The organism is Alteromonas sp. ABH4_454, from assembly GCF_056311775.1.
On sequence record NZ_CM149972.1, the window covers coordinates 2710556 to 2768226 of the forward strand.

At 43.9% G+C, this 57671-nt stretch carries 46 protein-coding genes (2 of these 46 running past the window's edge); 31 read left to right on the plus strand and 15 right to left on the minus strand.

What is annotated here, in order from left to right; translation table 11 throughout:
• A protein-coding gene (locus ACYX4W_RS11830; protein ID WP_118495164.1) for a carbon-nitrogen hydrolase family protein crosses the window boundary here: on the minus strand, positions 1-628 show its 5' portion. The gene continues 929 nt to the left of window position 1, outside the view; 628 of the gene's 1557 nt are visible here — the first part of the coding sequence; it begins with the start codon at positions 626-628; the stop codon falls past the left edge of the window.
• Between the two features lie 407 nt (positions 629-1035).
• Between ACYX4W_RS11830 and ACYX4W_RS11835 the strand changes: the two genes are divergently transcribed.
• Together ACYX4W_RS11835 and ACYX4W_RS11840 are read left to right on the plus strand one after the other, a co-directional pair.
• Positions 1036-1707, plus strand: a complete 672-nt coding sequence (locus tag ACYX4W_RS11835) for a 2OG-Fe(II) oxygenase (RefSeq protein WP_476054269.1) — start codon at positions 1036-1038, stop codon at positions 1705-1707.
• 216 nt (positions 1708-1923) lie between these two features.
• Positions 1924-3609, plus strand: a complete 1686-nt coding sequence (locus ACYX4W_RS11840) for a response regulator (RefSeq protein WP_474856120.1) — start codon at positions 1924-1926, stop codon at positions 3607-3609.
• A 169-nt stretch (positions 3610-3778) separates the two neighbouring features.
• On the opposite strand, the gene ACYX4W_RS11845 is transcribed toward ACYX4W_RS11840, so the two are convergent.
• A complete protein-coding gene (locus ACYX4W_RS11845) occupies positions 3779-6361 on the minus strand; it encodes an ExeM/NucH family extracellular endonuclease (protein WP_476073321.1) in 2583 nt (860 codons plus the stop codon).
• A 318-nt stretch (positions 6362-6679) separates the two neighbouring features.
• Positions 6680-8008 (minus strand): DUF2252 family protein, encoded by a 1329-nt coding sequence (locus ACYX4W_RS11850; RefSeq protein WP_476073322.1) that lies wholly within the window; start codon positions 8006-8008, stop codon positions 6680-6682.
• 300 nt (positions 8009-8308) lie between these two features.
• Here ACYX4W_RS11850 and ahpC point away from each other — a divergent pair, with 300 nt between their 5' ends.
• The 4 genes from ahpC to ACYX4W_RS11870 all read left to right on the plus strand — a co-directional run bounded on the left by ahpC (position 8309) and on the right by ACYX4W_RS11870 (position 12989).
• Positions 8309-8866, plus strand: coding sequence for an alkyl hydroperoxide reductase subunit C (gene ahpC, locus ACYX4W_RS11855; protein ID WP_461851522.1), 558 nt, complete (start codon positions 8309-8311; stop codon positions 8864-8866).
• A 175-nt stretch (positions 8867-9041) separates the two neighbouring features.
• Complete coding sequence (ahpF, locus tag ACYX4W_RS11860) at positions 9042-10631, plus strand: alkyl hydroperoxide reductase subunit F (RefSeq protein ID WP_476073323.1); 1590 nt, start codon at positions 9042-9044, stop codon at positions 10629-10631.
• A 320-nt stretch (positions 10632-10951) separates the two neighbouring features.
• A complete protein-coding gene (locus tag ACYX4W_RS11865) occupies positions 10952-11488 on the plus strand; it encodes a hypothetical protein (RefSeq protein WP_476073324.1) in 537 nt (178 codons plus the stop codon).
• A 10-nt stretch (positions 11489-11498) separates the two neighbouring features.
• Positions 11499-12989 (plus strand): PepSY-associated TM helix domain-containing protein, encoded by a 1491-nt coding sequence (locus tag ACYX4W_RS11870; protein ID WP_474856130.1) that lies wholly within the window; start codon positions 11499-11501, stop codon positions 12987-12989.
• A gap of 60 nt (positions 12990-13049) precedes the next feature.
• On the opposite strand, the gene ACYX4W_RS11875 is transcribed toward ACYX4W_RS11870, so the two are convergent.
• Positions 13050-13628 (minus strand): demethoxyubiquinone hydroxylase family protein, encoded by a 579-nt coding sequence (locus ACYX4W_RS11875; protein ID WP_476073325.1) that lies wholly within the window; start codon positions 13626-13628, stop codon positions 13050-13052.
• A 226-nt stretch (positions 13629-13854) separates the two neighbouring features.
• Between ACYX4W_RS11875 and ACYX4W_RS11880 the strand changes: the two genes are divergently transcribed.
• Positions 13855-14931 carry an SMP-30/gluconolactonase/LRE family protein gene (locus tag ACYX4W_RS11880; RefSeq protein WP_476073326.1) on the plus strand — a complete coding sequence of 359 codons (1077 nt, stop codon included), beginning with the start codon at positions 13855-13857 and terminating at the stop codon, positions 14929-14931.
• 44 nt (positions 14932-14975) lie between these two features.
• Here ACYX4W_RS11880 and ACYX4W_RS11885 read toward each other — a convergent pair whose 3' ends face one another.
• Positions 14976-15926 carry a LysR family transcriptional regulator gene (locus ACYX4W_RS11885; RefSeq protein ID WP_474807175.1) on the minus strand — a complete coding sequence of 317 codons (951 nt, stop codon included), beginning with the start codon at positions 15924-15926 and terminating at the stop codon, positions 14976-14978.
• A gap of 173 nt (positions 15927-16099) precedes the next feature.
• Here ACYX4W_RS11885 and ACYX4W_RS11890 point away from each other — a divergent pair, with 173 nt between their 5' ends.
• The 4 genes from ACYX4W_RS11890 to ACYX4W_RS11905 all read left to right on the plus strand — a co-directional run bounded on the left by ACYX4W_RS11890 (position 16100) and on the right by ACYX4W_RS11905 (position 22663).
• A complete protein-coding gene (locus ACYX4W_RS11890; RefSeq protein WP_476073327.1) occupies positions 16100-17278 on the plus strand; it encodes an efflux RND transporter periplasmic adaptor subunit in 1179 nt (392 codons plus the stop codon).
• Between the two features lie 8 nt (positions 17279-17286).
• Complete coding sequence (locus ACYX4W_RS11895) at positions 17287-20412, plus strand: efflux RND transporter permease subunit (RefSeq protein WP_476073328.1); 3126 nt, start codon at positions 17287-17289, stop codon at positions 20410-20412.
• Between the two features lie 188 nt (positions 20413-20600).
• Positions 20601-22256 carry a S41 family peptidase gene (locus tag ACYX4W_RS11900; protein ID WP_476073329.1) on the plus strand — a complete coding sequence of 552 codons (1656 nt, stop codon included), beginning with the start codon at positions 20601-20603 and terminating at the stop codon, positions 22254-22256.
• Positions 22253-22663 (plus strand): hypothetical protein, encoded by a 411-nt coding sequence (locus ACYX4W_RS11905; RefSeq protein WP_476073330.1) that lies wholly within the window; start codon positions 22253-22255, stop codon positions 22661-22663. Before ACYX4W_RS11900 ends, ACYX4W_RS11905 begins: the two co-directional genes overlap by 4 nt.
• A gap of 139 nt (positions 22664-22802) precedes the next feature.
• Here the strand turns inward: ACYX4W_RS11905 and ACYX4W_RS11910 are convergent, their stop codons facing one another.
• The gene (locus tag ACYX4W_RS11910; protein WP_476073331.1) at positions 22803-25133 is read right to left on the minus strand and encodes a YgiQ family radical SAM protein; all 2331 of its coding nucleotides are present in this window, start codon (positions 25131-25133) and stop codon (positions 22803-22805) included.
• A gap of 228 nt (positions 25134-25361) precedes the next feature.
• Here ACYX4W_RS11910 and ACYX4W_RS11915 point away from each other — a divergent pair, with 228 nt between their 5' ends.
• Entirely contained in the window at positions 25362-25826 is a 465-nt protein-coding gene (locus ACYX4W_RS11915) for an EVE domain-containing protein (RefSeq protein WP_476054256.1), read from the plus strand.
• Between the two features lie 154 nt (positions 25827-25980).
• On the opposite strand, the gene ACYX4W_RS11920 is transcribed toward ACYX4W_RS11915, so the two are convergent.
• A complete protein-coding gene (locus ACYX4W_RS11920) occupies positions 25981-26391 on the minus strand; it encodes a hypothetical protein (RefSeq protein WP_474856149.1) in 411 nt (136 codons plus the stop codon).
• A gap of 166 nt (positions 26392-26557) precedes the next feature.
• Between ACYX4W_RS11920 and ACYX4W_RS11925 the strand changes: the two genes are divergently transcribed.
• The 8 genes from ACYX4W_RS11925 (at position 26558) to ACYX4W_RS11960 (ending at position 37267) form a co-directional block, all read left to right on the plus strand.
• Positions 26558-28897, plus strand: coding sequence for a TonB-dependent receptor (locus ACYX4W_RS11925; RefSeq protein ID WP_476073332.1), 2340 nt, complete (start codon positions 26558-26560; stop codon positions 28895-28897).
• 15 nt (positions 28898-28912) lie between these two features.
• On the plus strand, positions 28913-31066 hold the full coding sequence (locus ACYX4W_RS11930) for an FAD-dependent oxidoreductase (protein ID WP_476073333.1): 2154 nt from the start codon (positions 28913-28915) through the stop codon (positions 31064-31066).
• 29 nt (positions 31067-31095) lie between these two features.
• Complete coding sequence (locus ACYX4W_RS11935; protein WP_476075469.1) at positions 31096-31959, plus strand: DUF547 domain-containing protein; 864 nt, start codon at positions 31096-31098, stop codon at positions 31957-31959.
• A 31-nt stretch (positions 31960-31990) separates the two neighbouring features.
• A complete protein-coding gene (locus tag ACYX4W_RS11940) occupies positions 31991-33268 on the plus strand; it encodes an ABC transporter substrate-binding protein (RefSeq protein ID WP_476073334.1) in 1278 nt (425 codons plus the stop codon).
• Complete coding sequence (locus ACYX4W_RS11945) at positions 33268-35031, plus strand: ABC transporter permease (RefSeq protein WP_476073335.1); 1764 nt, start codon at positions 33268-33270, stop codon at positions 35029-35031. Before ACYX4W_RS11940 ends, ACYX4W_RS11945 begins: the two co-directional genes overlap by 1 nt.
• Positions 35021-35659, plus strand: coding sequence for an ATP-binding cassette domain-containing protein (locus tag ACYX4W_RS11950; protein WP_476073336.1), 639 nt, complete (start codon positions 35021-35023; stop codon positions 35657-35659). Before ACYX4W_RS11945 ends, ACYX4W_RS11950 begins: the two co-directional genes overlap by 11 nt.
• Entirely contained in the window at positions 35653-36306 is a 654-nt protein-coding gene (locus tag ACYX4W_RS11955; RefSeq protein WP_476073337.1) for a CDP-alcohol phosphatidyltransferase family protein, read from the plus strand. Before ACYX4W_RS11950 ends, ACYX4W_RS11955 begins: the two co-directional genes overlap by 7 nt.
• Positions 36307-36415: 109 nt before the next feature.
• A complete protein-coding gene (locus ACYX4W_RS11960; protein WP_476073338.1) occupies positions 36416-37267 on the plus strand; it encodes a sterol desaturase family protein in 852 nt (283 codons plus the stop codon).
• Between the two features lie 58 nt (positions 37268-37325).
• On the opposite strand, the gene ACYX4W_RS11965 is transcribed toward ACYX4W_RS11960, so the two are convergent.
• Both ACYX4W_RS11965 and ACYX4W_RS11970 read right to left on the minus strand, forming a co-directional pair.
• Positions 37326-38087, minus strand: a complete 762-nt coding sequence (locus tag ACYX4W_RS11965) for a DNA/RNA non-specific endonuclease (RefSeq protein WP_476073339.1) — start codon at positions 38085-38087, stop codon at positions 37326-37328.
• Between the two features lie 259 nt (positions 38088-38346).
• The gene (locus ACYX4W_RS11970; protein ID WP_476073340.1) at positions 38347-38922 is read right to left on the minus strand and encodes an exopolysaccharide biosynthesis protein; all 576 of its coding nucleotides are present in this window, start codon (positions 38920-38922) and stop codon (positions 38347-38349) included.
• Between the two features lie 171 nt (positions 38923-39093).
• On the opposite strand from ACYX4W_RS11970, the gene ACYX4W_RS11975 reads away from it, so the two are divergent.
• From ACYX4W_RS11975 to ACYX4W_RS11985, 3 genes are all read left to right on the plus strand, one after another.
• Positions 39094-40584 carry a sensor domain-containing diguanylate cyclase gene (locus tag ACYX4W_RS11975; protein WP_476073341.1) on the plus strand — a complete coding sequence of 497 codons (1491 nt, stop codon included), beginning with the start codon at positions 39094-39096 and terminating at the stop codon, positions 40582-40584.
• 230 nt (positions 40585-40814) lie between these two features.
• Complete coding sequence (locus tag ACYX4W_RS11980) at positions 40815-41477, plus strand: hypothetical protein (RefSeq protein WP_476073342.1); 663 nt, start codon at positions 40815-40817, stop codon at positions 41475-41477.
• Positions 41478-41629: 152 nt separating this feature from the next.
• The gene (locus ACYX4W_RS11985) at positions 41630-42481 is read left to right on the plus strand and encodes a DUF3307 domain-containing protein (protein WP_476073343.1); all 852 of its coding nucleotides are present in this window, start codon (positions 41630-41632) and stop codon (positions 42479-42481) included.
• A 125-nt stretch (positions 42482-42606) separates the two neighbouring features.
• On the opposite strand, the gene ACYX4W_RS11990 is transcribed toward ACYX4W_RS11985, so the two are convergent.
• Positions 42607-43506: a LysR family transcriptional regulator gene (locus ACYX4W_RS11990; protein ID WP_476073344.1), complete on the minus strand. Its 900-nt coding sequence runs from the start codon at positions 43504-43506 to the stop codon at positions 42607-42609.
• A gap of 197 nt (positions 43507-43703) precedes the next feature.
• On the opposite strand from ACYX4W_RS11990, the gene ACYX4W_RS11995 reads away from it, so the two are divergent.
• The 6 genes from ACYX4W_RS11995 (at position 43704) to ACYX4W_RS12020 (ending at position 50719) form a co-directional block, all read left to right on the plus strand.
• Positions 43704-44675, plus strand: coding sequence for an NAD(P)H-dependent oxidoreductase (locus ACYX4W_RS11995; protein WP_476073345.1), 972 nt, complete (start codon positions 43704-43706; stop codon positions 44673-44675).
• 77 nt (positions 44676-44752) lie between these two features.
• A complete protein-coding gene (locus tag ACYX4W_RS12000; RefSeq protein ID WP_476073346.1) occupies positions 44753-45877 on the plus strand; it encodes an ankyrin repeat domain-containing protein in 1125 nt (374 codons plus the stop codon).
• Positions 45878-46092: 215 nt separating this feature from the next.
• On the plus strand, positions 46093-48540 hold the full coding sequence (locus ACYX4W_RS12005; protein WP_476073347.1) for a TonB-dependent receptor: 2448 nt from the start codon (positions 46093-46095) through the stop codon (positions 48538-48540).
• A 15-nt stretch (positions 48541-48555) separates the two neighbouring features.
• Entirely contained in the window at positions 48556-48849 is a 294-nt protein-coding gene (locus ACYX4W_RS12010) for a hypothetical protein (RefSeq protein ID WP_476073348.1), read from the plus strand.
• The gene (locus ACYX4W_RS12015; RefSeq protein WP_476073349.1) at positions 48846-50432 is read left to right on the plus strand and encodes a PepSY-associated TM helix domain-containing protein; all 1587 of its coding nucleotides are present in this window, start codon (positions 48846-48848) and stop codon (positions 50430-50432) included. Before ACYX4W_RS12010 ends, ACYX4W_RS12015 begins: the two co-directional genes overlap by 4 nt.
• Positions 50429-50719 (plus strand): DUF3325 family protein, encoded by a 291-nt coding sequence (locus ACYX4W_RS12020; protein ID WP_476073350.1) that lies wholly within the window; start codon positions 50429-50431, stop codon positions 50717-50719. The genes ACYX4W_RS12015 and ACYX4W_RS12020 overlap by 4 nt, the downstream gene beginning before the upstream one ends.
• On the opposite strand, the gene ACYX4W_RS12025 is transcribed toward ACYX4W_RS12020, so the two are convergent.
• Positions 50697-51527, minus strand: coding sequence for a DUF4437 domain-containing protein (locus ACYX4W_RS12025; RefSeq protein WP_476073351.1), 831 nt, complete (start codon positions 51525-51527; stop codon positions 50697-50699). The genes ACYX4W_RS12020 and ACYX4W_RS12025 overlap by 23 nt on opposite strands.
• Positions 51528-51717: 190 nt before the next feature.
• On the opposite strand from ACYX4W_RS12025, the gene ACYX4W_RS12030 reads away from it, so the two are divergent.
• Both ACYX4W_RS12030 and ACYX4W_RS12035 read left to right on the plus strand, forming a co-directional pair.
• Positions 51718-52686 carry a LysR family transcriptional regulator gene (locus ACYX4W_RS12030; protein ID WP_476073352.1) on the plus strand — a complete coding sequence of 323 codons (969 nt, stop codon included), beginning with the start codon at positions 51718-51720 and terminating at the stop codon, positions 52684-52686.
• A 246-nt stretch (positions 52687-52932) separates the two neighbouring features.
• Positions 52933-54159, plus strand: coding sequence for a hypothetical protein (locus ACYX4W_RS12035; RefSeq protein WP_474856186.1), 1227 nt, complete (start codon positions 52933-52935; stop codon positions 54157-54159).
• A gap of 173 nt (positions 54160-54332) precedes the next feature.
• On the opposite strand, the gene ACYX4W_RS12040 is transcribed toward ACYX4W_RS12035, so the two are convergent.
• The 4 genes in view from ACYX4W_RS12040 to ACYX4W_RS12055 are tightly spaced (at most 9 nt apart) and all read right to left on the minus strand, a layout consistent with a single transcriptional unit that may run on beyond the window.
• Entirely contained in the window at positions 54333-55685 is a 1353-nt protein-coding gene (locus ACYX4W_RS12040) for a putative bifunctional diguanylate cyclase/phosphodiesterase (RefSeq protein WP_476075470.1), read from the minus strand.
• On the minus strand, positions 55624-56373 hold the full coding sequence (locus ACYX4W_RS12045; protein WP_476073353.1) for a CHASE sensor domain-containing protein: 750 nt from the start codon (positions 56371-56373) through the stop codon (positions 55624-55626). Before ACYX4W_RS12045 ends, ACYX4W_RS12040 begins: the two co-directional genes overlap by 62 nt.
• Positions 56373-56879: a YfiR family protein gene (locus ACYX4W_RS12050; protein ID WP_476073354.1), complete on the minus strand. Its 507-nt coding sequence runs from the start codon at positions 56877-56879 to the stop codon at positions 56373-56375. The genes ACYX4W_RS12045 and ACYX4W_RS12050 overlap by 1 nt, the downstream gene beginning before the upstream one ends.
• Positions 56880-56888: 9 nt before the next feature.
• Positions 56889-57671, minus strand: the 3' portion of a protein-coding gene (locus ACYX4W_RS12055) for a hypothetical protein (protein WP_476073355.1). Its footprint extends 270 nt past the window's final position; the window shows 783 of its 1053 coding nt (coding positions 271-1053); its start codon lies off the right edge, out of view; its stop codon occupies positions 56889-56891.

The following is a 57671-nucleotide window of genomic DNA, read 5'->3' on the forward strand; positions in this document are numbered from 1 at the left end:
GAAGTAATGTGGCATATCCCTTTGATGCTTCATCTTCTGGGAGGTATGCAGTCATTACTTGCTTTACTTCAAAGCCGTTTGACAGCTGAAACGTTAAAATCGGGTCGTAAATATCCTTGAGCTTTACTTGCTCGATGTACTCATAAGGCGACAATTCATTCGCATAGTTTCTATAATTGGGTATGCGCCCCCCAGCCATGATTGATTTTAAATTTAAGTTTCTGCACAACTCTTTTCGCGCTTCGTATAACCGTCTACCTAAACGAAGACCGCGGTATTCTGGGCAAACAATAACTTCTACGCCGTAAAGCACATCACCGTTTGGATCGTGAGTTGTGAGATAGGCATCACCGGTTATTTCATCGTAACTATGCTTATCACCAAACTGGTCGTAATCGACAATGACTGAAATGGCGAAGGCAACCACTTTACCTTTATCTTCAATACATATCTGTCCTTCAGGAAACGTGGTAACTTGTGCTTTGTAGTTAGAGTAAGGCCAAGCGCCGCCAACGTTTGCGTATACCTTGTCCATCAACCCTTTTACATCGTTATAGTCGTCCAGTCTTAAGTTTCTTAAGTCTAGATGGTGTTCCGTTTCTTCTATTTGTGTCTGGTCTTGACTCATGGGTTACTCTTTTTGCTAATGCTTTTGATAAATACTTCTGACAAATATTTTTGATACGTACAGTGTGTATATTTCTACTTAAACGCCTTGTAATGGTTTTTTCAACTGTTAAATGTAGTCCTCGTGTTCTTTCGGTAAAGGCGAAGATAACAATTGAAGGGTGAGCTCTCTTTAGCGGAGCTTACTCGTACACTGATATAAAAGATTAGCAAGAAACGTGCGAATTCTTTAGCCACCCAAACGATAAATAATTTTTCTTTTATCGACAAAAAAATAGCGCGAAGAATGTGCGATCTTTCAATTGCCACAAGGCTCAACGCCGCGTATAAGTTCGCTACTTTTTTTTACGTCCACACCTTCCTAATAATTTAACGATTAGTTAATTGCCCATAGGTAAAAAGAGTTTGATGAATAGAGAACAACTTGCGTCGTATCAGCCTCTACACGTTTTTGATGAAGCCATATTTGAAAACATCGTTGACGACTTAGTCACTACAGGCTTTTCTATTCAAAAGAATGGTTTACCTGATTTTATTACACAAGCACTTTTGACTTGCCAGCGTAAAATCTCCGAAGCTGAATATAGAAAAGCGGGCATTGGTCGCGCAGAGAATTATCACAAGGCTGAAAAAGTGAGAGGGGACGAAATTTGCTGGATTACCGGTTCTTCTGAGGAAGGCGCCCTGTGGCTGTCATGGTGTGAAGCTATGCAGCAATATATAAACCGTTCGCTTTTTATGGGGCTTTTTTCGTTTGAAAGTCATTTTGCTTGTTATGAACCGGGTAAATTTTACAAGCGCCATGTAGATGCGTTTAAAGGTCAGGGCAATAGGGTGCTATCACTTGTTGCTTATCTAAACGAAAGCTGGCAGGAGACTGATGGCGGTGAATTAGTACTGTATTCGGATGACAATGACCAAATAGGAACAAAAGTCCTACCAGCAAAAGGAACATTCGTTGTGTTTCTTAGTGAAGCATTCCCTCATGAAGTTTTGCCAGCAGTAAGAACGCGCCATTCTGTTGCGGGATGGTACAGAGTAAACGGTAGTGTTAATGACAGCATCGACCCACCGCGCTAGTATCCAAAAACTCATACTTATGTATAATATGAATTTGCTATATATCTGTTGTGATAAAGTCATACCTGAAATACGAGTAGACCGTAAAGCTTAGAGATAAGTAAACAGGCTTTGTATTTGATGGTTACTTCACAACGATAGCATAGTGTTGTCCACAATAGGCCGTCTTGACGCTATTGTGTTGCTTAGGGAAAAGATGTAAGAAGTGATTGGCTAATGCTGGAAAAAATACCTGCCCCCACCCCAAGAGAAGAGCTACATGTGCTGGTTATCGATAACCAGGGGCTAGTTCACGATGTTGTTGCTTCAGCATTACACGAAATAGGGATCAAAAACGTTAGTAGTGCATTCAACGCGTTCCATGCCAAGAGATTATGTGAGGCAAGGCAGTATGACTTTGTATTACTAGCGTTTAACGTAAGTCACGATAAAGATGGCTTTCATCTTTTTGAAGAACTTAAGCACCTCAACCACATTAACGATACCACAACGGTCATTTTTCTTAGTGCCGAGACATCGCCTGAGCTTGTTAACTGTATTGTAGAACTGCAGCCGGATGATTTTTGGGTTAAACCATTACAGCGCAATAAGATTGAAGCGCGCTTAGAATACCTAATACAAGTTCGCTTGAAACTGCATAAAATGCTGCATTGCATGCATGCCGGCGACTATTCAACGGCGATGTATTATGCTGAGCGACAGCTAAAAGATCCCTCGCTTTCCGAGTACCACACCAGAATAAAACGCCTTATTGGTGACTGTCTACTGCAGTTACGGGACTATGAAACTGCAGAAGACTACTTTAGAACGCTACTTCAGAGTATGGACCACGCTTGGGTTCACATTGGTCTCACCCGTTCGTTATTGCGCCAAGATGAACTAGAAGAAGCACAGTTGCTGGTTGATGATCTGCTTCAGCGGCCCGATACGCGCTTCTTAACCTTTGATCTGCTCGCACAATATTTTATTGAAAAAGAGCAGTTTGATATTGCTTACGAGCAAATGAAAGAGGCAAGCCGGCTTGCGCCCCGTAATATCGAGCGAAACAAGCGCTTGTGGGACCTAGCCAGGCTCAACCATGATAAAGCTGGCCAGCTTTCTGCCGTGCAGAATATGGCAAAGTTTGCTAAAAATTCTATTCATGATTCGCCTCAGCTCACACTTAATGTTATTCGCTCTACCATTGATTTGGCTACAAGCTTAGGAAACGCTGAAGGTGACAAGTACCTCAAACGCGCCGAAAGTGAGCTCGATGAGCTTAGGCAGCAGAAAGGCATGCAGAATCAGCTTGCTGAGCAAATGGATGTGGTTAAGTCCCGAGTACTTTGTCTTAGAGACGAGAAACGCGAGGCTGAAAAGTTGATGAAGGATCGCTCTGTGTCTACCGATGGACTGTCAATGGAAGATAGTTTAGATAAGATGAAAGCTTTCCATGAGCTGGGCATGCGTGAACACTGTGTCAGCATTTTAGATAAACTGAGAAAGCAGATAGAAGGTGATACTTTTACCTCACAAGTGGTTAATGAGTATCTGAATCAAGAGTCTATTGAGCGTACCGAGATTCAGTTTACTACTAAAGAGCTTAAGCAGATGGCGGCTGTAAATTACAAAGAAAATCGCCTTATTCCCGCTTATAACAATTTAAGACAGGCGTTGACCTTGTCACCCAAAGACAAACAGATCGCGTTAAGCTTGCTTAAAGTCATTACTCAAATGCATTTAGATAGTGGTCTTAGTGAAGAACAAATGAACTCTGCGCAGCGTGCCGCCAAATTACTCTGTTCTGAAGAGTTATCGGCGACCCAAGCGGAAAAACGGGATCAGTATATCGCTCGAATTGGCATTGAAGTGGATGATACCAATGCGGCCGATTTAGTCGGCGTGGTTGTCGCTAAAGCGTAGTTTGGAATGTTGTCCGTTTTAAAGCTTGCGAAGCTACTATAAAGGGCTAGATAAAAGTTTAAACGCCGCTAATCATGTACACACAACGGCAAAATGAAAACATAAAAAAAGCTGCCTTGAATTTCAAGGCAGCTTTTTTATTTTAAGAAGGGTTTAATCCTTTCTTCTGTTATTTTTTAGCAACAGTAGCACGACGGCGAAAGCCAATTGCTGCGGCTAACAGAGCAAGAATTCCTCCCATTGAGCCACCTGAGCTGTCGTTATCGTCTTCTTCATCGTCAACTACATCCGCTTGTAGATCGAAAGTTGCAACAAACGGGTCATGGTCTGAACTTCTGAATGGACCCACATCAGTGAACGCGTAGCCGTCTTCATCAGCATAATAACGAAGCGCTTGGTCGTACTGTAGCTGGTAGGCTTCAACTGAGTTGATATTCCAGTGAGCACCATCAATAGCGTCTTCAAGCATGGCTTCACTTGCTAGTACGTGGTCTAAACTACCTACTTGCTCTGTACCATAGAACCAATACGAGAAGCCTTCTGCATCAAATTCTTCAGCTAAATTGTGATAGCCGAAGCTAGATTCAACTTCAACAGAAGCGCCCTCGTCCATACCTGTATTTACCGCAGTAGTTATGGTGTAGCCGCGAGCTTCAGGTGTATAGTCGGTAAGTACAGCCACAGGATCTTCAGCACTGTACGCGTTCAAGTCGCCTAAGATTATCTTACGCTCTGGCAGATTTTCATCGCTTAAAGCATTACCTAATGTGACGGCTGCCGATACGCGAAACGCGTTACAGCTACCCTGAATTGTAGTAATTTCAGACGGCTCTTCGGCAATGTCTTCAGCGCACTGCGAACCCTTAGACTTAAAGTGGTTCACTGATACTAGGAACGACTTTTCACTTTCAGTGTGTACAAAAGATTGAAGAAGGCTAGGGCGCATTTGTGCAAGACTATCTTCGTCAATTTGTTGTACTGGCATATCAACAATAATAGCGTCGCCTTCTGGTGTTACTACAGAAGCCTTGTATAAAAGGCCTACAGTGATAGCATCTGTACCAACTTCGCTACCATCGCTAGTGGCAATAAATGAGTACTGTTCAGTTTCACCTAGCTCTGCATTAATAGCATTAACTAGTGCCTGAATAGCGCTATCTTCACCGAAACCATCGTTTTCAATTTCCATTAGGCCAACAACGTCAGCATTAAGGTTAACAATAGCTTCTACGATACGACCTTGTTGCAATTCAAACGCTACTGCGTCATCTGCACCACGGTTTTCGTCATAATCGAAGGTTACATCGCCGTTAGCGTCCACTTCACCGTTGAAGTAGTTAAGCACGTTGAAAGTTGCAATTGATAAGTTGCCTTCTGTTACAACAGGGTTCGCTTCACGGGTTGAAGTGACTTCAATAATGTCGCTAGGGTTAATTCTGTAAGTACCAAAGCTGTAGTTTAGTGGACCTGCAGCAGAAACCGAATCACCAATGCGAATAGCATTAGCGTAGCTGAAAGTAGGGAAGAAACTCAAAGCATCTGGGTACTGAGAACTGCTGTTATCTTCAATTGTAAGCAGGCTTGTTTCGCTTGCTTCAACAGCGGCTGTGTAAGCATCTGACAATGGCGCTGCCACATCGCTTGGTTGGCGTTTAATTGTGTCACTAACAACGATTTCGCCATAGCGCCAAAGGTTGTTCGTGCTTGTTACTGTCGCGTCAGTCACGCTAACAACCATACCTTCAACCGATTCAAGGTCAAGTTCGTACGGCATAGCAATCTCTACCGCCGCAACAGCATCAGTTGCACCACAATCAAGTGCAGCAACATCGCTATCCATGGCAAGGGTCGTCATGCCGTAGTTTTCTTCGACTTCACCGTAAAGGCGTACTAGGTTGCCAGTTTCAACTTCAACACTGCCGTCTACGAACAAACCTTCAGATGTGTTTTCATCACCGTCGTGATCCGCTGCTTCTTCTTGTATAAAGAAACCATCAGCACGGGTGCCAGTAACGATAGCTTCGACAATATGGCTATTGCCAACTTCAGCAGAGCTACTTTCGCTGCCTTGAATTGCACTTATTAGTGTTGCATCACCGCCGCACATTCCTAGCTCAATGGCAGGCTCTTCTGGTTCTTCAATAACTTCACCACCGCCTTCAGTGGTGAAGGTGCCGGTAGGGAAGGGGCTGGCTGCATCTGCATTTGTGGTTGAACCGTCAAGCGCGTCAACACCACTGTAAGTCCAGTTAGACGCTTCAAAACTGCCGCCATTAGCCGTTTGGCCTGACGTACGGTATGCCCAACCATCTAAGTATTCCCATGCGGTGCCGCTGCCGTCGGTGTTGATATCACCAAACGTATCAATAACGCTGCCATCTTTGAAAAGCTCTATAGCATCGTCACCATTAATTCCTAATTCAGATGTATCGTAGTCTGGTGCTGAACCGAAAAACGCGGTAAACCCATCAATTTCTGATGCTACGTAGATGTAAGAGCCAGCGCTTGCAGACGTGCCAGCTGGGAAGGTGAACTCTTCTCCATCTGTTCCACCACCGTTGTTCGCTGCACCAATACCATAGGTAGATAAGTCTGCAATATCGTTAACAACGAAAAGTTCTACAGCTTTTGGAACACCGCCACTTAATGGCCCGTCAATAACGCCACTAATAACTAAATCGTTGGCTTGAATAGCGGTAGAAGAAAGTGCAGAGATTATTCCTGCAGATAGTAAAGTTAATGATGTTCTCACGTCATTTTCCCTTTGTAGTTTCATTATTTTTTAAATCACAGGTACTAGTATTTTTGTTGTAAAGTCTGCTTGAGCAGCGCACCCTGTGACGAGCAATTTTCGTATTGCTTGTTCTACCGTAGGGAAGTTTCTGATTAATAGAAATAACTTAATCTTATTCAAGCTGTTTTTAAAATAGCTTAAATAAATCAACAGCATAGGAAGTATAAGTAAACTTACTTATACTGTTAAATCACTTTTGTAGCCTTACCTAACCTTTAAATAACGCTATAGCCATTTTGTGAGCGCGTATTACGTTTTATTACATCAAGCTTCGTTTTAGTTTGATTCGAGATGACGGGAAAATAAAGCGTGATCATCAACGACTTGATCTGCATAAAGATTTGCTATTTTCACAAGCAAGTCTCTTGATTGAGAAAAGGCATTTGAGGCTGATTGGGCAAACCGCGTGCTTCTTCTATCTCCACGGCAATGCGCCAGTGCCAAGCTATAACCGCATAGTTGTGCAAAATATTCAAAGCCCCCGTTAAGGGCCTTATTGCCCATTGTAATATCTTGAGGATCAATACCCACTTTAGCGTGATGTCTTGAGCGAATTAAATAATGAGCGTCCCTAAATTTTACCTCATCAAGAACAAGGTCCGGCTTTCTTTGCATTCGTCGTTGGCAACGTGCGGTAAGGTGGGCAGCGTTCAGACGATTGACAGGGTTAATGGTAGGGAAATAATGAATAGGTGCAGCAACGCGCTGCTGTTTAACTTCTACAATATGACAATGCGCAAAGCTCGTTTCGTTATGCGGTTTAGACGGCCCGACTAAAAAGTAATAGCGCGCCATATTCACGGAACCAGTTCCTGCGTTCAATCGTTTAACGATATCAACGATAGAATCGTCCATGTAAGGAGCAAACGCGTCGTGTAATGTTTTATACTCGTCTTCGCTCAGAGGGGCGAACTTTTCACTGTTGGGTTTAAAGCCCAGCGTAGTGCCATTAAAACTCACCGCTTTAGCAAGCGCACTTTTAACCGTAAAGTCTTCACCGCCAGCACTACGGGCTTTTGCTTTTTTGTAAAGCTTTGTTAGCTTACTCGGCACATTAGCGGGACTGAAGTCTATCGCCTCGTTTAGCACTTTGGCATTCTTTATTGCTCGGTCGCAGGTGTGCGCATATTCCTTTAGAAATGCATTTTGTGCACTAATAACTTGCTGATGAGTAACTACGGGTTTAGTAATATCGATATCTTCCCCAGAATACTTACCTTCCACTATACCGCTACAATGTAGCTGAGCAAGGCGCAATGAGGTAAGGTAGCGAAGTACGTCCCACTGCGCTTTTCCAACGCAAGCATCATCGAAGTCGTTGGGTGAAAAAATGACTGTGTCTCCGTGAGAACCTTCTTCGGTAAGAAAACCAAAGTTGGAAGTATGACAGTCGCCCATCACGCTGGTAAGTGGTATAGAGTCGCATTCTTTGGGAAAATTAATCAGGCCCGCTTTGATATCTGCGTAGAATAACTGAGCGCTGCCTCGATAAAATACAAAGGGGCTGGTAGCCATTTTTATATGTTTTGGCAAGCTTCGCGATGGTTTGTGATTATCAATACGCTCAATTTCTTCTGAAATAAGGTGAATTCGAGTATTAGTCATATGTTCCTCACGCTACTTATATTAAGGCTAAAAACAGGGATGTATCGCGTACCTATCGGCTAATTGATTCTATTTTCATCGTTCAATTCAATAACCTGATTAAGCGATTCATTTTTACCAATTAGTTTTTTTAAGTGATGCGCGCTATTCTTATCACCAGTTTCAAGAGACACGGATTTCGCAATAAGTGAATATCTTCACAAAACTGCAAAACCATGTCGACACAATAAACGTAAAGTTTGTATCCGCATGCATTTAGCGTTCGGAAAATTTAAACCAAATGGAGAATTAAACATGGCATTGATTAATACTGCTATCAAACCTTTTAAAGCGACTGCATTTAAAGACGGCGAATTCGTAGACGTAAGCAGCGAAGACATCAAAGGTAAATGGGCAGTTTTCGTATTTTACCCAGCTGACTTCACATTTGTTTGCCCAACTGAGCTTGGCGACATCGCTGATAAGTACGAAGAACTTCAGTCTCGTGGCGTAGAAGTATTCTCAGTATCTACTGACACACACTTCACTCACAAAGCATGGCACGATTCTTCAGACACGATCAACAAGATCAAGTTTGCAATGATCGGCGACCCTACTGGCGAAATCACGCGTAACTTCGATTGTATGCGCGAAACTATGGGTCTTGCTGACCGTGCAACATTCGTTGTTGACCCAGAAGGTATCGTACAAGCAATGGAAATCACCTCTGAAGGTATTGGCCGTGACGCAGACGACCTAGTACGTAAAGTTAAAGCTGCTCAATATGTAGCAAACAACCCAGGTGAAGTTTGCCCAGCAAAATGGAAAGAAGGTGAAGAAACACTTGCACCTTCTCTTGACCTTGTAGGCAAAATCTAAGCAGCACCGCTTAGTGCCTAGCACAACAGGATAAACTGTTAGTAGAAGTGTTAGGCAGATAGTTTATAGGGAGTGGGACTCCACTCCCTGATATTAATTTCCAATTTCCGCTTATGTTGTTGACCTATTAAATGGTTGGCGGGGATCGGCGTGTCGAAAATAAGGCAGAATAACCGTGTTAACTAAAGAAATTTTACAAGCATTGAAATCATATGCTGAGTCAATGCAAAAAAACGTAACCTTTGTCGTACAGACCGGTGAACATAGCAAGCGCGAAGAGCTTGTTAAGTTTCTGTCCGACATTGCTTCAGTAAGCGAAAAACTAAACGTAGAAGAGCGTGAAACTAATGGTGAACTACGCAGCGCTATCAGCTTTTTACTAGAGGCTGACGGTGAAGATACTGGAATTCGTTTCTCAGGAATCCCGGGTGGCCATGAGTTTAATTCTCTTGTACTTGCTATGCTGCACGCAGCAGGCACTGAACTTAAGCTAGATGATAGTGTTCAAACATTGGTTAAAGCGGTTAAAGAACCGCTTAACTTTGAAGTATTTATCAGCTTAAGCTGTCACAACTGCCCAGAAGTCGTTCAGGCACTTAATCAATTCGCTTTGATTAACCCTAACATTAAGACCGAAATGATTGACGGTGGGTTGTATCAAAACTTAATTCAAGAGCGCGACATTCAAGGTGTACCTAGCGTTTACCTTAATGGCGAGCTATTCGCGAACGGTAAAGTTGATGGTTCAGTACTTATCAACAAACTTATCGAGCGCGACCCTAGCCTTAAAGAGGCAAATAAAGGCGACGCACTGCCGCTTCAAGACGTTACTGTTATTGGCGGCGGCCCAGCGGGTGTTGCGTCAGCAATTTACAGTGCACGTAAAGGCCTTAAAGTAGCCATTGTTGCTGAAACTTTCGGTGGTCAGGTAAAAGACACTATGGGCATAGAAAATTTGATCTCTGTACCCAAAACAACAGGACCTGAACTTGTAGGTAACCTAATGGAGCACGTTCGCGATTACGACATCACGCTTAAAGAGCACGTACGTGTCGATAGCATTGAAAAAGGTAATATTAAAACTATTACGCTTTCTTCAGGCGAGCAAATTCGCACCCGTACGGTTATTGTAGCAACCGGCGCACGCTGGAGAGAACTCGGTGTTCCAGGTGAACGTGAGAACGTAGGTAATGGTGTAGCATATTGCCCGCACTGTGATGGTCCCTTCTTTAAAGGTAAAGATGTTGCAGTTATTGGTGGTGGTAACTCGGGTATTGAAGCAGCATTAGATTTGGCTGGTATCGTAAAATCAGTAACGGTATTTGAATTTATGCCAGAGCTTAAAGCGGACCAGGTACTTATCGACCAAGCTGAAAAGCGCGATAACATTACCATTATTAAAAATGCGGCTACACGCCAAATCACGGCCGAGAATGGCAAAGTGAACGCGATTGAATACCAAGACCGTTCAACCAATGAAGTCCATACACGCGAACTTTCCGGTGTATTTGTTCAGATTGGCCTTGTACCGAACAGTCAGTTCATGAAGAACACGGTAGAGATGACGCAGTATGGTGAAATTATTATTGATACTAAATGTCATACTTCTGAGCCTGGTATCTTTGCTGCCGGTGACGTAACAACAGTACCTTATAAGCAAATCGTTATTTCGATGGGCGAGGGGGCTAAAGCGTCACTAGCCGCCTTTGAATACCTGCTTAGCCATGAAGTGGTTGAAACTGAAGACGAGAGCGAAGCAGCATAATACATTTAGTATGTAGCATCTAACTCAAATATGTAAAAAAGCCGAACTAACTTAGTTAGTTCGGCTTTTTTGTGTGCGCCAACTTTAATTTATATCTGGGGGCTATTTTTAAACTGAAGTTGCTTCTATTGCGCTAGTTCATTCCAATTTTCACTATTAAATTAATAAGAAACTGCATTTAAATTAAGGGTAATAATAATGATACTAGTTATCATTTGGGTAAATTTTTGTTAAATTATACAAAAAGTGGTGACTATCCCTGTTCTATTCAAAAAAAGGGAGAGAAGCGCATCGCTTGTTTATTCATTTAAGGAATGATCATGTTTACAGTTGCAGCAGGTGGTTTAACACTCGCGGCCTTAGGGGTTGTTTATAGAAGTTGGCGTGAGCAAGCTTCAACTTATCTTTATTTAGGTTTAGCCGTATGGCTAGTTTCGGCGGTATGCTGGTCGTTCGCCCAGGGGTGGGAGTTTGGCGTACTATATGCGTTATGTATTCCTGCAATTCTTGTCTGGCCGTTTATCGCATTAAATCAAACGTTTTTGCCACAGCCTAAAAACGTACCTCAGCCGCGAAGCTTTGACTTTGCAAGAGGTACAGTATTGGCGAATGTTACAAACTATTTAGTGGTACTGGTTGTTCTATTGGTGGTCAGCGTTCTAATAACGCTCGGTGTATGCGCGTTGCTTCCATTTTCTATCGCAGGGCAGTTAGCTACTGGTACGGTTCTACTGCCAATTTTGTGGGGGCTTTTCGTTTATCACTACCTTGCCACCGCCCACAAATTTAAAGTAATTGGTGCTTACACGGCTTTGTCTGCGGCTTGTGTACCAATTCTTATCTTCTTCCCCATGTAGGTGAATATCGATGGATAAAATAACAAAACAAAATGCATTAAACGCACATACTTGGGTTGGTGTTTTTTTAAGTGTACTGCTTTTTTTAGTATGCCTTTCAGGAACGGTTGCCGTATTCCACCTAGAGTTCGAAAGGTGGGAGCAGCCTCATATTGAAGAGATGGAGAATGTTTCTCCGCAGGCGATTGAAAAAGCTATGGATAGCTTCCTAGCTAAACATACCGAAGAGTCTCACCATCTCTTTGTTGTATTTCCTACATCCGATATTCCACGGTTGGTGGTTGAAAACGATCATGTAGCGTATTTTGCGGATAGTGAAGGTAATTTACTTGAAGAAGAAAGCGTGTCTTTCACGCAAATGCTGGTGGACTTGCATTTGTATTTAAACTTGCCGCATAGCTGGGGGATGATTTTAGTCAGTGCCCTTGGTGCCATTATATGTACCTTAGTTATTACGGGGATTATTGCTCATAAACGGATTGGCAAAGATGCATTCAAGCTGAGAAGAGGCGGTAATGGCCAGCAAGCCCAGATTGACTTGCACAACCGCTTTGGTCTGTGGGCTGCACCCTTTCATTTAGTGATTGGCATAACAGGAACTTACTTTGGTTTGGCCGGTATTATTTTAGTGTTAGTTGCCACCGTGAACTATGGCGGCGATAGAGATGCGGTAATAAACCAAATTTTCACGCCAGACCCGGTCATCGCCCCACAAGAAGGTAAACCTGCTATTGGAAAAGCCTTCGCGCAAATGGAAACGCTCGCGCCTGAAAAGTCGCCAATTTTTTTAACGGTACACGAGGTCGGGGAGCCAGAGCAGTTTATTGAGATATATGCGAAAGCGCCTAACAGGATGATTTACGCTGAAGGCTACCGTTTCGATACAGCGGGCAATTTCATTGGTGACGCTGGTTACGAAGATGGAGAATGGGGTAAGCAAATATTCTGGGCCATGTATCGTTTACATTTCGGCGACTTTGCCGGCATGACCAGCAAATGGTTGTTTTTTATTCTTGGCGTAATGCTAACTATGCTTTGCGTTTCTGGAATGGAAATTTGGCTGTCTAAAAAAGCACACCCACCTTTGGCAAGTCGGCTTTGGTATAGCATAGTCTGGGGAAGTGTCAGTGCGTTAGCCTTAACCGCGGTGGTTGATATGTTCTTTGCAGGTTCACTCATTGCAGTATTTTGGGGGTTGGTGGTGCTTAATACTGCAATGACGGTAGCAATAAAACCCTTAACTAAGCCAATCTGGTTACTAATTTCGGGGCTAAGCGTACTAGTTTTACTTATTGCTTACGTGGCTGTTCACGGCAGTGCTGCATTCACTATTTCTTCGCTACAACTAAATATTCCTATGGCGGGCTATGTCATTTGGAGCTTATATCGTTCACGCACGTTAATAAAACGCGTTAGCGCTAATCGAGCAGAAGCAAAGAATGATGGGAATGATAGTGATGCGCGGGTGAGCCAAGTTAACAGTGAAGAGGCGCGTGTTTAGAAGTTTTAAATGCGCCATGTGAGGTCTCAGTATTACATATGTAATACGTCGGTAACTCGCTTAAATGATCTTCGCAATGGAAACCGCCGTTGATGAGCCTGCTTTTACCAAGCGCCCCCACATTTTCATGGGTAGCGATGCTTTTGCGGCCATTAAGGATTCTGCCTCGTCTCTGTGGTGCTGCTCGTCCATCTGGCATCGCTTAAACCTGTCGATGACGTTCGAAGGCGGGTTAGGTTGCATCACGAGTTGGCTACACTGTTTTTCATAATGGGTATCGACAAATTGTTCGACACAGTAAATGGTATAAAAAAACCAATTTTTGCCCAACAAGCGAGGAATAAAGCCTGTCATAAATCCAGCCCCAATCCAAAGAGGGAGAATAAAGCTCCCTCTGAAACGTGGCATTTCAGTTTCGAAAATCTCAAGGTGTTGCTTTTCAGTTTTTAAGTGCTGGTAAATAAAGCCCGTAGTTTCCCTTGCTGGACGCACTATCTTAAACAAACTTAGAATAAATTCAGCACATAGTGCGCCTCTATATATCCATACCGCGCCAGTTTCTCCAGCGTGACTTGCTCTTAGTTCTCTGTCTATCTGCTTAGCGTACGAAGCTTCGAGTGTTCTTGAATAAAATGACATGATGTACCTCTACTGCATTTTATTATGAAACGCGCGAACGTTATTTATAGATGCTACTTTACGAATTTGTAATGCTTAAAAAGCGATGTCGAGTAAAAGGTTCGGAATAGGGCATGAGTAATAGTTGACTATTCAAAAACGAAAGGGGAGTGTTGAAACTTTGCTTGGTATGGTGAAAAAACTGAACGCCTGTAAATGGGAAGCGTTTTAAAAAGGCAAAATTCTAATGAAAGTAATGTGGTTCATAGCTATATCCATTGTCCTTTACCTACTATTGTGGCCTTTACCAATAGCGCCAGTTGCTTGGCAAGCACCTGTCGATAAGGGATTTGAAGGCAAATTTGCAAAAAACACACGACTATCTCAGTTAACGCTCGTTAACATGGGCAATGACTATGGGCCAGAAGATTTTGCCTTGAACCAAAATGGCACGTTAGCAACATCGAGTCATTCTGGCACTATTCTTTTGAAGAAGAGAGGCGAGGATACTTTTTCCCCTTGGGTAAATACGGGCGGTCGCCCCTTAGGGATTGAATATGACAATAAAGGCAACCTTGTTGTCGCTGACGCCCACCTTGGGTTACTTACAATAAATTCAGCGGGCAAGGTCTCTGTGCTGGTTGATAAGGTAAACAATACACCTGTCGTTTATGCAGATGATGTAGATATAGCTCAAAACGGCAACATCTATTTTACCGACGCGACCACTAAATTTCCGGCACAAGACTTTGGAGGTACCCTTAATGCTAGCTTGCTTGAGATATTCGAACACCGAGGTAATGGCAGGTTAATCGAGTACAACCCCGACACTGGCAATAGTGTAATACTCATGGATAAGTTGGTATTCGCGAACGGTGTGGCAGTCAGTCATGATGAGCAATCGCTATTGGTTAACGAAACCGGAAAATACCGTGTGCTGCGTTATTGGCTTATGGGACCAAATAAAGGTCAAGTCGACGTGCTTATTGATAACTTGCCAGGCTTTCCAGATAACATCAGCCGTGCAGATAATGGCAACTACTACATTGGCCTTGCGTCGCCGCGCTCAGCCCCTGTCGATATGCTGTCTGATAAACCATTTATTCGAAAAGTGATACAGCGCCTTCCCGGTTTTATGCGTCCTCAAGGGCAGTCTTATGGGCACCTTATAGAATTAAGCGAAAAAGGCGAGATAGCACAAAGTTGGCAAGACCCTACCGGCGCTTTCCCCTTTGTGACAGGCGCGATAAAAACTGATGAGGGGCTTTTTATTAGCAGTCTCACGGCTAAGAGCGTTGGGTTTTTGCCGGTGCAGCATCAGTAAATATAAAGTATGCAAGCGAGTTAGATAGAGGGAAGCGCATTGCTTTAAGTACGTGCGCGATACATATTTTCAAAGCCTTTTATATTACTTTCCCAAATAGGGACTTTTTCGCCAATATATTCACGCACTGCGTTGAAAAAAAGCAGTGTCCTTTTTGGCAGGTCACGGTGGGGATAAACGGCGTACATGCCGCTGTATTCGGCCAAGTGTGTATCCGTGACTAATGGGATCAACTCTCCTTTTGCAATTTCATCACCCAGAATAAAGCACGGACCTGCAAAGTAAGCGTCACCGGTTAGTGTTTTCATTATTAATACTTCACCATCGTTGGCGCTAAACACACTTTTCATTGGCTGAGTGCACGGATGACCTTGCTTGTTAAAATAGTGAATTTCCTTAATACGCGCGTTCGCGCTAACAAAGGTAGCTGCTGGCAGGTGCTTAAGGTCTCCAATTGTTGAGGGCATGCCGTAGGTTTTTATAAATGCGGGTGCCGCGGCAATGATCATCCTATTTGGGGCTATACGTCTGGCAATGAATGAGCCGTCTTTAGGCTCTCCCACACGAAAAGCAAGGTCGATGCCTTCAGAGACTACGTCTGCCACTTTTGAGTCTAAACGCAATTCTATGTCGACTTGGGGGTAGTCTTTTTGAAATTGATTGATAACCGGTTGCAAATAACGCCGGCCTATTAGCGGAGCTGCCGCTATCTTCAGTAGACCCGTAGGTTCACTGTGAAAGTTTTCTGCCACGGTAAAGGTATCTTGCATTAGCATTCTAAGCTCAGACGCCTTTTTTATCATTTCGCCACCGGCAGCGGTAAGAGAAATCGAACGTGTGGTTCTATTAAGTAAACGAACACCTAAATCATCTTCTAGCTTGCTAATTTGTTTTGACACTACAGAGCGATCAATCTTCCTTGATTCTGCGGCTCCCATTAGTGAGCCATGTTCAACAACGTCTAAAAATAAAAGTAATCGGCTTGCTGTGTCCATTATCGTTCTCAGTTTAATTTGTCTTTTACGGCTATCTCATCAAAGGCTTACGCCAAACTTTAATTCTTTGTTGCAAAATGGGCAACAAATTGATGTCTGAATGCATGTTTTTAGGCATTAATTGACGCTTTATACTTGCCGCAATTTGGTACACAAAGATTGGGAGAGTGAATATGAAAGCAGCCATAACCTCAGGGTTAATAATAGCCACATTTCTGTTTTTACAGGGCTGTGGGGCGGGAAATAATGCTACAGCGGTCGAGGAAAAAATGCCTGCTGTGGATGTAGCGCCCGTTGCCGTTCTTGCTGCTCAGTCTTGGAAAACCTATACCTCTCGCCTTGAAGCGCCAGAAGTCGTTCAATTAATGCCGAGAATTTCAGGCATTGTTGAGGAGGTGCGCTTTAAAGAAGGAAGTAGGGTAAGTAAAGGGGATGTGCTTTTTACTATCGATGATGAACAGTTTAAAAGTCGAGTGGAAACTATAGAGTCACAGATTGCCGGTGCTGAAGCAGCACTGGCTCAGGCTAAAAGTGAGTTTGAACGAGGAGAGCAGCTGGCTGCTACGCGGGTGCTTTCGCAAGAACAGGCCCTCGCTCGTCAATCCACTTATCATCAGCGCCAAGCTGAATTGTCTGCGTTAAAAGCGCAGCTTCACAGTGCTAAGCTCGACTTATCCTATACAAAGGTCACTGCGCCTATTTCAGGAATAGTATCTCGCGCCTTTATAACTCAGGGCAACAATGTGGTTAGCGCGCAATCCGTTCTCACTTCGATTGTTTCAGACGCAAAACGCTACGCCTATTTCGACATTGACGAGCGAACGTGGAATGCATATTTTGCTTCTGATTCACAACCTCATTCACAGGTAGCAATGCAGTTACTTGGTGAAAGCGAATTTACACATATAGGCGACATCGACTTTGTCGATAACCAAATTGATAGTCAAACAGGTACGCTTCGCGTTCGTGCGGTGTTCGAGCAGAGCAATAACAACCTGAAAGCTGGCGCATTTGTCAGAGTGAGGCTTCCTCTAGGCGCCCCTGAAGAAAGCGTGTTTGTACCTGAGACGTCATTGGGTACTGATCTTGAAAACAAGTTTGTACTGACCCTTGATGAAAACAATGTACTGCAATATCGCAAAGTAGATATTGGTGAACGATTCGGCCAGTTCAGACAAATCAAAAATGGTTTATCAAAGGGTGAAGTCATCGCTATTCATGGCGCCGGAAGTGTTTCAAGTGGTGCTAAAGTAGCACCGAGGAAATCGCAAATCGACGTAGGAAAAAGCAGTTTGTTGGCTGCTGATTTCCCCGCTGCCAGTTTATCTGTAGCGACTACGGCTAAGCGTTAGGAAGTGCTATGAAGTTTTCACATTTTTTTATAACACGTCCAATCTTTGCTTCAATGATCTCTTTGGTGTTTGTCATTACCGGGCTTATTGCAATGAAGCAATTACCTGTTAGCGAATACCCTGCGGTGGTGCCACCAACGGTGGTCATCAACGCAAGTTATCCAGGCGCGAATCCAACGGTTATCGGGCAAACCGTAGCTACACCTATTGAGCAAGAGCTTAATGGTTTAGAAAATATGTTGTATCACTCTTCACTAGCAACTAGTGATGGAGGCTTAACAATAACTGTAACCTTTGCCTTAGGGACAGATTTAGATGTCGCGCAAGTACAGGTCCAGAATCGTGTAAGCAATGCGTTATCCCGCTTACCTGAAGAAGTGCAGCGCTTGGGGGTTACCGCTGAAAAAGCGTCTCCTAATCTCGCGATGGGCATACAGTTGTATTCGCCAGATGGCTCTCTGGATGTAAGCTACATTGCAAATTATGCCGACATGTACATTATCGACGAGCTTAAAAAGCTACCTGGCGTTGGCGACACCATGCTAAATGGCGGTGCCAAATACGCTATGCGCGTGTGGCTAGACCCTGATGCGCTTGCAAGTCGAAACATTACCGCAGGTGAAGTTTTTCAGGCTATAAGTACGCAAAATAAGCAGATTTCTGCGGGTGCATTGGGGGCACAACCTGCCCATGAATCTATTGAGTTTCAAACTTTACTTAATGTAAAAGGCCGCTTGGAAAGCATAAAAGAGTTTGAAAATATTGTACTTAAGGTTGGCGATGACGGCCAGTTAACCCGATTGGGAGACGTGGCCAGAATAGAGCTTGGCTCAGAAAACTATGCATTAAGAGCTATGTTAGACGCTGAGCCCGCGGTTGGTTTACCTGTTTTTCAGCGCCCGGGTTCAAATGCAATCGCTTTATCAGACGATGTAAGAGCAACCATGGCACGGTTAGCGCAAAATTTTCCTCCTGGAATGGAATACAATATTGCGTACGACCCCACGCTGTTTGTGCGCGGCTCGATTGATGCCGTTATTGATACCTTATTTGAAGCTATTATCTTAGTGGTCATAGTCGTTATTTTGTTTTTACAAACATGGCGCGCATCTATCATTCCGCTGATTGCTGTTCCCGTGTCTTTAATAGGCACCTTTGCGGTAATGCACCTGCTCGGGTTATCGATTAATACCTTGTCTTTGTTTGGCCTAGTGCTCGCTATTGGTATTGTGGTTGATGATGCGATTGTTGTGGTTGAAAACGTCGAGCGAAACATTGAAGCTGGTTACGATCCGCTAACCGCAACTAAGCGTGCTATGTCTGAGGTCAGTGGGCCCATTATCGCTATTGCCTTTGTGCTTTGTGCGGTATTTATCCCCACGGCTTTTATTACCGGTGTAACCGGTCAATTCTACAAACAGTTTGCCGTAACCATAACCATATCAACCATTATATCTACCATTAATTCACTTACGTTGTCCCCTGCGTTATCGGCGCTGTTGTTAAAAGGTCACGATGCACCAGACGATAAAATTACCCTGTTCCTTAATCGTTTACTTGGGAAAAGGTTGTTTACGCCATTCAATAGAGTATTTGACAAAAGTGCGAAGTATTATGAGGCTTTTGTCGGCAAATTATTGGGTAAACGCGGTGCGGTAATGGTGGTGTATGTTGCATTGTTAAGTGCAACTGGGGCTTTATTTTCTTCTATTCCCGGGGGCTTTATTCCCCAGCAAGACAAACAGTACTTAATCGCAATTGCACAGCTGCCTGATGCGTCTAGCCTCGACAGAACTGAAGACGTCGCCGTAGAAATGCAAAAAATTGCGTTAGACGTACCTGGGGTGCTGAATACTGTAGCGTTTCCAGGGCGCTCCATTAACGGGCCAAGTAACAGCCCAAATAGTGCAATGGTGTTTGTTCCACTTGAAGACTTTGATAAGCGTCAGAGCGAGGATATGACGGCGTCGGCAATTGCGGCGAAACTTAACAAGGCGTATGCCGATATTGACGAAGCATTTGTCGCAGTGTTTACACCGCCCCCGATTCTTGGGTTAGGCTCTACCGGAGGATTTAAACTGCAGTTAGAGGATAGGGGGAACGTGGGCTTTGAGAAAATGTTTGCCACGCTTCAAGAGGTTATAAAAGTGGGTAACGAAAACCCGGCGCTAAGCGACTTATTTTCCAGTTTCCGTATTCAAGTGCCCCAAATGAATTTAACAATCGACCGGGAGCAAGCGCTTATACAGGGTATAGATTTAGAGGCACTTTTTACAACGCTACAGGTTTATTTGGGCTCTGCTTACATAAATGACTTCAACATGTTTGGACGCACTTATCAGGTAACTGCACAGGCAGACAGTCAATTTAGAGAGCGTGAGGAACAAATACTTAGGCTTGAAGTTAAAAATGCTCAAGGAAATATGGTGCCTTTAGGCTCAGTTGTCTCGGTGGAACCCATTACCGCGCCAGATCGCGTTCAACATTACAACGGATACATTAGCGCCGAATTAAACGGTAGCCCAGCACCAGGGTATAGCTCTGACCAAGGAAAGGCGGCAATAGAGGCAGTGTTAACTGAGGTCTTGCCAGCGGGTATTGATTATGAGTGGACGGATATGACCTACCAGCAAATACTAGCCGGTAATACTATGGTCTTTGTGTTTCCTCTTATTATTATTTTCGTATTCATGGTGCTGGCCTCTCAGTATGAGAGCTTACGCTTACCGTTAGCCATCATCATGATAGTGCCAATGACAATATTATCCGCATTGTTTGGTGTATTTATTTTGGGTGGTGATAATAATATATTTACCCAAATAGCGTTGGTCGTCTTAGTGGCGCTTGCCTCTAAGAACGCCATACTTATGGTGGAATTTGCAAGGGAGAAGCAAATGGACGGTATGCATTATATGGACGCAATTATCGCCGCCTGCCGTCAGCGATTACGCCCAATTTTAATGACGTCGTTCGCGTTTACCGCAGGCGTAGTTCCGCTTGTGTTAGCCAGTGGTGCAGGCGCGGAAATGCGTCATGCGATGGGTAACGCAGTGTTTTTCGGCATGATTGGCGTTACGGTGTTTGGATTAATATTTACGCCTGTGTTTTACGCGCTTTTAGCTAAAAAACACTGACCTAGCGCTTGGCTTAAGGGCAGTGCCACGCCCTTAAGCTAACGTTCGTTGATTTTACAATTAGAAACATTTTAAACTTTTGTTATGTAGTTAGGTTTATAAGGATATGTCATTATCGGCTATGCTATTGTTTGAGTATAGAGCTGTAGGCCTTAGTTAGCCATTTACAATAAGGACATGTTAGAACTATGAAAGCGTATGTGTATTCTTCAGTTGCATTAGCGGTGACGATTTCTCTATTAGCAGGGTGTGGGGGAGGTGGTGGATCATCTAATTCCTCGCCAGTAGCTACAACACCAACGACTCCCGTTACCTCTGAGCCTGAGTGGGAAGCGGGTGTCTATGAGCCACAATCTGACTTCATCGCCAAATGTGAAACGCCAAGAACTGGAATCGACCCTTTTACAGGAAGTGCTTATCCAGATACCCAAGGTACTGCAATGGATGAAAAGCTCTGGCTGCGTTCTTGGACTAACGACACCTACTTATGGTATGACGAAGTAGACGACAACGACCCAGAAAACTTTTCAGTATTGGCATACTTCGACCAGTTAAAAACCAATGAATTAACGCCAAGCGGCACGCCTAAAGACAATTTTCATTTTTCACAAGACACTGCTGAATATAACGAGCTATCTCAATCTGGCATATCGTCAGGTTTTGGTTTTGATTGGGAATTTGGCTCAAACACGGTACCAAGAGAGCTAACGGTGCGGTTTACAGAGCCTGGTTCACCTGCTGCTGCAGCGAATGTGCCGCGAGGCGCTAAGGTTGTGAGTATTAACGGCGTTGATTTCGTTAATGACAATACCCAACAAGGTGTAAACGCTTTAAACGATGGACTGTTTCCTGATGATGCCGGAACCACTACAAGTTTTCAGTTTGAACTGATTGACGGTTCGACTATGTCTGTAGATATAACCTCAGCTGATATCAACGTAACGCCGGTTCAAAACGTTAAGGTGTTCGATACCGAAAACGGTAAAACAGGTTACTTCCAATTTAATACCTTCATTGTTACCGCGCAGGAAGGGTTAATCGAGGCATTTGATACCTTTGTTGAGCAGAATGTAACCGAGTTAGTCATGGATCTGCGTTACAACGGTGGGGGACGTTTGGCGTTAGCTTCTCAGCTTTCTTATATGGTAGCGGGTCCAAATCAAACGAACAATGCCACGTTTGAAACTTTGCAATTTAACGACAAGAACCCAACGACCGACCCGATTACTGGTGAGACCATTCGTCCTACGCCGTTTTACAGCAATGTCATCGATTACAACGCCGGACGGCTTACCGATACTTTACTGCCGAGCCTTTCGCTGACTCGTGTTTACGTAATTTCAACAGATGCTACATGTTCAGCCAGTGAAGCGGTAATGAATGCTCTTCGCGGTATAGACGTTGAGGTAGTACAAATAGGCTCTACAACATGTGGTAAGCCTTATGGTTTCTATCCTACGGACAACTGTGGTGAAACTTACTTCAGTATTCAGTTCCAAGGCGTGAACAATAAAGGCTTTGGTGATTATGCCGACGGCTTTATGCCAACCAGCACTCCAAACTTTGATTTTGAACTGCCAGGATGTGAAGTTGAAGATGACTTTACTGCTAATTTAGGCGACCCAAATGAAGGTATGTTGTCTGCAGCACTAGAATTTGCAGCTACGGGAGCATGCCCTGAAGTGGTATCGGGCAACGGCACGGCTGATGTAGATGTACTGCGCAGCAGTCAAAGCGCGCTAGTGGGTGAAAAGCTTATTCCTATCGATACGCCTGAAAAGCGCAGAGAAAACTTTATTTTACACAACAAGATCAATCAGCTTGTTATCAAGGAACAAGAATGATGGCTCTATTCGGTAAAGGCAAAAGCAAAGGGCTGCCAGCTGCGGCCCTTGTTATAGCGCTATCATCGGCCATTGGTTGTGTTGCAACCAAGGAGACTGAGCTGCATAAAGCAATCACTAACAGCACGAGTGCAAGCCAAAAGCAAACTATTGAAAATACCATCAGCAACTGGTTCGGCGGTATATCCATCACTGTTGCTGATAATGCATTTAGCAGCGCTTCAAGCATTACAATTGAACGGAAAGCGAAGGTAGATAGCAGAGGTTTACCCGTTGAGGGAAGGCACAACAACCCTGTGTACAGCTTTACGTTACTAAGTGATGGCAAGCACTGCTTGCTGCGAAATGATCAAACTGGTGAGCTTGCTAAACTTGAAAATGTGGAGTGCTACCCAATTCACGACTGAATGTAAACGTATAGCTTGGGTACACATAGGTTGGATACACAAATAGTTAACTGAAATAGCGCAGTGCTATTGCTAAAAGTCACAAAAAAAGCCCGATGTTGAAAAGCATGGGGCTTTTTTATTTTTAGCGTTTGTTATCTTAACGTTTATGCATGCTTGGCTGTTTTTGAGAGCGGCCACGATTGTTTCCGCCGCCATTATTCGCCTTAGAAGCTTTACCGGAATTTCGATTGGCGGTATTACCGCTACCTTGCTTATTGCCGTTTGTATTACGACGGTTTTTATTTACCGCGCTACCATCTCGGCTTTTGCCTTTCCCATTTTTACCCTGAAACGTGGGTGGAAGCCCGGTATGCTTAGTAAGCGCACGTTCACCGCGACGGCCTTTTTGTGCTTTCTGGCGTTTTTCGTCAGCGGTCTCAGGCGGCACAAGGTGTTGAGGGCCTCGGCCTATTAAGTCTTCACGACCCATACGTTTAAGTGCTTCTCGAATTTGCGCAAAGTTTTTCGGGTCGTGATAACGCAGCATTGCCTTATGTAGTCTACGGTGAATTTCACCTTTCGCTGACGGTACTTCTTCACTTTCTTTAGTAACTTTACGAAGGGAATTCACTTCGGTGTGGTACATGGTTGTTGCCGTTGCCATTGGCGACGGATAAAAGTTCTGAACCTGATCCAGCTTAAATTTGTTTTCTTTTAGCCATATCGCAAGGCTTAGCATGTCTTCGTCGGTGGTACCCGGGTGCGACGCAATAAAGTAAGGAATCAGGTACTGCTTTTTACCTGCTTCTTGTGAGTACTTATCAAACAGTTCTTTAAAGCGGTAATAGCTGCCCATACCCGGCTTCATCATTTTCGAAAGCGGGCCGTCTTCGGTGTGCTCTGGTGCTATCTTCAAATAACCGCCTACGTGGTGAAGGGCTAGCTCTTTCACGTATTCTGGGTCTTCTACCGCTAAGTCATAACGCACGCCAGACGCAATCAAAATCTTTTTAATTCCAGGCAATTCGCGAGCACGGCGGTATAAGTCGATCGTTGGCTTATGGTCGGTATCCATATGTGCACATATGCTTGGGTACACGCAGGAAGGGCGACGACAAGTCGCTTCTGCCTTCGGGCTTTTACAACGAAGGCGATACATGTTCGCTGTCGGACCGCCTAAGTCTGAAATTACGCCAGTAAAGCCAGGAACGGTGTCGCGTATTTGTTCAATTTCACGAATAATCGAATCTTCAGAACGACTTTGAATGATACGTCCTTCGTGCTCGGTAATTGAGCAGAACGTACAGCCGCCGTAGCATCCACGCATAATATTGATACTAAAGCGGATCATATCGTATGCAGGTATTTTGGCATCGCCATACACTGGGTGAGGGACACGCTGATATGGAAGGTCAAACACCGCATCCATCTCTTCAGTCTCAAGAGGCATGGCGGGTGGGTTTATCCAAATGTGTCTGTCGCCATGGCGCTGCATAAGTGCGCGGGCGCAACCTGGATTGGTCTCTTGGTGCAAAATACGCGATGTATGGGCGTATAAGACCTTGTTATCTTTTACCGTTTCGTACGCTGGCAGCTTAACGTACACCTTCTCCCAAGGCTTACGCTTTTCTTTCTCTTTTTGCGCAGGCTGAATAACAATGGGCGATGCTTCAGGTGCTTCACTGCTTTTCGTATCTTTATCCTGCGAGTCGCACTCGGGCTCCATTTGATAGGGGCTTGGAATGGCGTCAATTTTACCGGGTCTATCTAGAGAGGTAGAGTCAACACCTTGCCATTCTGGTAAGGCTTCTTTAACGATGATTGCGGTACCGCGAATGTCGCGTAAATCGGCAATATCTTCACCTGCCGCCAAGCGATGGGTTACTTCAACAAGCGGGCGCTCGGCGTTACCGAAAAACAGCATGTCGGCTTTAGAGTCGAACAGTACTGAGCGGCGTACTTTTTCGCTCCAGTAATCGTAGTGCGCAATACGACGCAAGCTGGCTTCAATACCGCCCGCAATTACAGGTACGCCTTTAAATGCCTCGCGGCAGCGCTGTGCATAAACAGTTACAGCACGGTCAGGACGCTTACCGCCTACATTGCCTGGGGTATAGGCATCGTCGTGACGAAGCTTTTTGTCAGACGTATAGCGGTTGATCATAGAGTCCATGTTTCCGGCTGTTACGCCAAAATACAGGTTGGGCTTACCCAACTTCATGAAGTCGTCTTTACTCTTCCAATCTGGCTGAGAAATAATGCCAACGCGAAAACCATGGGCTTCCAGTACTCGACCAATAACCGCCATACCGAAACTAGGGTGATCGACATATGCATCGCCGGTTACCAAAATAACGTCACAGCTGTCCCAGCCAAGGGCATCCATTTCCTCTTTTGACATGGGAAGAAAAGGCGCAGTACCCAGGCAGTGTGGCCAATATTTAGGGTAAGAAAACAGACCGCGGTCGGCCTTAATGGTGGCTTGCATAGTAATCACATCTAGATAAATCAGGGAATTGCTGAACTCAAAATAGGCGTAAGCTCAGATTAAGTGCGTAATTATAGCAGTCTTAGCCAAGCTAAGGTATAGCACTGTCATTAAATAAAAGCGCTTTGTATACTGTCGTTAGTTAAAAAGATAATAGAGCACGTACGGCGTATTTTTATTTATAAACGCTTTAGTAAGTGCTCAAATATTAAGAGAATGAATAAAAACATGGCGTATTGGCTATTTAAAACAGAACCTGATGCATTTTCTATAGACGACTTGGCAAACCGTCCCGACCAAATTGAACCGTGGGACGGCGTTAGAAACTACCAAGCTCGCAACTTTCTGCGTGACGGCGTAAAGCTAGGCGATAAGGTGTTTATCTACCATTCCAGCTGCAAGCTAGTGGGTATTGCAGGTGTTGCAGAAGTGGTGAATGACGGGTACCCAGACACCACACAGTTTAATCCTGAGTCAAAATACTACGATCCTAAATCTAGTGAAGAAAACCCTCGTTGGTATCGTGTAGATGTGAAGTTTGTAGAAAAATTTTCCAACGTATTGCCACTTTCAGTGATTAAAACGATGGAAGGTATTAATGAGCTGCCTTTAGTTAAGAAAGGCGGAAGGTTATCAATAATGCCGGTACAAGAGGGCGAATGGCAGCAACTGTATGCTGCTGCCAAAAAATAAACCTAATGCTAAAAAGGCGAGGCCCTCGCGCCCTATGAATTCGATAACGAGAAACATTCGAGCGCTAATTTTTTAGCAGGCAGCCTATCTAGCGAGTATATCTAGTTCATGCGTCTTGTGAGTCGATATAGCGTACTAATTCAACGAATAGTCACTACTTGCCAAAGGCAAACTTAGTGTCAGCATCGCGCAGTAGGAACAGTGCAAAGCACGCACCCCACATAGGCCATGCGGCAAAAAACAGCAGGTGATTGAAGGCGTCTAGATATTGCGGGAAAGACGAAAGGGTAGAGCCGCCGTGAAGAATGAAAATAAGGCCGTAGGTATATTTTTTCGCAAGGCCTGCTAGAAATGCTAAAACCAGTGCTAGCTGTAATGCGCCCATGATGTAGACGGCCATTTCAGGTACTCCGCCTATACCGTAAAATTTTTCGAAAATAGCCATGCCGTGAGCTGGATTGACAAACTTATCTAAGGTCCAAACGAACATAACGATAAAAATGGTTACGCGAAGAGAAAGTAGTGACCACTCGAGTCGGTTTTGAATATCTGTGTTGTTTTGCATACATGCTCCAAAAGTATAATAGTGCAAGCATACTAGAACGACCGTTCAAAATAAAAATTTCAACTAATTTTATGTTTTCTAAAATTTTTTAAAAATTAAATGTACTGAAATTTTTTGTGACACGTATCGGTCTAGTCGAATAATAAATAAAAATACGGAATCGTTAATGAAAAGAATAATCGGCCTAGCCGTTAGCACACTCGCGCTTGCCATCAGTCAGTCGTTAGCTGCCCAGCAAGTATCAGATATTGAAGTCGTAGAAGTAACAGGCAATCAACAAAGCGTAAACACGCTAAACCCGGGCGACAACACGTTAAAAGGGTTATTTGGTAGCGGTTTAAGTGCAGCAGAAACCCCTCGTGCAGTAACGTCATTGTCGGCAGAAGCGATAGAAGCGCTTAACATTAATGATTTACACGATATCGTAAAGGCAGCCCCTAATGCCTACGCTTCAAGCGGCTTCGGTACACCCAGCTTGCCAAGTATTCGCGGTCAGTTAGGCGAACTTTTTCAAGACGGCGTGCGTCGTCAGGCTGGTAATAATGGTTTTGGGTTGCCGTTATCTTTTAACAGCGTAGAGCAAATTGACGTAGTGAAAGGGCCTTCTCCCGTTTTGTTTGGTAGTACGCAGCGCAATGGTGGCTTTGTTAACCTTCAAACCAAGGTTGCGCCAACCACAGAAAGCAAGGGTAAAGTTACCCTTCGCGCCGGGCGCTGGGAGCAGTATTCAGCCCAAGTAGATTACGGTACTGCAATAGAAGAAGGGAAAAGCGGCATTCGCTTCAGTGCTGAGTACCTAGATCACGGCAGCTTCTATGACTTTGCTGAGCGCGATAGTACAAACCTATTTGTTGCATATCGCTATACACCGAGCGACGCGCTCACTTGGGATATTAGCGCGGAATATTACGACACAGACTATCCAGACAACGCAGGCATAAACCGCCCAACGCAAGACCTTATCGACAACGGTATTTATATTACTGGGCAAGGCACTCAGCCTAATGGTAGTTCAGTTCCGGGCGCTGGATCCATTATTTCACCAACCGGTGAAGTGGTTATTCCCCGCAATCGCGTATTTACTAACCCTGACGACATCAATGGTGCTGAAACCACAGTTATTCGCAGCAATGTAGAATACAAAGTGGCTGATAACGTGGCGCTTCGCAACATGACTTATTATCAGTATCTTGAACGTGAGGAAATTGCGCAAAATAGCTTTGTAGAGATTATTGACGGCGCAGATACGTTTGAAAATCGCACTGAAGTGGATTACCAGTGGAACGATAACCAACTTACTACCGTAGGCTTAGCGCTTCGCTATAACGACGTGCTGGGCTATAGCCAGTTTACCACAGAGGCCGACAATCCGATTGACTTAACCGGGCCTATTTCAAACCGCGTTATTGCGCTTACCGACGCGCAAAAAGCGCGTTTAGTCGAGTTACGTCCTGGTGTATTCGTATCTCCGGGGGCTCAGTATGATTTGGACGGGGATGGAAGCGGCGATTTCAACCTGTCAGACACCACTGATTCCACAACATGGCAAACAGGGTTGGCACTGCAGCAACGTTCTACATGGACAGACAAATTCTCAACCATTGCCGGCGTTAGAATAGATTATTACGATGTTGAAGCCCGTGACCCTCTAGCGCCTGAGGGAGTAACGGCCGCGTCTGATACCTATAGCGATACGTTAACTAGCTATCAGTTAAGCGCGGTTTACAAACTAACCAGTGACATCAACTTATATGCTGCGTTTTCCGAAAACGATGCTACATCAAACAGTATGGCGGGTGGCACAGTATTGGGCGGTAATAATGAAATTAACCCGCTTAATTTTGCTACCGAAAATACTCTGTATGAAGCAGGGGTAAAATACGCGCCAAACAGCAAATGGTACGCTGAAGCGGCAGTGTTCGAACAAACCCGTAGCTTACGCAACCGCGATGGCAGCAATAGCGGCGTGAAAACCAAAGGGTTTGAATTGCAAATGTTTTACCAAGGCGACGACGTATGGGTTAATGCGGCCTACAGTTATTTAGACGCGCGTTTTGATGACTCTGCAGCGTTCCAAGGCACGGCGCAGGTTATCGACGCCTTTGACAACAGTCGCCCAGATATTATTGAGGGGACGGGAGTGGGATCGCCATCGTTTGCCGCGTTCCCAGCATCCAACAGCCGAGTGCAAGGTATTCCACCGCAAATAGCATCTATTAATGCTGGCTGGCAAGTTACGGATGATGTTCAGCTTGGTGCGAGTGCTTTATACACCAAGTCTTTCCCGTTAGACTTTTTACAAACCGTACACATTCGCGATCAGTACACTATAGACTTAAATGCTGATTACCAAGTTAGCGATGATCTTCGATTACGCTTAGATGTTATTAACGTTACTGATGAAGAAAACTGGCAGCCGCTTTTTGAAGGCGGATATTTTGGTGCAACTTTAGTTATGCCAAACGTGCCTCGTCACGCTCAAGTTACCATGCAATACGCGTTTTAAGCGCTAAGGACTTTTATGTTTAAGAAAATAGCGCTTTTAGGGGTTATCGTCGCCGCTATATTTAGCTTTTTCTATTTTGATTTGAATAGCTATCTAACCCTTCAAGGCATGAAGGACTCACTGGGAACGTTTCAAGCGCAAATAGAAGAAAACCCGGTATTAAGCATTGGCGTGTTCTTCGCAATCTACGTGGCGGTTACCGCACTGTCGCTGCCAGGTGCAGCAATTTTAACCTTAGCTGCAGGCGCACTGTTTGGGCTTGCTCAGGGCTTAGTTATAGTGTCGTTCGCATCAAGTGTGGGTGCTACGTTAGCTTTTTTAGTCGCGCGCTTCATTTTAAGAGATACCGTACGCAACAAGTTTAAAGAAAAGCTTAAAAAGATAGATGAGGGCGTAGAAAAACAAGGTGCGTTTTACTTGTTTACGCTGCGTTTAGTACCGGTATTTCCGTTCTTTTTAATCAACCTGTTAATGGGGCTGACGTCACTTAAAACCTGGACATTTTACTGGGTAAGCCAGATAGGCATGCTTGCTGGCACCGCTGTTTATGTAAACGCAGGGACGCAGCTTGCGCAAATTGACAGCCTGTCAGGCATCGTATCGCCTGGACTTATCTTTTCATTTGTTCTGCTGGGTATATTTCCGTGGATAGCTAAAGGCATTGTGGCAATAGTGAATCGCCGCCGCGTCTATAAAGGCTACAAGAAACCAAAGAAATTTGACCGTAATCTAGTAGTCATCGGCGCCGGTGCAGGTGGGTTAGTTACCAGCTATATCGCCGCAGCGGTGAAAGCAAAAGTCACGCTAGTAGAAGCCGGTGAAATGGGCGGCGATTGTCTTAATTACGGCTGTGTACCCAGTAAAGCCATTATAAAAACGGCGAAAGTAGCAAACCAAATGCGCCATGCCGATAACTATGGTTTAGAGCCGGTAACACCAGCGATGTCGTTTAAAAAAGTGATGGCCCGTGTGCATGAAGTCATTGCGGCTATCGCGCCCAACGACAGTGTAGAGCGTTACACCAGTTTAGGTGTGGATGTAGTGAAAGGCTATGCGAAGATCATTGACCCCTGGACGGTGGAAATTAAAAAGAATGATGGCGGCACGCAAACGCTAACTACTAAAAACATTGTTGTTGCCACGGGAGCAGCGCCTTTTGTTCCAGACCTGCCTGGTATTGAACAAAGCGGTTATGTCACTTCTGATACCTTATGGTCTAAATTTGCTGACCTTGAAGAAGCGCCAAAGCGCTTAATAGTGTTGGGTGGTGGGCCTATTGGCTGTGAGCTAGCGCAGGCCTTTGCTCGCTTGGGTAGTGAGGTTACGCAAGTTGAACGTGCACCCCGTTTAATGGGTAAGGAAGATGCTGACGTAGCTGAATATTCTGAATCCGTGCTTCGTGAAAGCGGAGTGAATGTTTTGACATCTCATGACGCACTGCGCTTTGAAACGAAAGATGGTGAAAAAGTATTAGTGGTAGCCAAAGAAGGTGTCGAGTCTACTATCGCTTATGACGAGGTGATTGTGGCTGTTGGTCGAAAAGCACGCCTTAATGGGTTTGGTCTTGAAGATTTGGGGATACAGTTCGATAGAACCATAGAAACCGATGAATACTTGCAAACCCTTATGCCAAACATCTTTGCAGCAGGTGATGTGGTAGGGCCCTATCAGTTTACCCACGTAGCCTCGCATCAGGCGTGGTATGCAGCGGTTAACGCACTGTTCGGCACATTTAAGAAGTTTAAAGTAGATTATCGCGTTATTCCTTGGACAACCTTTATCGACCCTGAAGTGGCGAGGGTAGGTCTTAGTGAGCGAGATGCCGCAGAACAAGAGATTGATGTAGAAGTAACGCGCTACGAATTTGCAGAGCTCGATCGTGCGGTAGCCGAGAGTGCACGTAAGGGTTTCATTAAGGTGCTTACGCCGCCGGGTAAAGACAAAATATTGGGTGTTACTATTGTTTCTGAGCACGCTGGTGATTTGCTGTCTGAGTTTGTTATTGCCATGAAACACGATCTAGGGTTAAACAAAATTCTTGGGACTATTCACGCCTACCCGACATGGGCAGAAGGTGCGAAATACGCAGCGGGGAACTGGAAGCGCGCTAATGCTCCTGAAAAACTTTTAAGCTACGTTGAGAAATTCCACACATGGCGCAGAGGGTAATAGAAGTGAAAACTACTCAATCGTCTTTCATGTGTAAAGTCGCCCGTTTATCACGTAGTAGTAAAGTGTTACGTGGTGTAGCAGTAGGCAGCGTAGCGCTGTTTGCTGCAAGCGTAAGTTTCTATGCTAGCGCTGAAGAAGGCCTACATAGCACGTTCGATAATTTATTAAGTAAGTATGTAACGCCGATTTCAAATGGCGCAAGTACACAGGTTAATTACGATGGCTTTAAAAAAGAGCAAACTAGGCTTAACGAGTATTTAGCGCGATTGGCTAAGGTTGAGCAAAGTACATTCGATTCATGGAATAAGGACAAACAGCTCGCTTTTCTTATTAACGCATACAACGCCTACACCATCGAACTTATTTTAACTGAGTACCCAGCTATTGACTCCATTCGAGATTTGGGCGGTTTCTTTTCTTCGCCTTGGAAAAAAGAGATAGCCCCGCTGCTTGGTGAAACCCGTACGTTAGATGAAATTGAACACGAACTTATTCGCGGTAAAAACCAAACTACAAAAAACTATAACGAGCCTCGCATACATTTTGCGGTGAATTGCGCCAGCGTAGGTTGCCCAGCGCTTCGTGAAGAAGCATACACAGCAGACAAACTAGATTCGCAGTTAGAGGCACAAACTAAGCGATTTTTGGCTGACGCCTCTCGAAATAAAATGACCGAAGGCACACTGTATCTATCAAAAATATTTGATTGGTACAGTGAGGATTTTGAAGGTAAAACCGGCGAGTGGCGTGATACTTCGACGCTCAACGAGTTTATCTTGCTGTATAAAGACGCAATGCAATTAACTGAAACACAAGTTTCTGCGTTAAAAAATGACACTGCAAATATCGAATACCTAAACTATGACTGGGCGCTTAATGCGGCACAGTAGCGCTAACGCTAGAGCTCTGAATGCTTCCCAAATGAATTCAGGGTGGCAAGCTGCGGGACAGTTAAGTACAAATAGACCCTTGTTTACCCCCATGCAGGTATTCTTTTTTGCCTGCATGGTTATATTTTCCGTATTTGTTGTAGCCCAGCCTGCGTTGGGCCAAACCAGCGATGAAGCAGCCAGCGAAAAACCGCCTCTTGTTCGATTTCATGCCTGGGGTGGTAGCGCCCAGGTCAATGGCTACCTTCAGTGGGTAGCCGAGCAAGTTAAATCACGTTTTAACATAGAACTACAACATGTGAAGCTGGCCGACACCAGTGATGCAGTTTCTCGAGTGCTTGCAGAAAAGGCGGCAGGAAACCACAAAAACGGGAGTGTAGACCTTATATGGATAAACGGCGAAAATTTCGCTGCGATGAAAAAGCACGACCTGCTAAGTACTTCGTGGGTCGGAGAACTTGACAATTTTAGCCTAACTAACCCAGATCAAAACCCCGCTGTAACAACAGACTTCGGTGAGCCAACATTAGGAATGGAGGCGCCTTGGGGCAAAGCGTCTATGGTTTTTTACTACCGTAGCGCACACTTAAATACGCTAGGGCTTATGGCGCCGAAAACCATTGAAGAGCTTCTACGATTTAGCCAAAAATCCCCAGGTAGGTTTACCTATCCAGTACCGAGCGATTATTTAGGTATTAGTTTTATTAAGTATGCAGCGCTTGCACTTAATAAAGATAAGTTAAGCCTTTTTTATCAGCCAGCGAATGATGAATCGCTCAATGCGGTTTTACCGAGTTTGTGGACGTATCTTGATGCGCTGCATCCTACTATGTGGCAACAGGGTAAGCACATGTTACGTCAAGCCTCCCAATTACAACGTTTGGTGGGTACAGGTGAGCTTTCAATGGCTTTCTCTTTTACCGCTTCAGAAATTCCTTCGGCGGTAACGCGTTTCGATTTACCTGGCGATGTTCGTACTTATGTTATGCAAGACGGTAGCCTGGCAAACGTTCACTTTGTAGGCCTTACTTATAATTCAAAAAACAAAGCGGTGGCCAAAACGGTGGTTAACTTCCTGCTCTCTCCACAGGCACAAGCTAAAAAACAGAAGGTAGAAGTGTGGGGCGACGACACGGTGCTTGATATTGAAAGCCTTTCAGCGCCAGACCAAGCACTGTTTGTTGAAAGTAATATTCACCCATCAGCGCTGGATAAGTCTCAATCAATTATGTTGTTGGCTGAACCTCATGCAAGCTGGACCGATGCGCTGCGTGAGGCATGGTACGAACGCTACGGAGCGCGCTACTGATGTTCGCTCAATTTACACGTGTTGCACGCTGGTGCTTATTACTTTTACTGTGCATTCCTGTTTTAGCCGGTCTAGTTGGCGTGGCATTTCCTGCGTTAGGCTATTTTCCTGCAATAGGCGCAAACAGCTTTTCACTAGACGTTTTTAGAACGCTATTTGCTCTTGATGATATTTGGCAGATGGTGTGGCTTTCACTTTTTACCGGGGTGGGGTCAACATTGCTGGCGGTAGCTGGCGCGTTTTTATTACTAGCTTCATTTTATCAATCGAATTGGCTAAACAAAATTCAAGGTTTATTAAGTCCGTTTCTTGTTTTTCCACACGCCGCAGCAGCCATTGCCTTGCTATTTGTATTCAGCCCGTCAGGCATATTTGCGCGAATAACAGCGCTAGGAACCAATACGGTTATTCCTGGTAGTAGCGACGCTTTTTTCCCATACGACACTTTTTTTCCCTATGATCCTGCGGGGCTAAGCGTACTGCTGGCGTTAAGTTTAAAAGAGCTACCGTTCATTCTCTTAATGGCGTTAAGCGTAATGTCGCAGCCATTAGTGAAAAGTAAGCTTTCTGGCTATATCAAAGTGGGCACGGCACTTGGCTATTCCCCCGTGGCAATCTTTTTTAAGCTTGTGATGCCCACTGTCTTCACACAAATCAGATTACCTATATTAGCAGTGTTGGTCTTTGCCACCTCTAACGTGGAAATTCCACTTATATTAGGGGGGAATAACCCCAGCACTTTGGCCGTTGCCATTATGCATTGGTTTAATCATATCGATTTATCTATGCGCCTATTGGCAAGCAGTGCAGCCGTGCTTCAGGTTGCCGTTAGTGGTTTGGCGTTACTTCTGCTGTTAGGTGTCGAGCGTGTAGTGATATATGTGGGAAGGAAAAGGCTTGCAAAAGGGAACAGGGGATTTTTTGATAGGCTTGTGCAAGGCGCCGCTTATAGTGCTGTAGCGCTATACATTGCTTTGATTGGCGCGGTGGTTTATTCGGTACTTATGTACTCAATCGCTAAGCAGTGGTACTACCCTGATTTATTGCCAGAAGGTGCCACGCTATTACATTGGCGAACAGCACTTGAAACCCTTGCGACGCCACTTTCTAATAGTTTATTACTTGGAATATTGGTAAGTACTTCAGCATTGGGGTTAGTACTATTTACACTGGAAAGTGAGCTGCTTAAACCCGCAGGTAAAAATGCTGAAAGGGCGTTTTCTATCTCGTTATTTTTGCCGTTATTGGTCCCAGGTGTGGCTTTTTTATATGGACTGGTTTGGTTCCAGCAGTCTGTGCTGCAAGACGCTGTTTGGTTTCATACTTATATTGCTCATATGGTTTATGTGGTGCCCTACGTGTTTTTGTCTATGGCGGTAGCCTATCGCAAATTCGATATTCGCTACGCAATGGTTGCACAAAGCCTAGGCAAAACGCCTTGGCAAGTGTTCTTCCATATTAAATTACCATCCCTGTTTTCAGCCATTATGGTGGCGTGGGCGCTGGGGCTTGCTATTAGCTTCAGCCAGTACTTACCTACGTTATTGGCCTCCGGGGGCACTATTGCCACTATTACTACAGAAGCCGTGGCTTCAGTGTCGGGAAGCAGTACGCGCTTAACGGCGGTATTCGTTATTATCCAAGCGATTATGCCTTTAGTGGGCTTTGTGATGGCGTGGTATTTACCCGCCATGTTAGTTAAGCAAGGCAGTAAAGTACGTACTTCAGAAAAAAAGAGTAGAGCAGTATTACATGGCGCTTAGTTTAGAAAACCTAGTGGTTTCTCATGCACAAAACACACTATTAAAAGTGAATGTATGTGTGAAAGACGGAGAAATTTTAACGGTAATGGGGCCAAGTGGCGCCGGAAAGTCTACTTTGCTGCAGGCAATTACCGGCCAACTTCATGGGCCGTTTAGTTTTAGCGGTATCATTAAAATTAATGGGGCCGTGGTAAACGACAAAGCCGCTCATTTACGTAAAGTAGGCATTATGTTTCAAGATGCCTTGTTATTTGAGCACATGACGGTTGTAGAAAATATTGCCTTTGCCATGCCTAAAGACAGTCACACAAATCGAAAAGCAAAAATTGAGGCTATCGAAGAAATGCTTAGCGCTGTCGACTTAGCAGGCATAGGGGAGCGTGCAGTCACTTCATTATCAGGCGGGCAGCAATCCCGTGTTTCTCTACTAAGAACGCTCGCTTCGCAACCTGACGTCGTATTGTTAGATGAGCCATTTAGTAAGCTAGATTTCGCCCTTCGTGAGCAAATTCGAAGCTGGACATTTAAGCAGCTTAAAGCGCGAAATATTCCTGCGGTACTTGTAACACACGACAAAGAGGACGCCCTTGCTGCCGGCGGTCAAATAATAGAGTTATTACCATGCTAGATGCGAAAATTACCCCCTTTATTAAACCGCTATTAAAGCCTTTGCTCACATCACTGAATGCAAAAGGCATCAGCCCGAATCAAGTTACCGTGGCAGGCTTTGTTTTGGGTATTCTTGCCGTCCCCTTTATTATTCTTAACTGGTGGGGAATGGCACTTAGCTGCATTATACTTAACAGGGTATTTGATGGTATTGACGGTGAGTTAGCACGCTATCAACAAAGTAGCAGCAGTGCAGGTGGGTTTCTTGATATATGCCTAGACTTTTTGTTTTATGCATCTATTCCGTTAGCATTTGGTATTGCTGACCCTAACAGCTGGGGCATACCAGCAATGGTGCTACTTGCCACATTTATCGGTACGGGCAGTAGCTTTTTGGCTTTTGCCATTGCAGCTGAAAAATTTCATATCGACAGACCCCAGTTCGCTAACAAGAGCTTTTACTATATGCAGGGGTTAACCGAGGGCACAGAAACGATTCTTGTGTTTCTTGCTTTTTGCATCTGGCCTGAACATTTTGCTGTACTAGCATATATTTTTGCCGCTGCTTGTGCCGTAACGGTGGTCACTCGAATTGCGGGTGGGTTTAGCACCTTAAATAAAGTAGAAGTAGAACAAAGACAGTGTTCGACACATGATAAGATTTAGGGCGTTAAAACTGATAAGGGGTAGGCAGCACAACTGCGCCTTTTCTATGTGCAAAGCGTAATTAGCCGTTAGGAAGTAAACATGAAATTGAATCGAAAAGAGAGCTGTAGTGGATAATGCGTCTGTTATTCGCCTAAGTGTATTTCTTGGTATCTTTGCCTTTATGGCAGTACTGGAAGCCATGTTTCCAGCGCGTAGTGCTGTACTAGATAGAAAAACACGCTGGATAGGAAACCTTTCCATGGTGGTAATGGGCGCACTTGTATCGAGAGTTTTACTTCCTGCAACCTTAGTAGGCGTGTCGATATGGGCTCAGCAAGAGGGCGTTGGACTGTTTAACCTAGCGTCAGGTCAAGCCGACAGTACTTTGTCGTCCCCAGAACCAACGAATAATACTCAAAACGGCAACGCTCTATTTGTTGGTATAGTGGTAGTAAGTGTACTGCTGCTGGATATGCTTATTTACTGGCAGCACCGATTGTTTCATACGGTGCCACTTTTATGGCGTTTTCACAAAATGCATCACGCCGACAGCCATGTCGATACCACTACAGGTCTTAGATTTCACCCCGTGGAAATTGCTATTAGCCTAGGCGTAAAAGCTTTGGCAGTAGCGATACTAGGCATACCAGCCATTGCTATTGTTGTTTTTGAAGTGGCGCTTAACGGGTTTGCGCTATTTAACCACGCGAACATTCGATTGCCGCAAAAGTGGGATGACAGAGTGGGCTGGGTGCTCATTACCCAGCGTTTGCATCGTATACATCATAGCCAAGCAAAGGCAGAATCAAATTCTAACTATGGCTTTAGTGTATCTTGGTGGGACAGGCTTTTTAAAAGCTTTACCCCTAGAGCGAAGCAAAGCGACGAAACACTTTCCATAGGTCAACAGGATGTACCTGCGATAAAAGAAAATGCTTCAATTCGCGCCTTGCTACTGCAACCTTTTAAAAGCAATTAGTTAGCAAAAAAAAGTTGTCGATTGATGATGGCTATACGTTTTTATGCCCAAGAAAGGCTTAGCTACAGCCAAGTCGCATAGCTAGCTTGCCGAGCCTTCCTTCAATGGTTTCCTCACTTTCATCGGGTAAAACTGGCATAATATCTAACCCGGTTCTCGATTCTACTTCATCAATGGTAACTTGCGTTGCGCAGTAATCATCGCGGCGAGAGGCGTTTTGCTGCATGATAAACGCAGAGGCTTCCACCAAACCGTCAACTTCACTTACGACAACTTTAAAGTAACCGCTAGGGATACTATGCAGCTCATCGGCACCGGGCAACGCAGCGAAAAACGTTTCGTAAAGTGGGCCTGAAACCACATAAACATCTTGCCCTGTTCTCACAAGGCTGCGCACAGCATTTTCTAATTTAACCCATGGACCCTGATTTAAGTCGGAGTCTTGTGGGGTAATGTTTGAAAGATAGTTGAGCTCACGCCAGTCTGGTGAGTTGCTAAAAGAGGCTAGGGGGACTTGATGCCCTCTATCTGTGCCTATATTTCGCCATGCACCTTTGTAATCGTTAGGTTCCAGCGTACTCTCATCGTCAAGTTCAGGGTCAGCTTTCCAGTTTCTGCTTCGCGAAGGACCGTCGATGGTGTCAGGCGTTACGTGATAAGCCACCCAGTTGGCAAACTTTGTTTGCGGATTGTTGTTTAACGTATAAATAGAGCGAGTGATAGTTTGCCCGCCTAAGCCAATAGGGCAGCTAAATACACAGTTTTCAGCAAATGTAGCAAACGAAAATAACGCAAGAGATACCGCTAACATTCTCTTCATAGATTTTTACAGCCCATATTTTCTTATGTAGTTATGTCTCACTAAGTACTTGTTTCAAATACATGGAGTAAAGTGCCTGTACTAAAGTACAGGCTTTATAAGAAAAGAATAGTACGTAAATAACGGTTTTAAAAAAAGAAGAATGGCGAAAAAAAGTGGGTAATAAATACAAGGTCAGTATTTGTGAGTTCCCTCTTTGATAGGAGAAATTTTCCGTTAGGAAGTTTAATTGAAAAGCGAGTAGAAGAAGTAGGGCTAATTACATCACGCTGAGCGCTTGCATAACTAAATACCCAGTACCTAGCTGCAGCAAAATGCCAATAGACAAAAACACACCATCGCGGTTAGTCATTCCTAAAGCAGTAATACAAAGGGCGAAAGCAGGAAGGGCAACGGCAAAAGGAAGTGCTTCTAACGGGATCATGCAAAGTGCTGCAAGCGCACAATATCCAGCGATAATATTCTTTACCGGCTTATCTGATAAAAATGTGATACGGGGTTTAAGTAGCTTTTCGAACTTTTTAGCGTAAGGTTTAGCAGTATCTATGGCGCTTTCCAATTTATCCGAGCTTACCTCTTTTTTGGTAAGCGCCTCTGGTAGCCATGGGCTTTTCTTGCCCACAGCAGCTTGTATACAAATAAAAAATAGCGTTAAACCACATAATGTGGGTACGCCTGGAATGGCGCCAGTAGGGAGCAAAGCAATGAGTGCAGGCACTAAGAGGAGGGGCCCAAAACCACGACCTTCAAAGCGTTCGACAATTTTACCTAGTGACGTCTTTTCGCTTTCCTCATCATACATTTCATCTAACAGCTCAACTATCGAGTCGGTCATTATTTACGCTTAGTCCTTTTTGCAGTGCCTATCTTCCTATTTAGTTACGCGCACACCTTAAATAAGTTTAATAAACTATTTGTTAAGTTTTTCACACTTTCTGGCTATGCAACGTTTTACAGTTGCTGAAGTGCTGCTATTTTTAAAGTGCATTTACTATCGGGAAAGACCTTGAATAAAGACGAAGTCATATCTTTTTTTCGCCAAATACCATCAAGCATATTGTTTAAATGTGCGGGTAGTTCTGATATTTATGCTAGCCAGTATTTTGAAAAATGTTTTGGAATAATCGACTTACAGAAATCGGAAAGTCGTTTATTTACGTTCTTTGACCAAAATTCGAAAGAAGAAGTGTCAGTAGGAGATGACCCTTTCTCTCTTATCGAATCTGGCGTGGAGGTCAACGATTTCTTTCGACTTCAAACAAGCTCTAGAACCATGAATTGTTTTGTTGATGGCAATATTGTTTCTACCACTACGGACAATTGGGTTGTTCTTAATATCAAAACCGATATGACAGCGCTTCTAGATCTTGGACAAAAAGACTCAAAAATTAATCAGCATATTACTTTTAACCAGCTTCTTACTAATTTCTCTTCCAAGTTAATCAATGCCAACGTTAGCGAGCTTGATAGTATTATCGATCAAGCACTCGCCGCATTCGGCGCGTTTTGCGACGTAGATCGATGTTACTTGTTTGAATTCAGCGACGATGGCGAATTAATGTCAAATACCCATGAGTGGGTTGCGGCGGGAGTTATTCCCTACATCAGTGAGCTGCAAAATATTCCAACTGATTCCATGCCGTTTTTTATGAGCCATATTTCTAATGGGTTGTTTAAGGTCGATGATGTTTCAGCGCTTCCAGAGTCCGCGTCTTTGGAAAAAGCTAGTTTTGAAGAGCAGCGAATCTACTCTCTTCTTTGCTCACGTATTATGGTTGACGGAAAAATGTATGGTTTTATCGGGTGCGATATTATCGGCGCCCCTTATTCATGGAAAGCGTTCGATATTGAGTATTTGCGTCGTATAGGTGAAATGCTTGGTAATACACTTCAAAATTTGCACAACCGAAAAGCGTTACAAAAAATGCAAATTGAGCTTCTTGAAGCGAATAAGCAGTTAGAACGCTTAGCAAATATCGACGGATTAACGGGGCTTGCGAATAGGCGCTTATTTGATGCAACGATAAAATCCGATATCGTGCGCTGTAAAGAAGCTGATATTCCTATTAGTTTATTGTTGATAGACGTGGATTATTTTAAACAATATAACGACTACTACGGGCACGTTGCTGGCGACAACGTACTGAAAAGAGTAGCAGAGACGCTTTCTAACAGTTGTTTGGGTAACGACGATTTAGTAGCGCGCTACGGTGGGGAAGAGTTTGCTATTATCCTGCCGAGCACAGATAGTGACGCCTTAGAATGTATTGCCGCTAGAATTCTTCGCAATGTATCACAGCTCTCAATAGCTCATGAAAAATCAAAAATTAAGGGCGTCCTTACGGTCAGTATTGGTATGGCTTGTTTTAATAGCCGTCAATCAACAAAAAAGAAGGGTGTAGAAAGAGAACACTATAATGCTACCTCATTTATCGAAGATGTTGATTCAGCGCTTTATCGCGCCAAAAATTCAGGTAGAAATTGCGCAACGTTTTAATTGCGCCGTCGCGCACAAATGTAAGCGTGAAGCACCTGCACCCATAGTTTAGCTACCCAGCAAGCTTATCTTCTTACACAAAAGTTGTATAAATTAGTCACATTTCCATTTGTGATTATTTTTAATCACATTTTAAAGTGTGATTGTTTTTGAATTTGATGATTAGGCGTGTCATAGTGATAACAAGTTGAAGCGTTTCTTGTAATAAAGAAAGATCACGGCGGCGCAAAGTGAACACGAACAAAAACAACGCAATAAATAATAAACAAAAGAGTTATGCTGGCGTGCTGACCGGCGATATTACAAACTCTCAGTCTTATTCTGAAGAAGACTTCAGAGATATCCTCACTGCGCTAAAACAGCACCTGTCGAGTTACGCTAAGCAGTATGACGGCCATTTTGACATTTATCGCGGCGACGCATTTCAGCTGGCGGTGAACCAACCCCAGTACAGTATGCACATTGCATTAGGTTTACGTTTAGCGCTAAAAGCACGCATGCCAAGCGTTGATGTAAGAATAAGCGTAGCAGTGGGTGAAGCACATTTTCGTCCTAGAGAAGTGAAAACAGGCACGGGTGAAGCCTTTGTTTTATCAGGGCGGGGGCTTGATTCGATTAAACCCAATTACGTTACTTTTTCTAGTAGCAATACCGAGCTAGAAAGCAAAACTCAGTTACTAACACGCTTTGCAGATACTCATGTAAGCGGCTTAACACAAACCCAATCAGAAACCTTACTGGCCTACCTTGAAGCCTCGGATAAAAGTCATGAGAATATAGCGGCATTACTTGAAAAAAATAGAAGCAATGTGAGTCGAATTCTTAACGCGAGTAATTACAAGCTTGTTGCTGAATACCTTGAATATATGAAGCACGCTATTGCCGCCCAATAACGAAGACTCGAGAAAAAACTAAACAACAAAACAAGTAAGCACTAAAACATTCAGTAATAAGACATATAGCTATTGAAGTAGAATAAAACAACAAGGAAGCATAACGTGCAGTGGAAAACCTTAAAAGATTACCGCCTTAACTGGAGCGTTAAATGATAGCTGAAACATCAAAAGGCGCTATCGTTAACGCCGCCCCTGATTTTGCTCAGCCTGAACTATTGGTGGGGTTACTACTTGCACACTTGCTTGCCGACTTTTATTTTCAACCCTATTCATGGGTAAAACAAAGAAACGAGCGACACGCGCTGGCGTTACCTTTGTATTTACATGCACTATTACATGGTGCACTCGCCTTTATCGCACTTGTGTTTTTATCCGGCATCGACAGCATGGCTACAATAGGCATTGCTACGCTTGTAATAGCGGTTTCCCATTTTAAAATTGACGTGATTAAGTCTTATTGCTCCCAAAATACGACCGCGTTTGTCATTGATCAACTTGCCCATGTGGTTGTGATCTTGGGCGTATTTTTATATGCCACAAACCAATGGCACAGCGCACTAGCGTTACTAAAGATACTAGGTGCACAGCATTTAGCGGTGCTTCTTGCTTATTTAGCCGTGCTTAAACCCAGCTCAATTATTATAAAGCAACTGCTGTCCCCTTGGAGCAGTGAAGTTTTAACTAACAAACCCTCATCAGCCCATCCTAATGATCCGCCTACGATAACCACTGAAGCACAACAAACCTTGTCGCTGGCAGGGCAGCGTATTGGCTACTTAGAACGTGTACTCATGTTAACTTTTGTATTGTTAAATCAGTTTTCCGCTATAGGGTTTCTTATTGCAGCTAAATCTATTTTCCGTTTCGGTGATCTCACTAAACACCAGGACAGGAAGCTAACTGAATATGTACTTCTGGGCACATTTACCAGTGTGGCGATGACGTTTGCCATTGGATTGGCATGCGCAGCGGTTTTAGGGCAGTTACCTATAAAGTCTTAGCATGGGCGTTATAGAGTAGGTAGTGTCCAAAATAAGCTTTATTCTACATGCTGTATTGTTTCACGAATTGTCTTGGGGGAATGCCTTCATGACTTTTGAAAACACGACTGAAGTTAAATTGATCGTTAAACTGCGTGTTTTTCTGCAAGAAAATCGATTAAGGCCCTAATTCTTTGGGCCTTTTGACTATGCTGCTGAAAATACATAAACAGCCCTGAATAGGGAAACCAATGCTCTTTAAGCACAGGAACAAGCTCGCCGGTTCCAAATAATTCATCCACCATAGGTTCAACAATTCTTCCAATACCTAAGCCTTTTTTGGCAGCATCAATCATCAAATCTGTATCGTTAACGACCATGGCAATCGGCATTGAAACACTAACAGATTGCTGGTTTTGCCATAGATGAAGTGGCGCAAGTTTGTTAGAGGTAATAAAACGATATTGAATGAGCTTGTGTTGCTGAAGGCTATCAATAGACGAGGGAAGGCCATACTTTTTAGCGTAGTGGGGTGAGCAGAACAAACATTCTTTAGTGGCTTTAGTTAATCGCTTTGCCACCATGCCTTCTTCTATCCTATCACCAAAGCGAATACCCACATCCATCCCATCGGTAATCAAATTTACGGCTGCATCGTTTATCGATACCTCAAGCTTTAAGTCTGGATAGCGCTCGCAAAACTCTTGGTAATAAGGCGCCAAAAGCTGTTGGAAGGCGAAGCGGGGAGTGGTAATACGAACCGTGCCCCTAGGGGTAAAGCTAAGGGCGTTGACCTCTTCAAATGCAATATCTAACGTGTCGATAGCATGATGAGTTTGCTGCTTAAGTAACTTTCCCGCATCGGTTAATTCAACTCTACGCGTGGTTCGATTGAACAAAGGAACGCCCACACTTGCTTCTAGAGATTTAAGCGCGTGGCTTACAGACGGCGGTGCCATTTCTAACTGGCGAGCAGCGCCACTAATACTGCCTTCATCGGCAATAGCATGAAAAACAATGAGTTGTTGAAATGTGGTGCCGTTCACTTATAGCGCCTCTTGAAGTCTAAGTGACAAATTGGTCGAAGGGTTTCAAGCCCAAAATTATATCTAGAATCTAATTGTTAGTTTTAAACTAATAATCTTTGAGTTAATCATCATCTAAAACTAAAGGTCATTCAAGCATAAACTTCTATCTGTTCACTTTGAACTAACCATAAAATTATCACGCAAAGGTAGAAGTAATGAGTAAAGTATTAGTTATCTCCGGCCATCCTAATTTAGACCAGTCCAATGCTAATAGCGCTATTTTGCAAAGCCTGACTAAGCGCATAGACGACATTGAAGTTAGACGTTTGGACACCCTTTATTCTAACAACCCAATTGCTGTAGAGGCAGAGCAAAAAGCCCTGCTTGAAGCTGAGGTAATTGTGCTGCAGTTTCCTTTCTACTGGTATTCTGTACCAGCTTTACTTAAGCGCTGGGTTGACCAAGTATTTACTTATAATTTTGCGTTTGGCCCTGAAGGGGACAAGCTGGCGAATAAGCACTTTTTACTGTCCATTTCGGTAGGTGGCCCAAAAGAGTCTTATGGACCGCTAGGCTATAACCATTTCAGTGTGGAAGAGTTTTTACGCCCGCTAGAACAGCTCGCTTATCTTGCAAAAATGCAGTACCACAAGCCAATTTACAGCCATCGCATGGTGTACATTGAAGGTGTTTACAACACGCTTTCAGACGTTCAGGCCCGTGGTGATCAACATGGTAAGCGGGTAGCCGATGCAATTGATGTTTTGATGAACTCACCAGAATTGCGTATCAAACAGTTTGTAACGACGTGGTTTGCGCAGTTCGATCAATTGCCGGCGTCAAGTGAAGCTTTTCTATCGAATCTCAGCGAGGAGGTTGTCTGGCAAGCGCCAGAGGGACGATTTCAAGGGCATGCTGGATTCAACGACTGGTACGCGTGGGCACGCAAGACGTTTAAACCTAACTGTGAGCACCGTGTAGATCAAATTGATATCAAACCCGATGCTGATTCAGCGAAGCCCAATGGATTTATAGTAGACCTTCGAATTAACCTTCGCGCTGACACATTTGAGTCGTCTGACTTTAATGGGGAATCGGTTGAGGTACAGGTAAAAGAGCGCTGGCATGTGCATATTGATACCGAAGGTAAAGTAATCATCGACAGTTACGTTGTTAGTCCTTTGTAGGGATTAACAACGTGCTAAAAACCCAAAACCAGAATTTAAAACCAAGACAAAAAGCATTTAAAAAGTTAGGCAAGACAATGAATAAACCTATCCCAAATACAAGAAAAGCGTGTCAGTCTCTGGCGTTAATTGTGCTCTCTAGCATGGGCATTACCGCTTCGTTTAGCGAAGCCGCGGTAAACGAAGCAATAGGGGCGCTCTATTCAAGTAAGTTTGAAAGCAACATAAATCAGAACCTAACACCGCTGCACAAAGCAGTGTGGGATAACGATATACAGCGTGTTAAGGCACTTATAGACAGCGGCGCAGATGTTAACGGACTCGATAGATTAATGGGGGTAGCGCCGCTTCATCTGGCTGTTCAAGGAAGAAACTTAGACCTTGTTAAACTGCTTGTGAAAGAGGGAGCATTCGTAAACTTGCAGTCAGTACGCCTGGGCGGAACGCCACTGCTATTGGCCGTGTGGCACAGAAATATTCCCGCGGTGGAATATTTATTAAGTTTGCCCGACATCGATACCACCGTTATTTCAGCGGCAGGCTCTACAGCCCTTGGGTTTAATCGAAGCGGTGCAAAAGCAAACGATAAAGCGTTGAATGAAGACGTTACCACCATTAACGCGCTATTCGCGGCTCATGAAGCAAAAACGCTGCAGCAAGCGCAAGAAAAAGCAACCATTTATATGGCTGTTGCTAACCAAGCGCTGTCTGAAGAAGAAATGGTAGCTGAAATAAAAGTGCTGCTGGAAAAAGGGTATGACGTTAATGCGGTTGCGCCCGTATTGAAACAAGGCAGTGATTTTCATAGCGCGCTGCTGCTTGCAGCGATGAAAGGCTACCTGAAAGTAGCAAAGCTGTTGCTAGATAACGGCGCAGATCAAACGCTTACCGGCGCCTACATGGCCGCAATTGCTTTACACAAAGCCGCATATTTTGGGCGAGCAGACATGCTGACGTTACTTAGTCAATATCCTGGCTTTCAGGAAGTGCTTAACGCGCAAGGTCCTAACAACGGGTATACACCGCTTCATGACGCAGTGTGGCATGGGCATTTAGAGGCAGCGAAAGTATTGGTGGAAGCAGGAGCTAGGTTAGATTTGAAAGGTTATGATGGCAATACACCAGAGCAGCTTGCTAGGCAAAATGGCTACGAAGTTCTTGCTAAGTACCTGTTGCAGCGCCGAACAATGAATCGAAAGTAAAAAACCGAAACTCTTATACTATCTTAAGAAACTGTCCAGTTGTTTGAAAATCATGAGTAATTTGTTAGCCAAGCGTAAAAATGTGCAGAATTTAAGTATTTTTTAAGAAAAATTGAACTAAAGTCTATTTTTATATTGATTTACTAAACCTCCCCACTTAAGATTCGCGCCCTCATTAAAAGCGATAACTATTATCATTTAGATTTGGGCGGAAAATGAACCACACTTCACACAAAAAAAGTAAAGTTGCTAATGCAATTCTTCTCTCTCTTTTATCAGTAACGTCTACAGTTACTGCCACGTCGGCACTGGCGCAAGAAAACGATGCTGAAACACCTGTAGACTCTCAAGCACAGAGTGCAGAAGAAAACTTAGACGTCATTACCGTTTACGGTCGCCACAATCGACTTATTTTAGAGTCGGGTACGGCCACTAAATCGAATATGAGCCTAATGGAAACGCCAGCGGCTATTGTTGTTGTTGACGGTACTTTATTAAGAGAGCAGGGGGTTGATACGCTGCAAGAAAGTATTCGCAACATTAGTGGTTTGAGCCAAGACGGTAACAACTACGGTGTAGGTGATAATTTAGCGATTCGCGGCCTTGGTGTTAACTACACTTTTGACGGCATTTACGCTGGTGCTGACTTGGGCAACAGCTATAACCCAACCCGCTCAATGACTAATATTGAAAGTATCGAAGTGCTTAAGGGCCCAGCTACTGGCCTATACGGCATGGGCGAAGCGGGTGGTATTATCAACCTTATTGAGAAGAAGCCGCAGTTCCAAGAAGCCTATGAGGTTAAAGCCTCTGTAGGTAGTTGGGATAGCTATTCAATAATGGCTGACGCAACAGGTGCAATTAATAAGGACCTTGCTTTTCGCGTTGTAGCAAACCGTGAACAGTCTGACGGCTATCGTGGGCTTAGCGATGAGCGAAGTGAGCTTTACACATCTCTTAAATACGTCGCATCAAGTGATAACCAGTTCCTATTGTCTGCGGCATATATTGACGACGCAGTTCAAATTGATTCGGTAGGTCATCCGGTTCGTCTAATCGACTTAACCATGTTTGATACCGATGCAGGTAGCTTAACTGGCGCTGACTTAGTTAACGATACTGCAGAGTCAGGTGGTCTACAACTAACCGATGCACAGCGCGACCAATTAGCCGCAACACTAGTTTCTACCGATGGCGTTCAGCCTTTTGATTTAGGCGATACTAGCCTTATCTCACCAATTTCACGTCCTAATGAAGGTGAAGAGTTCCGCGTGAAGCTTCGCCAAGACCTAGTAATTAACGACGATTGGTCTTTAACTCAGCAACTGCAATACCGTACCTATGAGACCTCGTACATTCGCCAGACCAGTGCTTACAACTATGTCTATGTTGACCGTAATGGCACCACAAATCTTGAGCCTCGCGCTCCACTCGTAATTGATGACGTATTATATCCTTATGCAGCGCGCCGACAGGAATACCGCAAAATTGAAGCAGAAGAAAGTGTTTGGCAATACTTTATTGACCTGACCAATACTTGGTCGTTAGGGGATATTCGTGGTGAGCATCTATTTAGTGCTAACTACGAGAATATGGATGTGGAATATACGCAATGGTCTATTTGGGATGCTGATGATACACGAAGCGATGCCGTACCTTACATCTTAGATATTCGTAACCCGAATTGGCCCACAGGTACATTCGAAGACTATAATCCAGCGCTTCGTAGCAAGTACGACAAAGAGGTATCTAGCTGGGGCGTGAGCTTCCAAGAAGTACTGTATCTGAATGATAACTTTACCGCGCGAATTGGCGGTGCATATGGTGGCGTGAAACAGACCTATCAAAACCAATTCAGCGACGGTAACCCAGAGTACGATGCAAACGATGATGGTTTCACCTACAACCTAGGCTTAACCTACATGTATAGCGACAGTCTAAGTACTTTCATTAACCACTCAAAAGGTCGCACTGCATACAGCACACTTGGTTCTCTATCAGAAGAAAACAACCGACCTGACTCTGAATCAGAGTCGTGGGATTTAGGCGTGCGTTTTACCGCCCTAAACGAACAGGTCATTGGCTCGGTAGTTGTATTTGATACAGCGCGTACAAACCTTCAATACACCAACCCACTGTATGAAGATAATATTGAAGATCCGTCTTACAACATTGATGTTCCAGAGTTTTACTATGACGAGCAAGACCGTACTACGGGTGTTGAAATAGACATTAACTTCGATATCAATGAGCAGTGGTCGCTTAATGCAAACGGTACTTACCAAGAGCCGCGTACTGAACCCGGTGCATTTGCATCGAGCACTGATGAAGAACAAACCAAAGGTATTGCTGAAAAGTTCGCAAGCACATGGCTAACTTATAGCCATAGCTTTGAAGCGCTACCTGCTCCAGTTAAGTTCAGCGTTGGTGTAACCTATGAAGACGAGCGTACCATCTCAGCTTCTGCATTTGGCATTGACTACGCGTTCGTAGATTCATACACAGTTTGGGATGCGGCAGTTAGTTATGTATCAGACGACTGGGACGTACAGTTGAATATTCGTAACCTTGATAATACTGACTATTACAGCAGTGCTATGTACCTAGGTGGTTTGCCTGGCGAAGAGCGTAATGCGAAACTTTCAGTTGCATATCGCTTCTAAAAAAGAGTAAGCACATTGAATAACAACGTAGACGTTGCGCTGCGTAGCATAGCCGCCATCTTGGGCGGCTATGCCGTTTCTGCGCTAATAAGCTTTTACTTCGCTTTTATATTTTTCAATACATTAAACCAGCAAGAGGGCGTGGCAATACTAAGTGGCAGTATGGCTAGCTACTTTGTATTTTTTGCTGTATTTATCGCAAGCTTTGCTATTAAGAATACGAAGAAGTGGTGCGCGCTTTTAATTGCTTTTTCTGCCATTCTCTTCTTAGCGCTACCGTTAGTTTCACCTTTAAGCAGCCCATTATGAAAGCTACATTCAGAAAGAGTATGATTTGGCTGCATACCTATTTAGGTGTGATACTCGGCTGGTTGCTTTTTGCCATATTTTTCACTGGTACGTTAAGCTATTTTACACCGGAAATAACGCGCTATCTGATGCCTGAACGAGGAAGCATTTCTCAAAGTCAGCAATCGATGCTCGCCCATTCTTTTACTTATTTAAATGAACATGCAGGTGAAGCTGAACAGTGGCGGATAGCCTTGCCTTCAGAGCGTTCTGCACTTTGGAGTGTGCAATGGCGTGAGGGTAAGCAAAGGCAAAGCGTGACCTTCAATAATCAACTCGCTGTAAGAGAAAATGAAACAGAAACAAAAGGCGGCTTGTTTTTTAGAAATTTCCACTACACATTGCAACTTCGAGGCTATGGCGGGCGATACATTGCGGGAATAGCCGCAATGGCAATGTTGCTTGCTATTTTTACTGGAATTTATACACACCGCAGGTTTTTTAAGGACTTTTTCACGCTTCGCTCTCAAAAGCTAAAAAAGTGGACCACTGACTTTCATGCTTTAGCCGGTATTCTCACTATTCCCTTTTGTATTATGATTTGCCTAAGCGGCATTTTCATCTACGCGATTATGTATTTGCCCTATACCGCTAACGTTAACTTTGAGCGGGGAGAACGAGGCGTAAACAACCAGATTATTCCTTCACTGCCAAGCCTGCAGCTAGATGAAAAAGTCATTGGTAACGATCATTTGTTAAATGTGTCGCTTCCTGCACCGGCCTCTGCGCCTATACTAGAAAAAATTGCTAACCAGTGGCGCGAGCCCAACCCAATAGCAAGAATTACCGTTGAAGGTGTAGGGTATAAAAATAGCCGCATCATCGTAGAACGCAGCAAGGCCACAACAGTATCAAACCGTGCAGACCGTTTAGTATTTGAAACCTATACAGGTAAATCGCTTAAAGGCTACGATGACGAAACCATTCCAGCTCAAATAAGACGTATTCTATACGGGCTTCATCAGGCTAACTTTGCCCCTACTGGCATGCGATGGTTGCTATTTGGTTTAGGCATTTTAGGCAGCGCCCTTATTGCCACTGGCAATGTTATTTGGGTCACTCAGCGGAAAAAAAGTGCTAAGCAAAATCAGTTTACTTTGGCGCTTGTGGAAAAAGGCAATGTGACAGCTGTTGCTGGCTTAATATTAGCCAGCCTATCGTTTTTTGTTGCTAACAAGTTGATAGGGCACGATGTTGCAGGTCGCGCCCAATTAGAAGTAAACACATTTTTCACGGTGTGGGCATTAAGTGCGGTGCACGCATTTTGGCGAGCAAAAGCTGCTGTTGCTTGGAAAGAGCAATTTGCGCTAGCAAGTGGGCTTTGTTTTGTTACCTTTGCTATAGAGTTCGTGCTATTTAGAGACCGAATAGCAAGCAGTATCGAGTATTTAGATAGCGTTTATTTAAGCTTTATTCCTGCATTTTTGGCTTCAGGTATTATTTTGTATTGGGCTACAAAGAAGATAGGTTTACGTATTACCAATGCGGAAATAGCCACAAAAGGTACAAAAGCAAGCACGCGTGTAAAAAAGGGGGAGGAATGATAACGCTGGTTTTTACACTACAACTGTTAGGCTTCTTGTGTTTGATGTTAGCAATGAATAAACACGCGAAGCAGGCAGGCAAGAGTAGGATATTAGCGCGGGTGTTACGAATATTACCCTCTTCATCCTTTACCAAGTTTTTAGGCTGGACGCTACATATTGCATCCTTATACCTGGCCTTGACGAGTATCGAAATCACCAGTATTGCGATAGTTTGGTGGTGCTGCACATTAAGTGCAGCCCTCCTGATTATTGCCGTGTACTTCAGTTCTTTACTTGATACTTAGATGAGCTTCTGACATAAACGATGGCGTCAGCATCACTCGCGTTACGGACTTCGTGTGTTGCTGGCGTAGATGATTCAATATAGCTTCCCGCATCAAGGGCAAGTGCTTTAGCCTTACTATCTTGCTTATAGTTTAGGCTACCCTTTATTACTACGGCCTTAAATTCATCACCGTTAGATGTTATTGAGCCTTCAAAGCCGCTTGGCAGTTTAACTAAAGTACCGTAAACACTATTGGTATCGCCCCATAGATAGGAGGCGGATACGCCATCAGCCGCAATGTTGACCAGATCACTCTCTTGCAGCCATACCATATTATCTGCATGAATATTGATAGGTCGTTCACCATTGTCGAAATGTTCTTTTGACGGTTTAACTAAATACGGACCTTCATCAATTTCCAAGTAAATGAGGTTAGTCTTGTCATTTGCTGCGGTAGTGTGATCTTCGCCTGCAGGTTGTGTCCAAAACGAACCTGTTGGCATCCACATTTTAGCGGCATCTGGGTCGTCATTATGCATTTCACCTTCAATAACAATACCGCGATAGGTGATATTGTGAATGTGTGGCGGCGATTCAAAGCCTTTGTTAAATCGCACTAGCATACCGGTAGCTGTGTCTTTGGTTCTATCTCCCCACAGGTCGGCCGCCCCCGGGCTTTTGTCACCCCGTGCCGGATTCAAATAGCCCCACTCAACATTTTCTGCAGTTATCACCTTGGTTTCAGCATAGGCGCTGGGTAAAAAAGCAGCACAAGCGCCTACAATTAGCGAGGCCATGGTTAGTTTTTGCCATGCAGTATGTTTCATATAAAGCTCCTGTTTATCCTTACTACTAACGTCATTAACGAATGAATGACAGTTTATTCGGTGGTTAACGGATAATAAACGACCAAAATCGATAAGGACTTTCCCGAAAACGTGGATAATAAAAGTGATCCATTTCCCTTTTCTTTTTAAGTTTAAAAAGGCATATGTGGGCTAAACCTGTGAGGAAAGAATGAAAACCGAAGACCTTTCTGTGTTTGTGAGAGTCGCTGAAGTCAATTCGATAACGGCAGCGGCTAAGAAGCTTGATATCAGTTCATCTGCTGCAAGCATGGCTATTAAACGTTTAGAAGAGCAGCTTGGCGTAGCGCTATTTGTAAGGAGTACACGCAAAATTAGATTATCCCACGAAGGGGAACAATACTTACCTATGGCTCAACAGGCGCTAGACACGCTCCAGCAGGGTTTATCACTCATTACAGAGGAAAGGCGAAGTGTTAATGGGGAGCTTCGCATGGCGATGTCTTCAGAGATGGGGCGCAATTTAATGCGCAAACTACTGAATAAAGTACAAGGTAAAAACCCCGAACTCTCGTTGCGACTGCATGTAAGCGATAGCCGAGTAGATTTTTATCGCGACGGCGTTGACGTTGCGCTTCGCGCAATGACTAAAGAAGCAGTAAAAGAGTCACAAATGTATGGTTTTAAAGTGTGCAACATTCCACATGTTATCTGCGCATCTCCCGAATATATTGAAAAGTGCGGTGAACCACTCACAGCAAACGACCTTATTCAGCATAATGCGTTGCTCTATAAACTTTACGATCAAACCCATAACACATGGGAATTGGTGAACGAGAACGAAAAAATTAAGGTAAAAGTGCGCAGCAATCGCGCCGTGAATGACGGAGACATTGTTAGACGATGGTGCGTTGACGGTATGGGTATTGCCAAGAAGTCAGCCATTGACGTGGCTGAAGATTTATTAAGCGGTAGATTAAAGCGTGTGTTGCATCAGTTTCAGGTTCCATTAACTGAAATGTGGATAATGTTACCCAGCCGACATTTGATCACCCCAGCAGTCAGATTAGTTAGAGATGAATTGAAATTGGCCATTGAGGAACGTCGACACAAGCTTATAGAAAAAGGCTTACTTAATGAAAATGAATGGCCAGCTTTAAATGATATTGCAAACCTGTAAAACCAAGGCGCAATGAATATTGCTGATGCTAAGTGGTTAAAATGTAGGCGTTTTGCGTAATTTCTAGATTGAATTTATAGTCTAGATATCTTCTAATAGTCTAAGCAAAGGAATGCGAGGCAAAAAGTTCGAACATGTACAGTGCAGGGTAGCACTGGCACTGCATCACTTCCTCTACATTCCTTTGTTTTCATAAAAAAGCTTCAGTACAAAATAATTGGCTAGAAGCACAAGTAGAGAATAAACATGAAAGCAAAACTATTAGTTCCATCATTAGTCGCCGCCGCGCTTATCAGTGCTTGTGGAAGCACACCTCCCACCCCTGAACAACAAGCTATGGCTAATCAAATGCAAAAAGCGTTTTTAGCTAAGCTGCAGGGTATGCCAATTCAAGCTCCTGCGCAGCAACAAGCAGCACCTGTTGCTCAGCCAGAAATCGTACTAAGCGCAGCAGAACTTTCTGAACAAAAGCAGAAAGTAGATGCTACGGGCGGCCCTGCTATTTTTTATCGCAAAAAAGATGGCATCATGATAGATGGTCAGATGTTTAACGACTTCGAAGGGCAGGTTGCGAACTTTGGTGGGAATAGGTTTACCGGCGAATTCACCTATGCCGTAGAGAATTTTGACGGGTCTTTTACGCTTAAGTATCACAAAGCCCACTCTGCGGAAGCGCCTATAAAAATAGGTACTGTGTGGAAGCGTGGCGGCCAGTTTGAAGTGCGAACGGTGACAGGGAAAAAAGCGACAGGCAATAGTGTTATACCTACGTCAGATGGTTTTATTGTAGGGCGCTCTGGTTCAGCTTTCCGTTATTTTATTGATGGGGATAGCGTTAAAAATATCACTCTGCTAGATAACTACCACATTGCCGAGCATCAAAAAGGCGATGCTGCATCTACCGGTTTTATTCTTCTAGAAAAAGACCCTCGTAACGAAAACGATAAAGTAGGTGGTTTGTTTGACTCATTTAAAGAGTTGGGCAATACCTTCGGACTAAATAAGTTCGACGACTATGTACTCGTAAGTATCGATGGCAATACTACTGTACCTATGGACGTCGGGTTAGGCGGCAAAGAAATCGCAGAGCACTCCAACTGCAGACGCCAAAATGCAGCTATCAATAAGTGTGAAAATGTTGATTTTAAAGAGTCTCTTTACACTAAGTTAGGTTTGCCAAACTACAGCCACTATTATTGGTCAATCAACTGGGTTCAAACTCAGTCTGGTCCAATGGCAATTTACAGAACGTCGACCAAAGTTAAGATCGTAGATATCAACAACAAGCAAGTTCACACCGTGTTTTCACGTACGCTTGGGGTTAACGACTTTGTTGTAATTGAAAATGCTGACGGAACAACGGGTATCAGAGCTCGCCTAGGCTTTAGTAAAGAAGAAGTCAAAGATATTGAGTCGTTTATCAAAAACAACACAACTGATATCGAACCTATGCAAACGCTTCAACCTTCATAGGGTTAGCGTGAATAAGCTTTAAAAGCGATTAAGAGGCTTACTACCTGTAAGCCTTCATTTTATAGCCTGTAATTTTGAAATTAAAAGAATATTGCATTTCTGAAAGCTTTTTAGGTAATAGTCGAGGATAGCTTCGATAACTATTACTCAGGTACGGATAGTATCTATAGGTTTTATCGCATCAAGGGCGCTATCTCACTGGTTTTAAGCGGTTTATAGTGCAGATAGCCTTGGACCGAGTCACAGCCCATTTTAGCAAGGGTCTGCTGCTGCTCTTTAGTTTCTACACACTCGCCCAAAGTGGTCAATTCTAAACTTTTTGCAAGCATTATGATGGTGTTAACAATACCGTCATTAGAGCTTGATTGCCCTAACTGAGAAACGAAACTACCATCAATTTTAAGCTTGTCGATAGGAAGCGTGCCTATGTAGCTAAGGCAAGAGTAGCCAGTACCAAAATCATCGATGGAAATGTTAAGGCCAATTTTTTTCAGCTTTTTAAGAGAGGTTAATGCAAAGTCCGTAGAGCTAATAAACGTATTTTCGGTTAGCTCAACTTCCAGTAAATGTGGTGGGACTTGATACTTACTTAATACCTCCTTAATTTGCTCTGCACAGTCTAGCTGTATCAAAAAGCTTGCAGGCAAATTAACCGCCACTGGCACCAAATTTAGCCCTTCATCTAGCCAGTTTCGAATCTGCCTACACACCTCAGAAAGTACCCAAGTAGTAATAGGGTTAATTAAACCTGCTTCCTCAGCAACTGGTATAAACTGGGACGGCGGGATTTCAGTGCCCTCGTCATTCCAGCGTATCAGCGACTCTAGACCGATAATTTTATCGCTGCGTATACAAACCTGGGGCTGATAGACTAGCGAGAATGCCCCTTCAAGTTTAATGGCCTGTCGAATTCGACTTTCTAAAGATAGACGCACCAAAGACTCTTCAAGCATTTCAATATTAAAAAAGCTATAGTGCCCAGGGCCTTTCTCTTTAGCGTGATACATGCTTGTATCTGCATGTTTTAATATTTCTATTCCCGTTTCTAAATTTCTTTGATGCAGTGCAATACCAATACTGGTTGAAATGTGAAGCTGGTTGCTACCTATCGCCATAGGCTGGCTAAGGCTTTCGATAATTTCAGAAGATAAAGCAACAAGCTCATTATGTTCGGCAACACCCTCTAGCATGATTACAAACTCATCACCGCCCCAGCGACAGACACAATCTTTTTCTGTAACTATTGCTGTTAGCTTTTTCGCAACAATAATCAGGACTTCATCGCCGATATCATGACCTAGCGTGTCGTTAATGAGTTTGAACCTATCTAGGTCGAGAAATAAAATAGAAAGGGCAGTATTTTGGACATTAGCTTTGTTTACGGCTTCATCTAATTTTTCTACAAACAAATGTCTGTTTGGAAGTTGCGTAAGGGCATCGTAGTTCGCTTTTTGATATAGCTGCCTAGTGCGCAGTTCTACTACACGCTCTAATTCTGTGTTCTGGGCTTTCAGTCTGAGCTTGATGGCTTTCTACAGTGGCCAGTATGTGGTTAACACCTCCAAACAGTTCACCAAGTTCATCATCTCTCTTGTCAGGAAGGCGTTTAGAGTATTCACGTTTGCTTCCTACAAACTTAACAAGAGAAATAAGCTGTTGAATGGGTTTTGATAGAAACCTTTGAAGTCGCCAGTGAAAAAGGTAAGTAAATAGCATGCTTATAGTGAGCACACCAAATACGACATACATAGCGTGCTGCTGTTGTTCCTCTAGCGAAGTGGTGCTTGCGGTAAGTATGAGATAACCAATTACTTCATCGTTGAACTCTATGGGCTTAAGGTAATAAATCAGGTGTTTACCGAAAGTTGCGCCTTCTTTAACGGTTGAGGGAGATACATCATCCCGAAAGTCATCCATAGTGTAGCTTGCAATGACGGTATCGGCGTCGTCATAAACTTTTGCGCTTTTTATCGCGGGAAGTTTAGACGCGGCATCAAGCAATTCTTGCGTGGTGTCGACATCACTAAATAGAACTGATGTACTTGCTGCTGACGCAAGAAGGGTAGATTGATTGTCTAGTACATCTACCAAGTTGCTTTTGTAATCGGCGACGAAGTTGTTGTAAAGCAAACCCGCTACCAAACACAACGAGAAGAAATTAACGACTAGGACAGCTAGAAGTTGTTTGGTAAAGAACGAGGAGTGTTTAAACATCACTTGATCCTCGCGACTCGAAGAAGTTTGGCACTTATTTTTACATTTAACCGCTCAGCCTCGGCTACATCAATTTCAAAACGCAATTTCTGATTTTCTTCATAAAACCTGAAGACAACAGGGAGCGCCAATACGTTATTAATATCAGATATGATTACACTATGGCTTAGGTGCTGCTCTAAAAGATCATCGCTTTCAGTCAAATACAGTATATCACAAGACTGGGCATCAACGCTGTCTAAAACAAGCAATGACTTACTATTTGGCTCTCTAGATTCCACTAGTGCTTTCAGGAAAGTCATTAATTCCTGATCGTTATGAATACAAAAGGAGATGGGAACAGCGTTTTCTTTGGGCCATGTGATGAATTTAGTAAAGTTATACATATAGGCAGCTTTCAACTTGTCTACTTTTTGAAGCTCAGCTAATGCTGCGGGAACAAGAAGACACTGCAATAAAAGCAACCACGAGAGCTTTTGTAAAAAACGAGTCAATTTTGCCGTCACGTTTTTAGCTTAGAACAAGGTTGATAGTTGAAAGCCAAATCGCCACAACTCTTTAGGCTGAGGGCCATTCAGGTTCTGATATACAGGTTTACTCCCATTTATCTGAATTTGTAACCAGTCAGTAGCCGTATAGTTCAGTCCAGCGTATAACCTTACTTTTGTCCCACCGTATAAATCAGGATTAGTTATGCCAGCCGGGTAGGGGAAAGCACCACCTACGGTAATTTCGTCGTCTTGCCCATGAATAGAATCTGCGTAACTTATCTCGGCGCCGGTGAAGAGGGTGCTTGTTTCGTTTAAAACAAAATTGTACTTACCATTTAGTTCATAATTATTACCTAAGCGATAATCACGGTCGTTGGAACCGGTACGTATTCTTGCCGATAGTGAAACAGAGAAAGGATAATCCCCTTTATTACGATAACCAATTTCTAAAGGTAAGTCGAAAGTGCCGGACCCCAATTGCATCGTGTAAGGAAGTTGCTGATTACCAGCGGCTCGGGGCGTGTCTCCCTGCTCATCAATAGAGCCAGTAGGAAAACTGATGCCACCACTTATCCATACGCTGTACTGCTCGTTCGATAGGTATTCATAGTGACCTGTAACTACCACGTCTCCCAATCCTTCAGAAGAAATTAGAAATTCATCGTAACCTGGCACTACGCTGATATGGTCAGTTTCTTGCCTTATCAACGGAATCTGTAGCCCTAGCTTGAAATCATGTTGAAGCTGATAACCTATTTGAATAACTTTTGCATACTGATTTATGACAGTTGGAAGTACAGGAAAATT

Bases quoted from the DNA above. Each gene is read 5' to 3' on its own strand.
- ACYX4W_RS11835 (WP_476054269.1), top strand. From the start codon at position 1,036: ATGAATAGAGAACAACTTGCGTCGTATCAGCCTCTACACGTTTTTGAT.
- ACYX4W_RS11840 (WP_474856120.1), top strand. From the start codon at position 1,924: ATGCTGGAAAAAATACCTGCCCCCACCCCAAGAGAAGAGCTACATGTG.
- ACYX4W_RS11850 (WP_476073322.1), bottom strand. From the start codon at position 8,008: ATGACTAATACTCGAATTCACCTTATTTCAGAAGAAATTGAGCGTATT.
- ACYX4W_RS11865 (WP_476073324.1), top strand. From the start codon at position 10,952: ATGTTTACAGTTGCAGCAGGTGGTTTAACACTCGCGGCCTTAGGGGTT.
- ACYX4W_RS11870 (WP_474856130.1), top strand. From the start codon at position 11,499: ATGGATAAAATAACAAAACAAAATGCATTAAACGCACATACTTGGGTT.
- ACYX4W_RS11875 (WP_476073325.1), bottom strand. From the start codon at position 13,628: ATGTCATTTTATTCAAGAACACTCGAAGCTTCGTACGCTAAGCAGATA.
- ACYX4W_RS11880 (WP_476073326.1), top strand. From the start codon at position 13,855: ATGAAAGTAATGTGGTTCATAGCTATATCCATTGTCCTTTACCTACTA.
- ACYX4W_RS11885 (WP_474807175.1), bottom strand. From the start codon at position 15,926: ATGGACACAGCAAGCCGATTACTTTTATTTTTAGACGTTGTTGAACAT.
- ACYX4W_RS11890 (WP_476073327.1), top strand. From the start codon at position 16,100: ATGAAAGCAGCCATAACCTCAGGGTTAATAATAGCCACATTTCTGTTT.
- ACYX4W_RS11895 (WP_476073328.1), top strand. From the start codon at position 17,287: ATGAAGTTTTCACATTTTTTTATAACACGTCCAATCTTTGCTTCAATG.
- ACYX4W_RS11900 (WP_476073329.1), top strand. From the start codon at position 20,601: ATGAAAGCGTATGTGTATTCTTCAGTTGCATTAGCGGTGACGATTTCT.
- ACYX4W_RS11905 (WP_476073330.1), top strand. From the start codon at position 22,253: ATGATGGCTCTATTCGGTAAAGGCAAAAGCAAAGGGCTGCCAGCTGCG.
- ACYX4W_RS11910 (WP_476073331.1), bottom strand. From the start codon at position 25,133: ATGCAAGCCACCATTAAGGCCGACCGCGGTCTGTTTTCTTACCCTAAA.
- ACYX4W_RS11915 (WP_476054256.1), top strand. From the start codon at position 25,362: ATGGCGTATTGGCTATTTAAAACAGAACCTGATGCATTTTCTATAGAC.
- ACYX4W_RS11920 (WP_474856149.1), bottom strand. From the start codon at position 26,391: ATGCAAAACAACACAGATATTCAAAACCGACTCGAGTGGTCACTACTT.
- ACYX4W_RS11925 (WP_476073332.1), top strand. From the start codon at position 26,558: ATGAAAAGAATAATCGGCCTAGCCGTTAGCACACTCGCGCTTGCCATC.
- ACYX4W_RS11930 (WP_476073333.1), top strand. From the start codon at position 28,913: ATGTTTAAGAAAATAGCGCTTTTAGGGGTTATCGTCGCCGCTATATTT.
- ACYX4W_RS11935 (WP_476075469.1), top strand. From the start codon at position 31,096: ATGTGTAAAGTCGCCCGTTTATCACGTAGTAGTAAAGTGTTACGTGGT.
- ACYX4W_RS11940 (WP_476073334.1), top strand. From the start codon at position 31,991: ATGAATTCAGGGTGGCAAGCTGCGGGACAGTTAAGTACAAATAGACCC.
- ACYX4W_RS11945 (WP_476073335.1), top strand. From the start codon at position 33,268: ATGTTCGCTCAATTTACACGTGTTGCACGCTGGTGCTTATTACTTTTA.
- ACYX4W_RS11950 (WP_476073336.1), top strand. From the start codon at position 35,021: ATGGCGCTTAGTTTAGAAAACCTAGTGGTTTCTCATGCACAAAACACA.
- ACYX4W_RS11955 (WP_476073337.1), top strand. From the start codon at position 35,653: ATGCTAGATGCGAAAATTACCCCCTTTATTAAACCGCTATTAAAGCCT.
- ACYX4W_RS11965 (WP_476073339.1), bottom strand. From the start codon at position 38,087: ATGAAGAGAATGTTAGCGGTATCTCTTGCGTTATTTTCGTTTGCTACA.
- ACYX4W_RS11970 (WP_476073340.1), bottom strand. From the start codon at position 38,922: ATGACCGACTCGATAGTTGAGCTGTTAGATGAAATGTATGATGAGGAA.
- ACYX4W_RS11985 (WP_476073343.1), top strand. From the start codon at position 41,630: ATGATAGCTGAAACATCAAAAGGCGCTATCGTTAACGCCGCCCCTGAT.
- ACYX4W_RS11995 (WP_476073345.1), top strand. From the start codon at position 43,704: ATGAGTAAAGTATTAGTTATCTCCGGCCATCCTAATTTAGACCAGTCC.
- ACYX4W_RS12000 (WP_476073346.1), top strand. From the start codon at position 44,753: ATGAATAAACCTATCCCAAATACAAGAAAAGCGTGTCAGTCTCTGGCG.
- ACYX4W_RS12005 (WP_476073347.1), top strand. From the start codon at position 46,093: ATGAACCACACTTCACACAAAAAAAGTAAAGTTGCTAATGCAATTCTT.
- ACYX4W_RS12015 (WP_476073349.1), top strand. From the start codon at position 48,846: ATGAAAGCTACATTCAGAAAGAGTATGATTTGGCTGCATACCTATTTA.
- ACYX4W_RS12020 (WP_476073350.1), top strand. From the start codon at position 50,429: ATGATAACGCTGGTTTTTACACTACAACTGTTAGGCTTCTTGTGTTTG.
- ACYX4W_RS12025 (WP_476073351.1), bottom strand. From the start codon at position 51,527: ATGAAACATACTGCATGGCAAAAACTAACCATGGCCTCGCTAATTGTA.
- ACYX4W_RS12030 (WP_476073352.1), top strand. From the start codon at position 51,718: ATGAAAACCGAAGACCTTTCTGTGTTTGTGAGAGTCGCTGAAGTCAAT.
- ACYX4W_RS12035 (WP_474856186.1), top strand. From the start codon at position 52,933: ATGAAAGCAAAACTATTAGTTCCATCATTAGTCGCCGCCGCGCTTATC.
- ACYX4W_RS12045 (WP_476073353.1), bottom strand. From the start codon at position 56,373: ATGTTTAAACACTCCTCGTTCTTTACCAAACAACTTCTAGCTGTCCTA.